The sequence below is a fragment of the Streptomyces sp. NPDC054834 genome (assembly GCF_053611185.1).
Window position 1 is genome coordinate 57,672 of record NZ_JBSGZV010000014.1, and the last position, 56,486, is coordinate 114,157.

Genomic DNA, 56,486 nt, shown 5'->3' on the forward strand with positions numbered 1-56,486 from the left:
GGGGTGTACCAGGCCACCCATGTCCTGGTGGCGGCGGCCACTGAGGACCCTGCACGCGTTCCCACCTGCGGCGCCGGCTCTCGGTCCGCCGGGTACGCCTTACCGCCTACAGCGCTTACCCGAAGGCGCGTGTCCCGGCTGTGTGAGCAGTATGCCGCCGCCCTCGCGCTGTGGGTCCGAGCGAGCACGGCGATGGTCAAGACTGCGTCATGTGGTAACAGCGGCTGAGAGCCCGGTGAGCCACCCGACGTACCAAGGGAGTACGCAGATGCCTCCCGACGAAGGGTAACTTCTTGATCCCGCAACGCATCGTCCTCGCCTCGGCCGCAGGGTTGGCGTCCGCGCTCCTGCTGGGGGCGTGCGGCGCCTCGGACGACAGCGCGTCCGGCACGAGCCCCGGCAGCGCTGCCCCGGTCGCCACGGCCGCGTCGGATCCCGCGGCCTCCGCACCGGCCAGCTCCTCACCGGCTGCCACCACACCGGCCGTCGGCGGCAACTCCGGGAGCGGACACATGGCCACCACCACCATGGTGATGGCCAAGGCGATGAAGGGCGCGGGCAGCGTGGTCACCGACGACAAGGGGATGACCCTCTACCGCTACAGCAAGGACCAGGCGACGCCCTCCAAGTGGACGTGTGCCGGTGCGTGCACACAGACGTGGATGCCCGTCATCGTGGGGGACTCCGTACAGACCTCGGGGGTTGAGAAGGGTCTTCTCGGCACGGTTCACCGGAACGGCATGAAGCAGCTCACCCTCGCCGGCTGGCCGCTGTACCGGTACGTGGGCGACACAGAGGCCGGCCAGGTGAACGGCCAGGGCCAAGGCAAGGAGTGGTACGCCGTCACCCCGTCCGGTCAGAAGTCCGCTGTAACGGGCTGACGCCCACCGCTTGATCACCGCGGGGGACCGGCCGTTCGTCGTGCAGCGGGCCGCCGTCCGGTTCGCCGAAGCGGCGGGTACCGGTCTGACGGCGGCATGCCTCATTGCATCGATCCCGACCACATTTCCAGCAGTGTCCGCAGTCGCACTCGGTGGTCTTCGATCCAGCCGTCGGGCAGTACGACGGGCACCCGCACCGTGACCATCGAGTAGGACTCATCGTCCACCACCACTTCCGGGCAGTCCCGATCGCCTGTGAGCTGGATGGAGATGGAGGGCCCACGGTCCCACTTCATCCACGCAGCGGCTTCGCCGGCGTCGAGCTCGTCCAGGGCCCCTGCCCAGGATCGCAGCTTGTGGCCGGAAAGGATCAGATTGGTCCGGCCGGCCACGAACGGTGTCTCCACGATGATCTCGGCCGCAATCCCTTGCGGCCACGACGGCTCCGGTCCGAGCACGTGGACGCGAACGCCGTTGCCCTCGTCGTCGGCGAGGACAACAAGATCCATCGGCTCGAAGTCAGCCACGAAACCCCTCTCGGTTCAAAACCCAGGAGATCCTCGCTCGCGGTCCGAGCACCCCGGGACTCCTTTGCATCGCTATCGTCCTCGCGAAACCGTGGCGATCCGCTTCTCGAACCAGTGGTGAGCGTACGGCTCGTGGTTGAAGGCGGAGACCTCCTGGAAACCCTGGGAGTGGTACAGGCTGATCGCGGCGGTGAGCGCCTTGTTGGTGTCCAGGCGTAGTACGTCACGACCGTTCTGTACGGCCCTGGCTTCCAGTTCGGTCAGGAACCGGCGACCGAGTCCGAGGCCCCGGGCGTGGGGTGCGACCCACATACGTTTGATCTCGGCCGGTGCCCCGGGCGGCAGCTTGAGACCGGCGCATCCGACGGGCTCGCCGCGCAGTCGGGCGATGAGGAACAGGCCGCGGGGCGGACGGAGTTCACCGGCGTCGGGCAGCAGACTCCGGGTGGGGTCGAAGCCGGTCTCGAAGAGCTCCCGCAGCTCGGTGTAGTAGGACCGAAGGCAGTGTCGGGCGTCCGGGTGATCGGGGTCGATGGCGTCAAGGGTGACCGTCGCGGCGGTCAGCAACCGGTCGACCTCGGCCATGGCTGCGACGAGCCCGGCGCGCTGGGCCTCGTTGAGAGGCTCCAGCAGGGAGCCGGCCAGCTCGTTGCTACGGCGATCGAGCATGGCGCGCTCGGCACGGCCGGCGTCGGTGAGCCGGACCGTGCGCACGCGTCGGTCCTCCGGTTGCGGCTCCACCGTCACCAGACCACCTGTCTCCAGGGAGCGCAGCAGCCGGCTGACGTAACCGGAGTCGAGCCCGAGACGCTCGCGCAGCCGGCGAACGTCCCGGCCCTGCTCGCCGACCTCCCACAGCAGCCGGGCCTCGCCGATCGGCCGGTCGCGGCCCAGGTAGCGGTCGTGCAGCACTCCCAAGCGTTCGGTCACGGTGCGATTGAACCGCCGGACCTTCTCGATCTGCGCCCTGTCCATTCTCTGACTCTAGTCAGAGAAGCTTGTCGGGCGCGAGCAGCGGGGCGGTCCACCTTCAGCGAGTCGCCCATCGCCGCAGCCCGCCCCTGCTGCGCGTCCGCACCTTGCGGATCCTCGGTGACCTGCATGCCGGCGCTGTCGTCGCCGGCCGGAGCCAGCCCCCTACGACCCGCCTGACGTGGATCGCTCGCTCCTGCCATTCCAGCTCGGCCGCGGCGAGCTCGCGCTGTTCCAGTAGCCCGGCCACCGATGGCGAGCGCGTCTCGGGAGCCGGTCAGCGTGTGGCGAGGAGTTCCAGCGTGTCGATCACGCGGTTGGAGAAGCCCCACTCGTTGTCGTACCAGGCGACCACCTTGACGTGGCGGCCGTCGACGCGGGTGAGGGCCGAGTCGAAGATCGACGAGGCGGGGTTGCCGATGATGTCGGACGACACGAGCGGGTCGTCGGAGTACTCGAGGATGCCGGCAAGCCGGCCCTGCGCGGCAGCGCGGTACGCGGCCAGCACGTCGTCGCGGGTCACATCGCGGGCGACGGTGGTGTTGAGTTCCACGATCGAGCCGACCGGCACCGGTACGCGGATCGAGTCGCCCGACAGCTTGCCGTCGAGGTTGGGCAGCACGAGGCCGATCGCCTTGGCGGCGCCCGTCGTGGTCGGCACGATGTTGACAGCGGCGGCACGGGCGCGGCGGGCATCGCGGTGCGGACCGTCCTGAAGATTCTGCTCCTGCGTGTAGGCGTGCACCGTGGTCATGAAGCCGTGCTCGATGCCGGCGAGTTCGTCGAGCACCGCGGCGAGCGGTGCCAGCGCGTTGGTCGTGCACGAGGCGTTCGAGACGATCGTGTGCACGACCGGGTCGTACGCCTCGGTGTTGACCCCGTACGCGAGCGTGACGTCGGCGCCGTCCGACGGCGCACTCACGAGGACCTTGTTCGCTCCCGCGTCCAGGTGGGCGCGGGCGGCCTTGGCCGACGTGAAGCGGCCTGTCGCCTCCAGCACGATGTCGACGCCGAGCTCGGCCCACGGCAGCCGCGCCGGCTCCCGCTCGGCGATCACCGTGATGCGTCGGCCGTCGACGACAAGGGCGTCCCCGTCGACGGTCACCGGACGGCCGAGCCGTCCGGCTGTCGTGTCGTAGGCGAGGAGCCGGGCGAGGGTGGCGGGCTCGGTGAGGTCGTTGACGGCGACGATCTCGAAGTCGCTGCCGCGTTCGAGCAGTGCGCGCAGCACGTTGCGCCCGATTCGACCGAATCCGTTGATGGCGATGCGAGTCATGTGTGGCGTCCTTTCGGTTCGTCACCAGCCTCGCGTGCGGAATCATGCCGTGGCCCTGGCGTGAGCGCCATGGTTCGAAAGGATCACGCCAGACGCCCGGCGGCGGGTTACTCGCCCCGGGTGAAGGTGCGCCGGTACTCGCTGGGGGTGGTGCCGAGGATGCGCTGGAAGTGCATCCGCAGATTCGCACCGGTGCCGAGACCGACGTCGTTCGCGATCTGCTCGACGCTGCGCTCCGATCGCTCGAGCAGCTCACGGGCCCGGTCGATACGGGCACGCATGACCCACTGCATCGGCGTGTACCCGGTCTCCTCGACGAAGCGTCGCGAGAACGTGCGCGGTGAGACCGCCGCGTGCTGGGCGAGGGCTTCGAGGCTGAGGGGGTCGCCGAGCCGGCGCAGGGCCCATTCGCGGGTGGCCGCGAACCGTTCGCCCAGCGGCTCGGGCACGCTGCGCGGCACGTACTGCGCCTGACCGCCGCTGCGGTACGGGGCCGCGACCAGACGCCGGGCCGCGTGGTTCGACGCGGCCACCCCGAGGTCGCCGCGCAGGATGTGCAGGCACAGGTCGATGCCCGAGGCGGCGCCGGCCGACGTCAGCACACTGCCCTCGTCGACGAACAGGACGTTCTCGTCGACGCGGACGAGCGGATGCTTCTGTGCGAGCGCCCGTGTGTAATGCCAGTGCGTCGTGGCACGCTTGCCGTCGAGCAGGCCCGTGCAGGCCAGCGCGAAGGCGCCCGTCGAGATGGCGGCAAGCCGTGTACCTCGGTCATGTGCGGCGATCAGCGCATCGACGACGGCCTGTGGCGGGTCGTCGCGGTCCGGGAAACGATAGCCGGGGACGAAGACGACGTCGGCCCACTCAAGTGCGTCGAGACCGTGGGCCACGTGGTACGCCAGGCCGTCGCCGCCGGTCACCAGCCCGGGCGCCGCGCCGCACACCCGCACCTCGTACGGCATGCTCGCCCGGGTCGTGAACACCTGCGCGGGAATGCCGACATCGAGCGGCTTCGCACCTTCGAGCACTAGGACGGCGACGCGACGCAGGCGGGAGGAAGACACGGGAAACAGGTTACGAGGACATGGGCCGGTCCGCTCGTCCTCACCGACGGCGCCGGGCATCGTGGCGTCCAGAGGTACGCGACCCCGCGCCGGTGGAGCTGGACCGCCGCGGCGGCGAACTGCCGTTCCACTGTCACACGGAGACGTGTGACCTGCCCGACGAGTCGGTAACGCCGGGCCTGCGTTGTCGGCTATGCCCGCACACAACCAGCCTTTCAGCGTGGATCACAACGTCGAGCTGCCCGTTTCCGCGCCCGGCGAGCTCTGGGCCGTGGGGGCTGTCATCCTCAACCACGACGGTGAAGCCTTCGCCCAGAAGCGAAGCCCGAACCGCCGCTTCTACCCTGACCCCTGGGACATCGTCGGCGGCCATGTCGAGCCCGGAGAGCCCCCTCCTTGTGCTCACTGGAAGCAGGGGCGGCCTGCGCAGGTCAGGCAGTCGGCAGGGCGATTGCTGTCCCGGCTGCTGTGCCGAGGCCGAGAGCCCGTCTACGCGTCAAGCTCGTTGGCGCGAGGAGCCTTTCCGTACTTGTAGCGGTTGAAGAGAAGCTGGGCGGAGCAGACGACAGAGCAGGCCAGCCCTGCGTACAGCAGGGGCGGGGCCCAGAACCACACCTCTTCGGTGCTGCGGCCGCTGGTCCAGTGGCAGGTGATGGACGGAGGGAAGCTGTCCACGTTCACCGATGTCAGGCTGTAGTCCCGGCCGGCATCCATGTACACGCCGTCGCCGGTCTTGTCCCCGCATACGTCAAGCGGGTTCGTGAAGGCGAGCCCGTAGACGGTTCCGGCCCCATAGGCGGCGATCGCTGCCGCGATCCCGATCACAGCCCAGCGGGCCGGCCGCAAGGGCTTCCTCCTGGTCACCCACAACGCGTACGGGACTGCCCCAACGGCAAAGAGGAGGAGGGTGATTGCGGGCGGGCCGAAGAATGTGAACAGAGACACCATGCACCCTGACGTTACTTCGGGCGGAGGAATCGCTGCCGGTTCGCCCGGCACTCAGCCCGTCGGATCCTTATCCGTGGAGGCGAGGATGCGGCCACCCACCAGGACCGCTCCGTCTTCCCTGTACCGGGTCAGACCGCCGTTGCCCTGGTAGTGCTCACTCGTACGCGACCGGGGACCCCCCGCGCAGTAGTCCCTGGCCCGACGCCGACATGGACAGCCCGGTCGTCATCGGAAACCTCGACCGCGATCAGCGATAGTCGTTGAGCCACTCGCCCGGGATCAGGTCACGAACGCGGTCGAGGTCCTCTGCCGTTCGACCACGGGCCAGAATGGCCATGCCGTCGTCGTCGCGCAGCAGGACGTCCTGGCCCAGGAACCATCGGGTCCCGCTCACCTCCTCACCGGCGGGATATGCCGGGAACGGCAGCCGGACGGAGCTCGCCTCCAGCAGCTCGATGCTGTCATCATCCGGGTCAAGAAAGTCGCACAGCTCTTCACCGGCATGCAGGGACTCGGACAAAACGATCTCGACGAAGCAGAGGGACAGACGCTCGAGCCAGTCCTCCCACCGTTCTGCGCTCTTGTCGGCAAGGTCAAGCCGGATGAACACCGCGGGGTCGTCATCCTGGAGGCTGTCGAGGAGGATGCCCCAGGATGCGACTCCCTGGTTCTCGTGACGGAAGACCAGAGCCTCCCTGGCCTCATCCACATACAGTTCGGCCGGGCTGAGCAGCACATCGTGATTGCTGGTGAGATCCTTCCGGCGCCCGAGCAGCAGATACGCCTCGCACATCGCGACCGGCAGCCGGAAACCCAGCCGCTCCTCGGCGGCGTCGAGATCCGCCTGCGTCCATCCGTCGCCCTTTTCGAGGGCGCCGGCCCAATGGGCGGCGAAGCCCTGGACGAGGCTCGACTCCTTTGCCGGGCGCACGCTTCGTGCCTTCGGTCGTGGCGCGTTCATCGCCCGGCGGGCACGGTCTCCGCGTCGCTGCGCCAAGCTCGTTCCCCTGCGGCGGCCAGCCAGAAGAAAACAGGCGGCAGGCTGAGCTCGATCACCGCCAGTGCGGTCTGGAACCACTGCGGCCAGCCGTGAACGGCGAGCGAAATCAGCCGACCCACCCCGCCCAACAGAAAGACGCCGGCCAGCCACCGCACCGCCCGGGCCGGGACAGGCCGCTGCCGAGCGGTCCAGAGCCAGGCCAGCCCGTAGCCGACGAAACTGGCCCCCATGAACCGGCCCCAGCTGTCGACCGTCGTGCCGGCGGAACCTGCGCCGGGGATCGCCGCGTTACCGAGTACTACATGAAACACACCGATCACCACGCAGGCCCAGCCCATCAGCTGTGCGAGTACCCGAAGAACCCTTGCCACGGTCCCTCCCAGCGCGCCTCAACGGATTCTTAGTTGACATGCGTCTACTAGACTCGTGCGCCAGTAGACACATGTCAAGTAATGTGCGTCCATGCCTCCCCGCCAGCGACTCAGCCCCACCGATCGCCGCGCCCAACTCCTCGCCGTCGGAGCGCAGCTCTTCGCCGCACGCCCGTACGACGACGTGCTGATGGAGGAGGTCGCCAAAGAGGCCGGCATCTCCAGAGCCCTGCTCTACCGTCACTTCCCCAGCAAGCACGCCCTCTTCGCGGCCGTCTACCAGCAGGCGGCGGATCAACTGCTCGCCGAAACCCGGCTCGACCCCGCCGACTCCCTGGTGGAGCAGCTAATCCAGGGCATGGACGTCCATCTCGACTACTTCATGGCCAATCGCAACGCCGTGCTCGCCGCGAACCGGGTGCTCGTGGGCGACCCGGTGATTCAGTCGATCATGACCAACGAGCTGGACGCACTCCGTACGCGGCTGCTGGCCGTACTCCCACTCGCGGACGAAAGCGCCCGCGAGGCAGTGTCCGCCGTCCTGAAGAGCTGGCTGGTCTTCGTCCAGGTCCTCTGCGTCGACTGGCTCACCCACGAGACCTGCACCCGCACCCAGCTCCGCGACACCTGCATCGGCGCGCTACTCGGTGGCCTTCGGCCACTGCTCGCCGACGACTCCACCCACGAGTGGCCGCCACAGCGGCCCGACGCGAACGCCTAGTTCACGTCCACCGACAGCATCGCGATACCGCCGAGCAGCGGTAGTTGAGAAGCATGCGCATGGTGGGTGACGCATGCCCCTCGCCGCCGCCCTCGCGATCCGCCACTGGCGCGGCCGCGACTGACACCCGTCGGCGCCCCTGGGGCCGGGCGCAGGTGTGGTGGGTGTGGTCGCCGAGTGAAATACATCGGGGCCGTATTTGTCGGCTCGGGTGACTTTGACGGGTAGGTTTCCTGCGGCCCGCGTCCATGGGAACGACTTCTGTGGACGCCCTTTGAACGCGGATACCCGTCACCCCTCCTCCCAGGAGTGAACACGAGACATGTCTGCACAAGAATCTGCGCAACACCCACCCCAGCGCGTCGGCGTCGTGGTCGAGTCCGTTTCCGGAGAGACCCGTGTCGCGGCGACGCCGACGACGGTGCGTCAACTGCTCGGCCTCGGTTACGAGGTGGTGGTGGAGTCCGGGGCCGGCGCGGCCTCCGGCTTCAGCGACCAGGCCTACCTCGATACCGGCGCCGAGATCGGCCAGGCCTGGAACGCGGATGTCGTCCTGAAAGTGAACTCTCCCTCCGACACGGAGATCACCCGGCTGCGGGAAGACGCGACCGTGGTCGCCCTGCTGGCCCCGGCACAAAGGCCCGAGCTCCTTCAGACACTGGCTGCTGCCGGGGTGACCGCGCTGGCGCTGGACGCGGTACCACGTATCTCACGGGCTCAGTCGATGGACGTGCTGTCGTCGATGGCGAACATCGCCGGCTACCGGGCGGTCGTCGAGGCCGCGCACGCCTTCGGCCGGTTCTTCACCGGCCAGGTCACCGCGGCGGGCAAGGTGCCACCGGCGAAGGTGCTGGTCGCCGGCGTGGGCGTGGCCGGACTGGCGGCGATCGGCGCCGCCTCCAGCCTCGGCGCGATCGTGCGGGCCACCGACCCGCGGCCGGAGGTCGCGGACCAGGTGAAGTCGCTGGGCGGCGAGTACCTCCCGGTGGACGTCGCCCAGGAGAGGAGCACCGATGGCTACGCCAAGGCGACCTCCGCCGACTACGACCGTGCCGCCGCCGAGCTCTACCACCGGCAGGCCGCGGACGTGGACATCGTGATCACCACCGCGCTGATCCCGGGCCGGCCGGCGCCGCGTCTGCTGTCCGCCGAGGACGTGGCCGTCATGCAGCCGGGCAGTGTCATCGTCGACATGGCCGCAGCCCAGGGCGGCAACGTCGAGGGAACCGTGCCGGGGCGCGCGGTGGTCACGGACAACGGTGTCACCATCATCGGCTACACCGACCTCGCCGCCCGGCTGCCCGCCCAGGCCTCGCAGCTCTTCGGCACCAACCTGGCGAACCTGCTGAAACTGCTCACACCCGGCAAGGACGGGCGGCTGACGATCGACTTCGACGACGCCGTGCAACGGGCCGTGACCGTGGTGCGGAACGGCGACGTCATCTGGCCGCCGCCGCCCGTGGCCGTCTCGGCCGCGCCCGCCGTACCGCCGGAGGCCGTGCCCGCCGCGCCCGAACCCGACCCGAAGCAACCGAAGCTGACGCCCGCACGGCGCTACGGCCTGATCGCGCTCGGCATGCTCGCCATGTTTCTGCTGGTGGCCTTCGCACCCGCCCAACTCGCGGGAAACTTCACCGTGTTCGCCCTGGCGGTCGTGATCGGCTACTACGTCATCGGCAAGGTGCACCACGCGCTGCACACGCCCCTGATGTCGGTGACCAACGCGATCTCCGGGATCGTCGTGATCGGTGCCCTGCTGCAGATCGGACACGAGAGCCGGATCGTCACCGCGCTGTCCTTCGTGGCGATCCTGCTGACGAGCGTGAACATCTTCGGAGGTTTCGCCGTCACCCGCCGCATGCTGTCCATGTTCTCGAAAGGCTGAGCCGAGATGACCCCACTGACGGCCTCCCACGCTGCCGACCTGGTCGCCGCCCTGTTGTTCATCCTCAGCCTGGCCGGCCTGTCCCAGCACCGCACCTCCCGCGCCGGCGTCGTCTACGGCATCGCCGGCATGGTCCTCGCACTGGTCGCCACGGTCGTGGTGGCGGCGCAGAGCATCACCGCCGGGGCGGTGGCCCTGATCTTGCTGGCCATGGCGCTCGGCGCCGTGATCGGCCTGTGGCGGGCCCGCCGTGTCGAGATGACACAGATGCCCGAACTGATCGCGGTGCTGCACAGCTTCGTCGGCCTCGCCGCGGTGCTGGTGGGCTGGAACAGCTACCTGGAGGTGGACGCGCACGGCACGGCGCAGACCCGGATCGGCGCCGACCTGCTCGGCATCCACCACGCCGAGGTTTTCATCGGCGTCTTCATCGGCGCGGTCACCTTCACCGGCTCGATCGTCGCGTTCCTGAAGCTCTCGGCGCGCATCAAGTCCCGTCCGCTCGTACTGCCGGGCAAGAACGCGCTGAACCTCGGCGCGCTCGGTGCCTTCGCGGTACTGACCGTCTGGTTCACGATCAGCCCGAACCGGGCACTGATGATCGCGGTGACGGTGCTGGCGCTGGCGCTCGGCTGGCACCTGGTCGCCGCGATCGGCGGCGGCGACATGCCCGTGGTCGTCTCCATGCTGAACAGCTACTCGGGCTGGGCGGCGGCCGCGGCCGGCTTCCTGCTCGACAACAACCTGCTCATCGTCACGGGCGCGTTGGTGGGCTCCTCCGGCGCCTACCTGTCCTACATCATGTGCAAGGCGATGAACCGATCCTTCCTCTCCGTCATCGCGGGCGGTTTCGGCATCGAGGCGCCGTCCGGTCGCGAGGAGGAACAGGGCGAGCATCGAGAAGTGCGGGCCGCGGAGGCGGCCGAGATGCTTGCCCGGGCCCGCTCGGTGATCATCACTCCCGGTTACGGCATGGCCGTCGCCCAGGCCCAGCACCCCGTGGCGGAGCTGACGCGTCGGTTGCGCGAGCGGGGTGTCGAGGTCCGCTTCGGCGTCCACCCCGTCGCCGGGCGCCTGCCCGGGCACATGAACGTCCTGCTGGCCGAGGCGAAGGTCCCCTATGACATCGTCCTCGAGATGGACGAGATCAACGATGACTTCGCCGACACCTCCGTCGTGCTGGTCATCGGCGCGAACGACACCGTCAACCCGGCCGCGACCGAGGACCCGGCCAGTCCCATCGCCGGCATGCCGGTGCTGCGGGTCTGGGAGGCGGACCAAGTCGTCGTCTTCAAGCGCTCCATGGCCTCCGGTTACGCGGGCGTGCAGAACCCGCTCTTCTTCCGGGAGAACAGCAGCATGCTGTTCGGCGATGCCAAGCAGAGCGTCGAGGAGATCCTGCGCGCGCTCGGCATCCACGACGGCCATGAGGCGACCCGCGCCACGCGCCAGGCGACGGCGGCCGGCCGGTGACGTGGGGCTCGGCCGGTTGCGACGTCCCCTGAAGCGGGGGGGGGGTAACCGGCTGAGCCGCCCATGGCCTGCCCGAGGAGAAGGCGATACTCAAGTCCGGCCGGGTCTCCGGCGTTCGGAGACGGTCCGGTTGGGTGGAGAGGCCGGGGAAGAGCCGCACGAGCATCCGCCATCCGGGTGTCACGGCCCACCAGGATGCACGGCTGGCCGGCCTCGATGCCGTAGATGATGACGCGTGCCGCCTGTGGGGCAACGCTGAGCATCCGGGCTCCGCCGACAGCAGGCCGGCGTCATGAGCGAAGAGCCTCTGGCAGTGCTGCGACGAAGGATGCCTGGGCCGTTCCGCCGTCCTGCACTGGGCCCGCGGCTGGTTTCCCCGCCAAGGTCTTCCGCTCAGCGACGAGGTGACGTGTCGGTCATCTGTCGGGGCTGTCGGCCGGATGTCGGCGAAGTGTCGGCGGGGCTTGGGATCTTTCTCGCGGTCCTGCCGAAGGAGCATCGGCAGGCGTGCGACACACAAGGAGTCACCATGATCAGTGACGTCACCCTCGTCGGCGCCGGGCTTGGAGGAGTGCCCCTCGCCCGCGTTCTCCACGGCGACGACGCACCCCACGGCCTGTTCACCGCATTCACCGGCTTCGGGAAGGGGAACACCCATGCATGATGTGGTGATCGTGGGCGCCGGCCCGGTCGGCCTGTTCCTGGCCTGCGAGCTTGGCCTCGCGGGCTGCTCGGTCCTGGTCCTTGAGCGGGAGGCGGAGCCCCGCTCCCCCCGGAAGGCGGTCCCGCTCGGGACGCGAGGCCTGTCCGCCGCATCGGTTGAGGCGTTCTACCGCCGCGGGTTGCTACGTCCGCTGCTGACGGCGTCCGGCGTCGACGACGGTGCGGGCGCGCACTCCGACGCGGACGAGCTGTCACCCCCTCGTCGCGCGGGTCACTTCGCCGGCATGATGCTCGACCCGGCCAAGGTCGACGTCACTGCCCTGCCGTTCCGGCTGCCCAGCCCGGCAACGGAGGGCGTGATGACAAGCCTCGAAGCGGTCGAGACGGTGCTGTCGAAGCAGGCGTCCAAGCTCGGCGTGGAGGTCAGGCGCGGCGTCACAGTCTCCGCCATCGCCCAGGACGATGAGACCGTGGTCGCGCAAGCCGGTGAGGACGAGTACGCGGCGCGCTGGCTCGTCGGCTGCGACGGCGGACGCAGTACGGTGCGCGGGGTCGCGGGCTTCGACTTCGTCGGCACCGAGCCCCAGCTCACCGGTTACGCCGTTTTCGCCTCCATCGCCGATCCTGAGAAGCTGCGCCCTGGGTTCAACCTGACACCGACAGGCATGTACCTCCAGACAGCCGTGAACGGGCACCTCGGCATCATGGAACTCGACGGCGGCGCGTTCGACCGCTCGCAGCGGCTGACCCGCGAACACCTCCAGGCAGTCCTGCGCCGGGTGTCCGGCACCGACGTGACGCTGAGCGAGGTCCATCTCGCCTCGAGCTTCACCGATCGGGCCATGCAGACGACGACTTACCGGCAGGGGCGCGTCCTGCTCGCGGGCGACGCCGCCCACATTCACTCCCCTCTCGGAGGACAGGGACTCAACCTCGGCCTCGGCGACGCCATGAACCTGGGATGGAAGCTGGCAGCGACCGTGCGGGGGAACGCGCCGGCCGGGCTTCTCGACACCTACACCCACGAGCGCCATCCGATCGGCGCACGGGTACTGGACTGGTCGCGAGCCCAGGTGGCGGCCATGCGGCCGGACCCGCACTCCCAGGCGATCCAAAAAGTGATACGCGACCTGATCGACACGGGTGACGGAACGACCTACGTGTTCGACAGGATGTCGGGCTTGGCGAACCACTACGATTTCGGCAGCAAGCACCCCCTGGTCGGCCGCAACGCCCCGGACTTCCGTCTGGAGGACGGCACTCGCCTCGGCGACCTGCTGGAAGACGGACGAGGCGTCGCACTCGATTTCAGCAGCGACCGATGCCTGCACGGTTCGGCGCTGGGCTGGGAGAGCCGGATACGTCATGTGGCCGGGCCGGCGAGGAACGACCTCACATTGGGTGCCGTGCTTGTCCGACCTGACGGCGTAGTCGCCTGGGCAGATGATCGCGACCCTGATCGTGAAGCGTTTGAACGGGCCGCTGGTCATTGGTTCGGCACTCCTGGAACCTCTGTGTCGGCCTGAGACTCGGCTCGTTGATGGCCGGAGGGCGCTCTCTGGGCATGCTGCCACGCGGCGGGAGCGCCCTGCGGCCCGGCCATCCGGGTCGGCCGGCTCTGCAAGGGTGCCGTGCCGGAGCAAGCTGTCCATGAGCACCAGCGACAGCCCGCCCGGCACCGCCCTGGCCATGGAGCCGCGGAGCCGGTGCCGCGTACCTTCGACTACATGGCTGACGAGTGCTTCGGACATCCACGGCTCGCCGCGATCTATGACCCGCTTGACCCTGATCGCAGCGATCTTGACGCGTACGTCCATATGGCCGAACAGGTCGCAGCACGTCGCGTGCTGGACATCGGCTGCGGGACAGGAGTGTTCGCCCTTCTCCTGGCTGATCGCGGGATCGAGGTTGTCGGGGTCGACCCCGCCGAGGCGTCCATTGAGGTAGCCAAGGGCAAGCCGGGCAGTGAACGGGTGCGGTGGATCTGCGGTGACGTGTCGGTACTTCCACCGTTGCAGGTCGATCTGGCGACCATGACGGCGAACGTGGCTCAGGCCATCGTGGATCCGAAGATGTGGCAGGAAACTCTGAGGAGAGCGTACGAATCACTGGCGCCGGGCGGGCGCCTCATGTTCGAGACCCGGGATCCGGCCAGGCGCGCCTGGGAGGAGTGGAACAGGGAGGATTCATACCGCGTGACGGAAATCCCCGGCGTTGGCGCGGTCGAGAGCTGGGCCGAGGTGACCGACGTAAGCCGGCCGCTGGTGACGTTTCGGTGGACCTACGTGTTCGCTGCGGACGGGCAAGTGCTGACGTCGGATTCGACGTTGCGCTTCCGCGAGCGGAAGGACGTTGAGACCGACCTGTTCGCGCAGGGGTATGTGGTCGACGATGTGCGTGAAGCTCCTGACCGTCCGGGCCGGGAGTTCGTCTTCCTCGCGCGGCGTCCGGAGACAGGCTGAGCGTGGTGCTGAAGATGAGCCTTCGCCAGGGAGCATCCGATTTCAGCTGCCCCATTGTGCGGCCTACGGTCCTCGCCCAGCGGCCCGGCCGGGCGAGGCGAGGGCCCCAGAACCCCATCGCACCTTCTCGTCTCGCCCGGTACGGTCTCGAGTGTGTTCCCCCTGCGGGGAGCCCAAGAGCAGGTTTTCGTCAAGGCGCGGTTCTGGTGCGAGGTCCTGGACGTCGTAGTGCTCGATCGCGAAGAGGACGGCAGCCTCGAGATCGGGCCGCGCGACGGATCCGACGGTCCGCAGCCGACGATCTTCCTCAGCCGCAGGGACGAGCCGGAGCAGGGGAAGCTCCGGCTGCACATCGACGTCAGCGCCACCGACCGCGATCAGGACGCCAAGCTCGAACGCCTCCTGAAGCTCGGGGCGCGCCCGGCCGACGTCGGCCAGACCGGCGAGGAGCCCTGGCACGTTCTTGCCGACCCCGAGGGCAACGAGTTCTGCCTGCTCAAGGCCCGCCTCACCCCGCTCTGACGGCTCGCCGGCGAGCCGGGCCCAGCGGTTGGCGGTGACGGGGCCGATGCCGACGACGGTCAGCAGTTGCGGATGGACCAGACCGGGTCCCAGTTGTAGAAGTGGTTGGCTCGGTCCGGCGTGAAGGAGTGCAGCACCCTTCCTTGCTGGTCGTAGAAGTAGGACGTGACGTTGCCGGTCTGGTTGTCGAAGTAGCCGCCGTCACCCTGCCAGTTGAACAGCTGGTAGGCGCTGCACGCGGCAAGGTGGTACTGCCGCCACTTGCCCGACGCCGGGTTCCATACGGCCGGGCAGAGGACACCGTTGCTGCACGGCGCGGGGAACGAGCCGGGCACGTACTCCGAGTATCCGGCCGCAGGCGCGATGGAGGGCGCGACAGCTTTCACGCCCACGGGGAGCCGGGGAGCGGGCGGGAGCGGGCGCGGCGTTGACGGCTGGGCTCGGGCACCGTCGCCGGACGGCGAGCCGGCGGTCGCGGAAGCGGCCGCTGCGGCCGGGGTGAATCCGGCCAGCAGGGCCGTCAGGCCGGTTATGGCGACGAGGAGGCGTTTGACACGCATGGTGACGGATCTCCTTGGGTCGATGGGCGCAGGTTCGGATGTGGAACAGGGCCTGCTTCGGCATGGCGGCGCGGTCGGACGCGCCCCTGTCCCGGCCGTCGGTGTGGGGTGCGGGCGGGTCAGCAGTAGCCGATCTTCTTGTAGCCGACGTAGAACTCGCCCCTGTTGTTCACACTCGCGTTGGTCCCCAGGCCGGTGACGTTGTGGGCCCCGACGATGCGCCCGATCCGCCCCTGGGAGACGCTGTTGATGTCCACCGTCGGCGCGGCGGCCGCATGGAAGACGAAGGTGGCCGAGGCGTCGCCGGGGGCACGTGTGCCGCTGGCGTAGCAGGCGCTTCCGTTCGTGCGGCGGAGCACGAGATCGCCGTTGTCCTGCATCGTCACCGAGTAGCCGCTGTTGCAGATGGCCTGGTTGACCCCCAGCGTTCCGGAGAACGATGTGCCGACGCAGGTGACCGCCGCCGCGCTCGTAACGCTGGCGGGCACGTGCGCGGACGCGGTCCCGGACCAACACAGCGTCGCGGCGAGAGTCGCCAACACCAGGGTGCGGATGCGTGGCTTGCGCTTCATGGCACTGTCCTTTCCTGAGGAACGGCGTCGATGGGCCGCTGGTCCGGCCCGCCCCGTCCCGACTCGCTTGAGCGGCGCCCCGGTTCGTCGGGGCGGGGATGGAGGAGGTCGCCCGAACGACGTCTGCGCGATCTCGCGCTTCGGCTCGTCGGGGCCCCCGTGGCCTGCTCCGTCCCCGGCACCGGTATAGCCCGTTGACGTTGTCCGACGTCGAGACAAGGACGCCGAACAATCAACCGCCGTACAAAGGGCCCTGTCGCACGGTTCGGGCGGGGGCGCGTCCGGCGAGGGCGCCTCCGGCAGTGGGCGCGGCGAGCCACGGGTAGGGCCGCTGTGTACCGGACACGGTCGTCGTACGGGACGGCGGTCTTCCCCGCGGTCCTGCGTGGCGGGTCTGCTCTACGGCCCGGCCGCCGGAGCTTTCGCCGCTGGGCAGGGGGCCCGGTAGGAGAGGCCCGGCAGGTACTGGTGCCAGTCGGCGGTGCCAAGGACCGAGCCGCCCACGTCGCGACAGACTCGTGTGGCCGCCCGCTTCGGATCGGGATCCCAGAGCAGCGCGGTCCAGTCCTCACTGCCAGTTGCGACAAGGCGGCCGTCGGGGCGGAAAGCCACCGCGTCCACTTGTTTGGTGTGTCCGGTCAGCACCGCCAGTTCGGCCGGCCGGTGCGGATCACGGACGTCCCACATCCGCACGGTCCGCTCGCTCGCGGTGAGCAGGGTGCCGCCGTCCGGGGCGAAGGAGACGGCCTTGACCGGTCCGGCGTAGTCGCCGAGGGCGGCGATCGGCCGGGGCGCGGTGCGCCGGGTGATGTCCCACAAACGCACCACCCGGTCGTCCCCGCCGGTGGCCAGGGTGCGGCCATCGGGAGCGAAGGCGACCGTCTTGACCGCGTCGTGGTGACGGTCGAGTACGGCCAGTGGACGCGGCCGGCCGGGGCGGCTCACGTCCCAGAGGCGGGCCAGATGGTCCCGGCCGGCGCTGGCCAGCATGCGGCCGTCGGGGCTGAACGCCACCGACTCCACCTCGTCGCGGTGGGCCGGCACCACGGACAGCGCCCGGGGCCGCCGCGGGTCACCGGTGTCCCAGAGCCGTACGGTCCCGTCGCCGTCGCCGGCGGCGAGAAGGCGGCCGCCCGGTGCGAAGGCGACGGCGTTCACCGCGTCCGTGCCGCCGGTCACGCGGGCCAGCGGGCGCGGTGTGCGGGGATGGCCGACGTCCCACAGGCGGACGGTCCGGTCCAGGCTCGCGGAGGCGAGCACCGGCCGGCGCGGGTCGAAGGCGACCGCGTTGACGGCGGCGGCGTGTCCGGGCAGAACGGCCAGCGGACGTGAGCGGAAGGGGTGGGCGACATCCCAGAGTCGTACGGAGCGGTCGTAGCTGCCGGTGGCCAGGGTGCGGCCGTCCGCGCTGAAGGCGACCGTGTACACGGAACTCGTATGGCCGGAGAGGGCGGGGAGCGGAAGGTTCCACAGGCGTGCCGTCTGGTCGCTCGCGCCGGTGGCCAGGGTGCGGCCGTCAGGGCTGAAGGCCGCCGAAGTGACGTACCCCGTATGACCGCTGAGGACCCCCAGCAGCCGGACGGTCGTCCGGTCGCCGGGCCGGACGCCGGTGTCCCACAGCCGGACGTCGGCGTCGACGCCCCCGCTGGCCAGGGTGTGGCCGTCCGGAGCGAAGGCGAGCGCGAAGACGGTGTCGGTGTGGCCGGTGAGGACGGTCAGCGGACGGGGCCGCTCCTCGGACCGGAGCGTCGCAGGATTCCACAGGCGTACGACGCGGTCGTCGCCGCCGGTCGCGAAAGTACGGCCGTCGGGGGCGAAGGCCACGGCGTTGGCGGGCGGCAGTTGCACCGTCTCCGCCGCCTTCACGGCCTGAGCGCCCCCGCGGGTCGAGGTGCGGGCCAGGTGCCACAGCCGGGTCCCGGCCGGTCCCGCGGCGGCCAGGGCATGCCCGTCCGGGGCGAACGCCAGGGAGCGGACCTCGCCGCCCAAGGTACCCAGGACAGCCGCCGCCGGAGGGCGACCCCGGCTCGCGGCGGGCCACCGGGCGACGGTGCCCGAGGGCCCTGCGGACACGACGGTCCGGCCGTCCGGGCTGAAAGCCACCGCCGCGTGCCCCGGCCCGGCGGCGGGCCGCGGCGGATCCAGTACCGCCCGGGCGCGCGGCCGGTGCGGCGCGCGAAGGTCCCACAGCGTCGTCGTGCCGAGCGCATCGGTCGTGGCCAGCGTCCGGCTGTCGCCGCTGAACGCCATCGCCCGGACGCCCACCGCCGGGGCGCCCTCGGTCGGGGCGCCCGCGGTCGGGGCGGGCAGGACGATGGGCGGGTGGGTGCGGTGCGGTGCGGCGACGTCCCAGAGCCGTACCGTCCGGTCCGCTCCGGCGGCCGCGAAGAGACGCCCGTCGGGGCTGAAGGCCACGGCGTCCACCTTGTCCTTGCTTCTGAGCTGGGTGGCGTACGGTGTGGCGTACGAGCTGAGCAGGGCGCCCCGCGCGGCGGCGGTCGGGTGCAACCGGTAGGCGGCGAGCGCCAGTTGGAGAGCGAGGGCCGGATCGGTGCGGCGCAGCGCTTCGGCCTGCTGCGCGACCTGGCGGGAGACCGCGATGTCGCGCTGCTGCTGGGCCTGATCCCGGGAGACGAGAGCGAATCCCGTGGCCGTGGCGGTGCCCAGCAGCAGGACGGCGAGCAGCACGAGGAGCGTTCGCATCCGCCGGGCACCGCGCAGCGCCGCCGCCCGCGAGGCGGCCCGGGCAGCCAGACTTGCCGTGAGGAACCGGCGCTCCCGCTCGCTCAGCGCGTCCTCGCCCCAGTCCGCCGCCCATTCCGCGGCCTGGTCCAGACGGACGCCACGGTACAGGGCGCCGGGGTCGTGCTGGACGGCTTCCCAGGCGGTGGCGGCCTCGGTGAGCCGCCGGTGGATCCGCAGCCCCTCACGGTCCTCGGCCAGCCAGCCGCGCAGCCTTGGCCAGCGGCGGATCAGGGCCTCGTGGGCGATCTCGACGCCGTCCTGGTCCAGCACAAGGAGCCGGGCGCGCGCGAAGCGCTCCAGCACGGTCGCGGTGTCCGTGCCGGGGAAGTCCAGTTCCGCGCGGTCCACCCGGCGCTTGGTGTCCTCGGTGCCCTCGCCGGGTGCCGTGAGTCGCAGCAGCACATTGCGGGCGACCCGCTGCCCGTCCGGGTCCAGCGCCGCGTACACCGTCTCGGCCGTGCGGGCGAGGGCGCCGTCGATACCGCCGGTCGCCCGGAAACCGGCCAGGGTCAGGGCGTTGCCGCGCCGTCGCCGCCAGGTCTCCAACAGGGCGTGCGAGAGCAGCGGAAGCACCGCGGCCTGGTCCTTCGCCTGGGCGACCAGTTCCGCCAGCAGCGCTCCCTCGACAGTCAGCCCGGCGCGGACGGCGGGCCTGGTGATGGCCCGGCCCAGCTCGTCGGTGGTCATGGGACCGATCCGGACCTGGGCCTCGCCCACCGCCTCGACCAGCCGGGGATGATCGGTGCAGTGGGCGTAGAAGTCGGCCCGCACACCCACCACGATCCGGCAGCGGCTGTTCGCGGCATGGGCCGCGGTGATCAGCGCCTCGATGAAGGCGCCGCGCTCGACAGGATCCTCGCACAAGGCGAAGACCTCCTCGAACTGGTCCACGACGAGCAGGAGTTCCGCCTCCGTCGGCCGCCCGGCCAGGGCATGGAGCACCGCCCGGTGCAGGGTCCGCGGATCGCGCACCAGGGCGTCGTGCAGCTCGCCGGGGGACTCACCGGTATGGGCGGCCAGCACCGCCGCGCACTCCTCCACAGGATGCGCACCCGGAGTGACCGCCACCACCGGCCAGTCGGGGTGTTCCGCCGGCCACTGCGAAAGCAGCCCGGCGTACAGCAGCGAGGACTTGCCCGCGCCTGACGCCCCGACCAGGGTGGTGAACCGGCACGCCGTCACCTGCCGCGTCAGCTCCGCCAGCAGCCGCTCACGGCCGAAGAACCACTCGGCCTCCTCGGTACGGAAGGCCAGCAGCCCCGCGTACGGCGCGTTCTTCTCCTCCGGCGCGCCGTCCGGGCCGGGCGGCTCCATGCCGTCCCCGGCCGCGACCTCCTCCGCCGCGACTCGCCAGTGCTCCTCCCACACGGCGGGGTCGGCATCGCAGGCCCGGGCGAAGGCGACCACCACCGCGAGGCTGGGCAACTGCCGTCCCGCGGCCGCCGCCGACAGGGTGGAGGCCGAGTAATGGGCGGTCTTGGCCAGTTCCCGGTAGGTCGGGTTCCCTGCCTCCCGCCGTAATCGGCGCAGCCCCGCCGCCAGTCGCAGCAGTGGTCCGTCCCCCTCCTCCAGCGGACGTTCCCTCCTCGGCACGCCGACACCCCCTTCCGATCCCGTCCGTCCCGCTGACCAGCACCAGCATCCCAGGGCCGTGTGGACGCTCACGCGATTCCCCAGGCAGAAGTTCACGTAAATTCCCCAGGCCCTGTGGTGAGCCGGCGGGAAGGGCGTGCTTCCTTGCGCCATCGACGATCCGGCCCGCACCGTTGCGAACCAGGAATGGCCTTCGAGCCGTCGGTCCGCACGGCGGCCAAGAGGGCCTCTCATGTCGTCGCTGCCCGCTGCGCAGTCCTGGCCGTGCGTCCTCAGAACTTCCAGGCTGATCCTGCGTCCGGCCGAATCCGCTGACGTGTCTGAGTTCACCCGGTTGTGGACCGACACCGATGTCCGGCGTTTCCTCGGCGGCCCGGTCGCAGAGGAGCAACTTCGGGGCCGGCCTTGCGGACCTTGCTCGCAGTCTCCTCCAGGAACCACGTGCAGAAGGCGCGGAACTGTGGCCCGTCGTAGAAGTCCGTCCCGTCGACGCGCTCCTTCACCGGGTGACGGCTCGCCCATAGGACGCCTGGACACGCGGTGATGAACGTGTCCGTCCATGCCACCCGGTGCGGTCATGTGTCGCGCAATCGGAGCAGAATGGTGCCGGCGAGGAGTGTGCCGGCTGACCACGCGGCGAGCACGCCCAAGCCGGCCCAGGGGCCGATGGGCAACTGGCGTATGTCCGTGGTCGCTTGGATGGCCAGTCCGGCGCTCATCGGCGCGACCTGTTCGAGCAGGCGGTGCAGGTGCGGGTCGGTCACCATCTGGGTGAGGACCGGTGGGAGGTAGAGCAGTCCGAGGACGGTTCCGATCGCGGCGGCGGAGTCACGCACGACCGCCGCGACGCCGAGGCTGAGGATCGCGATGAGCACCAGGTAGGCCACCGAGCCGGCGCCGGCCCGCAGGATGGGGCCATCGGTGAGTGAGAGGCGCGGGTATCCGTGGCGGGGCGTGACGATCCCGGCGACCACAAGGGAGGCGAGCAGGGTAGGACTCCCGATGGCGGCCACCGCGACGGTGAGCACGACTGCCTTGGCCGCCAGCACCGTCGGGCGCCTCGGGACAGTGGTCAAGGTGGTGCGGATCAGCGCGGTGCTGTACTCGCCGCTGACAGTGAGCACGGCCAGTACCGCGACCGGGGCCTGTCCCAGGTACACGCCGCTGAGGACGAGCCGGGTGGGGTCGATGCCGCAGCCGGCTTGCGGGCAGGTGGCGATGGCGGACACCGCGGCGCCCAGCGCCACGGTGACGGTCGCGGTGGCCAGGAGCAGCCACGCCGGGCCGGGCGTGGTGCGCAGTTTCGTCCACTCCGCACGTACGGCGTTCAGCGCGGTGCTCATGCGTCCCTCCGGTGCAGCAGGACGGCGGCCAGGGCGAGGGTGAGCGCGGTGTAGCCGCACAGCACGGCCAGGCCGGCCCAGGGTGGCAGCGGGTAGTAGCCGTAGGCGGGGGTGTAGACGCTCTCGACCTGCGGGTAGCGGGTGACGGTCTGTTGCACGGCCAGGGCGGCGGCGGGGGTGACCCGGGTGAGCCACTGCGCCATGGGTGGTGGCAGGAACGGGATCAGTGCCAGCAGGTACGGGAGCACGGTGGCCCCGACGACGGTGGTGACCGCGGTCGCGCTGCGTCGCAGGACGGTGCCGACGCCCAGGGCGAAGACGGCGGTGACAGCGAGCACGGCGGCGGTGCCGGCCTCGGCGCGGAGGAGGACGCCCGGCGCGGTCGGGAACACGTAGAGGCCGAGGCTGCGCACCAGCCGCAACCACAGCGGCAGCGCGAGGACCGTGGCGGCCAGGCTCGTGGCGAACGTGACGCCGCCGAACACCAGGGCCTTGACCGCGAGGACCCGGCCCCGACGCGTGCCGGCGCTCAGGGTGCTGCGGATCAGCCCGTATCGGTACTCGGTCGTGATCATGAGGGTGGCCACGACGACGACCACGATCAGCGCCGGGAACGTCCCGACGAGCAGGTCGCCGGCGGCGACTCCGACGGGGAGGTCGCCGCGGGTGGCCGGGGCGAGGTCGCCGGCGCCGGTCACGGTGAATCCGTCGCCGGTCGAGGTGAACCCGCCGGAGCCGCCCCGCGGATAGCCGGAGAAGGTGGCGGTGCGGGCTCCTTCCTGATCGCCGGTCCAGGTGCCGGCGGGCCAGCCACCCGCCAGTTCCGGGAGGCCGAACCCGGCGGTTGCCATGTCGGGGGCCGTGCCGGGACCGTGCGCCCGCTGTGGGCAGGCCACGAACAGGCCGGCCTGGACCGTGTTGGTGAGACCGGGCAACCGAACGGTGCCGAGCCGGCTCCAGGTCGTACCGTCTGTCGACGCTTCGCCGGTGATCGTGTCACCGGAGCGGGTCAGCCGGAGCCGGCGCACCGCGGCGGGGGACACGGCCCCGGGCAGCCCGGCGCGGTCGTGGAGGTAGTCGTGCTGCATCCGCACCCCGTGCCCACCGGTGACCATGATCGCGGCGTAGCGGGAGCCGGACTCCGGTCCCGCGGTGATGATCAGTCCGGCTTTCGCCCACGGCGCGGCCGCGCCGCTGTCTCCGGCGCCCGGGGACGTCAGTGAGGTGACCGTGACGGTGATCCGGCCGTCTCCGGACAGGGGGCGGTGCACGAAGTAGAACGCGTCGACGACCGGTCCGCCGTCCGGCCCGATCGGGACCGGCGACTTCTGTTCGGGCGCCCCGCCGCTCAACCCGGTGAGGGGGAACAGCGCGATCATCAGGGCCGCGACCGCGCTGCCGAGCACCCAGCCGGGTACCGACCGGAACTTGGTCCATTCCGCGCGCACCAGGCGCAGCATCGGCGGCCGGCTCACGACGCCGCTCCGGTCGCGGCGGCGCGGTATTCGACCGCCTCGCGGGTCAAGTCGAGGTACACCTCTTCCAGGGTGGCCCGGTGTGGTGCGAGTTCGGAGAACGGCGTCCCGGCGGCGGTGAGCACCGCGGCGACCTGCTCGGCGGCAAGCCCCCGCACGGCAAGTACGTCCGTGTCCGCGTGGGTCACCTGTGCGCCCGCGGTGGACAGTGCCGCGGCGGCCGGCCGCGGCGTGCTGGTACGCACCCGCACCCGGTCTCCGGAGGCGGCCGCGATCAGGTCGGTGACGCTGCTGTCGGCGATGACCCTGCCGCGGCCGACCACCACCAGGTGGTCGGCCATGCCTTGCAGCTCGCTCATCAGATGGCTGGACACCAGCACGGCCCGTCGCTGCCCGGCCAGATCACGCAGGAAGCCGCGCAGCCACACGATGCCTTCGGGGTCCATGCCGTTGAACGGCTCGTCCAGCATGATCGCCGGCGGATCGGCCAGCAACGCGGCGGCGATGCCGAGCCGTTGCCGCATGCCCAACGAGTACCCGCCGGCGGGGCGACGGCTCGCCGAGACCAGTCCCATCTGCTCGACGACCTCGTCGACGCGGCGGCGGCCCAGGCCCTGCGACTGCGCCAGCCACAGGAGGTGGTTGCGTCCGGTCCGGGCAGGGTGCAGCGCGGACGCGTCCAGCAGCGTGCCCAGGTGCCGCAGCGGGCTGCGCAGGGACCGGTAGGGCCGGCCCCCGACCAGGGCCCGCCCCGCGTCGGCGGTGTGCAGACCCAGAATGATCCGCATGGTGGTGGACTTGCCGGCGCCGTTGGGCCCGACGAAGCCGGTCACCCGCCCCGGGCCGGCCGTGAATGTCATCCCGTCCAGCGCTGTTGTCGACCTGTACCGCTTCCGCAGTCCGGCGACCTCGATCGTGGCATCAGTCATGGCACCGTTTTGTATGCCGAAGGCGGTGACAGCCCGGTACGTTCGGCTGTCACCGGGTTGTCACCCGCGGGCTGGCATCGTGGACGCCGGGCCGCGGCGGCGCCCGTACCGGACAAGGAAGTCATGATCATGAGGGTGCTGGTGGTTGAAGATCACCGGACGCTGAACGCGCTGATCACGGCCGGTCTGCGCCGCGAGGCGATGGCCGTGGACTCAGCCCTCGACGGGCACGCCGCGCTGGAACAGATGGCCGCCACCCGCTATGACGTCGTGGTCCTGGACCGCGACCTGCCCGGGGTGCACGGCGACGAGGTGTGCCGCCGGATCGTGGCCGGGGGGACGGGCACGCGCGTGCTGATGCTCACCGCGGCCGGCACCGTCCGCGACCGGGTCGAGGGCCTCGGCCTGGGCGCCGACGACTACCTGCCCAAGCCGTTCGACTTCGCCGAACTGGTGGCACGCATCCGGGCGCTGGGACGGCGCAGCACGCCGGCGCTGCCCCCGGTACTGGACAACGGCGACCTGACCCTGGACCCCAACCGCCGGGTCGCGTTGCGCGCCGGGCGACGGCTGGACCTCAGCCCGAAAGAGTTCGCGGTCCTGGAACACCTGCTCGCCGCCGCCGGCCGCGTCGTCTCCACCGAAGAACTCCTCGAACGAGTCTGGGACGACGCGACCGACCCGTTCACCACCACGGTGAAAACCACAATCGGGCGGCTACGCGCCAAGCTCGGCCGGCCGCCGGTCATCCACACCGTCCGCGAAGCCGGGTACCGGATCGGTGAACAGTGACCCGCCCACCGCCACGCCGCCGGCTGCGCACCCGGCTCGCGCTGCTGCACGCCGGGCTCGCCTTCGCCTGCAGCGTGGTGCTGCTGGCCATGGTGGACCTTCCGCTGTTCAGCGGCAGCCACACCACCCGCAAGCCGGCTTCCGGACAACCCACCGCACCGGTCACCACCAGCAACCTCCCCGAGGTGCTGCGGTACTCCGCCGTCGCACTCGTCGTCCTCGCCGCCGTCTCGGTCGCACTCGGCTGGCTGATCGCCGGACGGGCGCTGCGCCCCCTCCGCCTGATCAGCTTCTCCGCCCGCACCATGTCCGCCAACACCCTGAACAACCGCCTGCGTGTTCCGGCCGCCTACCGGGAGTTCACCGAACTCGCCGACACCCTCGACGGCTTGCTGCAACGGCTGCACGAATCGTTCACCGCGCAGCGGCAGTTCATCGCCAACGCCTCCCACGAGCTGCGCACCCCGCTGACCGTGCAGCGGACCCTGCTCCAGCTCGCCCTCGCCGACCCCGGCGCCACAGCCGACACGCTCCGATCGGCCTGCCACGAACTGATGGACCTCGGCCGGCAACAGGAACACCTGATCGACGCGCTGCTGACCCTGGCCGTCGGCTACCAGGGAATCGACCACTGGGAACGGTTCGACCTCGCCGAACTCGCCGGGAAAGTCGTGGTGGACCACCACGCGGAAGCCGAGCGCCGTGGCATCCGCATCGACACCACGCTCGCTCCGGCCACGGTGACCGGCGATCCGCGTCTGGCCGCCAGCCTGGTCAAGAACCTGGTCGGCAACGCCCTACGGCACAACGTCCCCGGCGGAACCGTCGAGATCGAGACGAGCGCCCCCGGCCGCCTCACGGTCGGCAACACCGGCGCCCCGATCCCCCCGACCGAGATCAACCGCCTGTTCCAACCGTTCCAGCGCCTCGGCACCGACCGCACCGACCACACCGACGGACACGGCCTCGGACTCGCCATCGTCGCCGCCATCGCCCACGCACACCGCGCCGCACTCACCGCACACCCACGGCCGGGCGGAGGTCTCCACATCACCGTCGACTTCCCACCCACGCAACCACCGCAGTAACCAAGCGAGGACGCCGGTCCGGCCGGAGCCACACCGCGCCCCCGTGCACTCTGGGCGGGTGCGCGAGTGCGTCGTGCATGTCACGTGCGGGAGAAGCCGACGGTCCAGCCGCGCGCGATGCGCAGCGGTCGCGGTCGGATGCGCCGGCACCCGATTCCAGCTCGTTGCTTCATGTGGTGACCTTGGCGATGAACGCGGCGAGGTTCCCAACGGTCCGCTGGATCTTCTCCTCCGGGGTGAGCGTCTCGTGGAGCCGTGCGCCCATGCCCGCGTCCTTCTTGCCCCGCACGTACAGCGGGCAGGCCAGGTCGCCGCATATGTAGGCGCCCACGGTGTTGCCCTGCTGTCCGGCCTTGCCGGCTTTCGGGGCGACCATGAGGGAGACGCCTCCGGTGTGGGTGGTCATGCACATCGAGCACATGCTGCGCCGCATCTGCCAGGAGGGGGCACTGGCACAGCGCAGAGCGAGTGCCGTCGGTTGGCCGCCGAGCTCGGTGGCGAGGTAGGCCCGGTCGGGGGCCTGAGGGTCCCGCCAGCCGAGGAAGTCCAGGTCGTCCCACGGCCGCTCGGCCGCATCGCGGGGGACGGACAGGCGCTTCGCCTCGCCCTTGGTGCAGTTCACGAACGCGCTACGGATCTCTTGCTCGGTCAGTGCTTTGATGAGTGGCAGGCTAAATTGCCTAAAAACATTAGGTAACTTCATAATGACTGTCGCTTAGTGGGAGGAAGGTTATGGTTCGAGTAGGGCTGACTCCGGAGCGCCTGACCCGGGCGGGCGCGGAACTCGCCGACGAGGTCGGCTTCGACCAGGTGACCGTTTCGGCGCTCGCCCGGCGGTTCGACGTCAAGGTCGCGAGTCTGTACTCGCACGTGAAGAGCTCGCAGGACCTCAAGACCAGGATCGCCCTGTTCGCGTTGGAGGAGCTCGCCGACCGGGTCGCCGCCGCCCTTGCCGGGCGTGCGGGCAAGGACGCCCTTGTCGCCTTCGCGGACGCCTACCGCGACTACGCCCGGGAGCACCCCGGTCGCTACGACGCCGCCCGGCTCAGGCTCGACCCCGAGACGGCGGCCGCCAGCGCCGGCGTCCGGCACGCACAGATGACGCGTGCCATCCTGCGCGGCTACGACCTGACGGAGCCGGACCAGACGCACGCGGTCCGGATGCTGGGCAGCGTCTTCCACGGCTACGTCAGCCTGGAGATGGCCGGAGGCTTCAGCCACACCGCCGTCGACTCCCAGGAGTCCTGGCTCTGGATCCTGGATTCCCTCGACGCTCTGCTGCGCAACTGGAGGACACCCTGACCAGCAGGGGACTGCACCACCGGAGGCGGTCCGCCGCGCCGCGCACCGGCGTATCCGAACAACCCGTAAACCTTGATCAACAGGCTGGGACAATGAACACCGAGCACCACTGGACCACCACACCCGTCACCAAGGACATCCTGCGCGGTTTCCTCGACCTGGAAGCGACCGCCCACGGCCTGCTCCCGCACCGGCTGCCCGCTCCGGCGCGCCGGCAGATCCCCGACGAGCAACTGGCCGTGGCGGAGGCCCAGCCGTCCGGCGTGCGGCTGGCCTTCCGTACCCGGGCCACCACCATCGAACTGGACACGCTGCCCACCAAACGCGTCTACCGAGGTTTCCCGGCCCCTGCGGACGGCATCTACGACCTGCTGGTCGACGGCCGTCTCGCGGCCCAGGCCACGGTGGCCGGCGGTAACGTCCGCACGATCACCGACATGGTCACCCAGGCCTTCGAACTGCGCGAGGGGCCTGTCGGCACCGCCCGCTTCACCGGTCTGCCGGCGCGTGACAAGGACGTGGAGATCTGGCTTCCGCACACGGAGATCACCGAGCTGATCGCCCTGCGCACCGACGCCCCCGTCGAGCCGGCACCGGACCGCGGGCGCAGGGTGTGGCTGCACCACGGCAGTTCCATCAGCCACGGTTCCAACGCCGCCCACCCGACCGCCGTCTGGCCGGCTTTGGCAGCCGCTCAGGGCGGCGTGGAGCTGGTCAACCTGGGGTTCGGCGGCAGCGCGCTGCTCGACCCGTTCACCGCCCGTGCCATGCGGGGCACCCCCGCGGATCTGATCAGCCTCAAGATCGGCATCAACGTCGTCAACACCGACGCCATGCGCCTGCGCGCCTTCACCCCCGCGGTCCACGGCTTCCTCGACACCATCCGCGAGGGGCATCCGACCACACCGCTGCTGGTCGTGTCCCCCATCCTTTGCCCGGTCCAGGAGGACACCCCCGGTCCCCTCGCGCCCGACTTCGACGGGGGAAGTCTGCGGTTCAAGGCGACGGGCGATCCGGCCGAACGCGCCGCTGGGCGCCTGACGCTCAATGTCATCCGCGACGAACTCGCCCGGATCGTCGAACAGCGGGCCGCTGACGACCCGAACCTGCACTACCTCGACGGCCGTGACCTGTACGGCGAGAGGGACTACGCCGACAACCCGCTGCCTGACGAGGTCCACCCCGACCCCGAAGGACACCGCCGCATCGGCGAGAACTTCGCGCGGTACGCGTTCGGCTCCGGCGGTCCCTTCGCCGGCAAAGCCGCTTGACCACCGCGGTGACGCAGAGCGCGACCGCCACCGGACCGTGCTGCCGGCGAAGTACACACCCGCGATGCACCTTCACACCGGCTCGCGCGTCCCGCACACGCCGCCCCGTACACGCCGTCTCGATGACGCGCCACCCCTGGCTCATCTTGCCCCGCCCCCTGCTGATGATCGCCGGCTCGGAGGCAGAGACCGCCTACTTCAGCCGGGAAGCGATCGAGAAGGCGGCCGAGCCCAAGGAACTGTTCGTCATCGACGGCGCCACCCACATCGGCCTGTACGACAAGGACGAATACGTCACCCCTGCCGTCGCCAGGTTCACCGAATTCTTCGGCAAGCACCTGGCCGGGTAACCGCCCAGCGTCCGAACCGCGCTTGCTGGAGGTCAGCCGGCCGGTGGCCGGCCCGGTGAGCACGATTGGTGAACCAGCGGGCGCGGGCGCCTCTGAAGACGCTGTGTGGGAGGCGGTAGGCCTCGTAGGCGACCTGGCGGCCGCGAAGACGCCGTTGTCGGTGCTGGATGACACCATCCGGTCATGAGTGGTGGTTCTTTCAACTGGCAGGCGTTCCTGCGACGTTGGCAGGATGAGTGGGTTCCGCGCGCGGACGAGGACGAGGACGGCGGGCAGACCGTCGTCCCCCCGGGCAGGCCCGGGGCGGACGAGGCGGCGATCGCCGCGGCCGAGGAGCGGCTTGGGCTGCGGCTGCCGCCCTCGTACCGGGAGTTCCTGGCCGTGAGCGACGGGTGGCACGTGGACGAGACGGCCGGGGTCTATCAGCTCGGCGGCGCCGCGGACATCGGCTGGTTCCAGGATCCGTACGACATGACGCCGTTGTACGAGCAGCATCTGGGCTCCAACCCGAGCAGGGAGGACGTCCTGCTGGCCGGGATGTGGCAGCGGGCGCTACGGCTGGAGACGGACTCCGACATGTCGCACGCCCTGCTCGACCCGGGCGACAGCGACCAGGACGGTGAGTGGGCGCTCTACGTCTACAAGGGCTGGAGCGGTGAACTGCCGGACCGTTACCCGTCGTTCCGCGCGTACATGGAGGCCATGTACCGCGACTTCCACGGCGACCGGGTGGCAAGACCCGACTTCGTGAACGCGACCACGCGCGCCCAGGACGCCCATGTGGAGGAGGCTCGCCTGCTGGCCCTGCGCGGACGGTACGAGGAGGCCCTGCCCCTGCTGGAGGAGGCGCAGTCCTTCGGACGGCCGCAGAGCGCCGTCCTGCTGAACCAACTCCGGCACCTGCTGGCTCCGCGAAACGTGCGCGGGTACGGCAACCTGGTGGCCGACCCGCGCTACCTGCCCGAGATCCTGCCCGTGGAGGCCATGGAGCCGGCACGCGGCGAATGGCGGCTGGGCGGGGACGACCACTGGCTCGGGATGATGTCCGCCCGCGGGGCCGCCCGGGAGACCGCCGAGGCCGTACTGAGCACGATGCGGGACGGCACCCATCGCTACGCGCCTCCCGGTCCATGGGGCCGGGCCGTCGCCGAGGCCCGGGAGTCGGCCCGCTGGGGGGCGACCGACGCCGCGTGGCGGGTGTTGCGGGACGCGCTCCCGCTGTGGGAAACGCCCGGGCCCTCGCTGATCGCCCCGATCGGCCTGCTCGCCGATCCGGTCCTGGGTCCGCTGATCACCCCGGAGCGTGGGCGGGAAATCCTCGCGACACCGCGGGCGGGGGAGAGGGGACCCGCTCCCGAGCCGTTGCCCGATCTCGACCCGCCGGGCCTCGCCTGGCTGACGGAGCCTGCGGCGAACGGGCAGCCGCTCGACGGATACCGCTGTGTCTGGGTCGAGGGGGTCGACCCCGCCCGCCTGCCCGCCCTGATCGGCGAGGAAGGCGCCGAACTGAGCGCACCCGCCGATCCGCGCACGGTGTCCTGGCGGGCGCCCAAGCCCCACGAGCGGCAGGGCGTGGAACTCTGGGAGGACCGGGCCGTGGTCGCCGTCGGCCGCACCGCCGAAGCATGGGCCTTCGCCTTCGACGGCCACTCCCACCGCCACCTGAACAATCGGTTCCTTTCCCCCGCCGCGGCCGCCTCCTCATCCGGTCGCGCGGTGGTGGTGTGGCGCGACCCGAGGCGCTCGATGCCGGGTGACCGCCCGGCCGCGTTCCACCTGTCGGTGGCCGAACAGGGTGAGGAGCTGTACGCGTTCACCGTGCGCGGTACGGAGATCCAGCGCTCCGGCACGATACCCGAGGCCCTGGACCCCGCACGGCTGTTCCATCCGGAGGGCACCGAGCTGGACGGCGAACTGAGTGTGTTGCAAGCCCTGCACACCGAACTCGGCCTCTCGCTGCCCCGCTTCGCGTTGACCCAGGGCAGGCTTTGCACTTTCACCACCCGCTCCTGGACCCGGGCGCCACGCGCGGGCGAAGGGTTCGCCTACGCCTACGTCGGCTTCGCACGGCCTCAGCTGTGAACTCGGGCGGGCCCGCACCCTGGCGGAAGGCGGGCCCGCCGATCGCGGAGCCCTCTCCACGACCGTGAGGTGGGCCTCCGAGCCGGCCTACAGCGCGGGTTGCGACCGACTGACCGGCGCCGCCGCCGGGAACTTCGTCAACGTGTCGCCCTCGCGCATCAGCTGGAGAACGGCTGGCTCGGGCAGATCGAGGCCTCGATGTGGGCGAGTTGGGCGGCGAGGATCTCGTCGAACGCGGCGCGGCGGTCCGCCCCGAGGGGGCGGACGTCACGGGCGAAGTGAGCCAGGGCGGGGAAGCGTTCGGGGTCGGCACCCAGTACCGCAACGCGGAACAGCTCCATGCCCTGTTCGTGCTCCTTGGGGGTGATGGTGCTGACCCCGGCCTCGGAGGCGATCAACGCGGCGATGAGGACCGCGATCCGGTGGTAGCGCGCCGGGATCTCCTCGTCGGGCAGTCCCGACGCTCGCAGGGCTTGCAGCACCTCTTCCATGACCAGCCGGGAACCGGTGCCGCCTGACGCATAGCGTCCCCAGGCCGCGGCGAGCTGCGGCTGCTGACCGAAGGCCTCTCTCACGCGCAGGGCCAGGGCGGTGATGCGCTGCTTCCACTCGCCCTCGGGACGGTAGCCGTCCATGGCGGCCACGAGGATCCGGTCGGCGACCGCCCGCAGCAGTTCTGTCTTGCTGCGGAAATGCCGGTAGAGGCTGGAGGAGTCGGTCCCGAGGGCCGCGGCAAGCTTGCGCACGCTGAACGACTCGGCGTCGCTCGTGCGCAGCAGCTCCGCCGCCGCATCCAGGATCTCCTCGGTCGACCATCGCCTTCGGTCCGCCATCCCACTCCTCTCGCCGGTTCTCAGCCTAACTTATGCACTTGGTGTTGCACGCACCGCGTGCATAATGAGGGCATGGGTGTGCCGAGAGTCCCGGCAGCAGGCGGACCGGCGTGCCACTCGTGCCCTGTTGTCCGGGTCAGGCGACCGACGTGGAGCTCACCCCGGGGACTACGAAAGGACGCATGCTGTGAGGAACCCACTGGATCCCGCGAAGCTGAACGCCGCCATCGAAGACGTCCACCGCGCCGGGATGCCGGGCCTGTTCGCCGAGGTGCGTGACGGCGACCAGGTCTGGCGCGGCGCCGCCGGAGTCGCCGATGTCGCCACCGGCCGCCCGGTCACCGCCGACATGCGCCACCGAGTCGGCAGCATCACCAAGACCTTCACCGCCGCTGCGGTTCTCCAGCAGGTCGAGAGCGGTCGGATCGGTCTCGACACGCCGATCGGCCGGTACCTTCCGAGGCTGGTTCCCGGAGAACGGGGTGACGCGATCACGGTCCGGATGTTGATCAACCACACCAGCGGCCTCGCCGAGTACCTCCCCTGTGCCTACCGCTCGCTCAAGGCGTTCCCCGCCCTCGCGGACACCGGGCCCCAGAGCCTGGACGACAACCGGCTCACGCGGTTTCACCCCACCGAACTGATCGAGATGGGGGTCACCGCGCCTGCCGTCGGCGCCCCGGGCGGCACTCCGGGGGTGTACTCCAACACCAACTACCTGCTCCTCGGCGAACTCCTGGAACAGGTGACCGGCACTACGGCCGAGCGATACATCACCCGGAACGTCATCGAGCGCGCCGGGCTCCGGAACACCGAACTCCCCACCGGGCCGTACGTCAGCGGGCCGCACTCGCAGATCTACGAGGCATGGTTCGGCATGATCGACCCGCCGCGCGATTACAGCGTCTACGACATGTCATGGGTGGGGCCGGCGGCCTCGCTGATATCGACCGTCGCGGACCTCAACCTCTTCTTCGACATGCTGCTGACGGGCGAGATCGTCAGCCCGTCGTCGCTGGCGCAGATGCAACGCACCGTCCCGGTCGTCTCCCAAGAGGGAAAGACGATCGACTACGGCCTCGGCCTGCATCCCATGGAGGCTCCCGGCCAGGGCACCTTCTGGGGCCACGGCGGCACGGTCTGGGGCGCTGGAGCGCTGGCCATGACCCGCGCCGACGGCAAGCGGCAGATGGCCGTCGCCGTGAACCTCCAGAGGTGGAACAGGCTCGACTCCTCCGGCAAGCCGCAGCCCCATCCCATCGACGAGGCGCTTGCGGCTCTCTACCGCGTGGCGATGTACGGCTGACAGGTCGCCCGCGCGGCCGACGACCGTTCCTCGAGGGCTCAGGTCTCGTCCGGCTGGCACCGCGGGCACCACACCGTGCTGCGTCCTGCCAGACGGGAGCGGCGCAGGTGGGTTCCGCAGCGGGGGCAGATCGGGTCGTGGTCGTCACGGTGGCCGGTGAGCCACGAGTCGCGCGGTGGGACGCAGCCGGCGGTGACCGCGGAGCGCAGCGTGCGTCGCATGTGGGTGTACAGGCGTCGGCGTTCGGCCTCCGTCAGAACGTCGGCCCGGGTGCTGGGACGCAGTCCGGCGCGCCACAGGATCTCGTCGGCGAGCAGGTTGCCGAGACCGGCCAGGACGGACTGGTCGGTCAGCACGGTTTTGATGTGACCACGATGAGAGGAGAGTGCGCCCTCGAAGTCCTCGCGGTCCACTGTCAGAGCGTCGGGACCCTGACGGTCCAGCAGCCGGGCAACGGCGGGGTCGTCGTCGGCCAGCCAGAGGCCCTGGAGTTTGCGCTGGTCGCGGAAGCGGAGCTGGTGGTCGCCGCTCAGGGTGAACAGGACGCGGTCGTGGGCCTCGACCGCGTCGTCGGGGCGGGCGCACAGCAGTCGGCCGGTCATGCCGAAGTGCAGCAGGAGGGTGGGTCCGTCGGTGTGGGCGAGCAGCCACTTGCCGTGCCGCTCCGGCCCGGTGAATCGCCGGCCCTCCAGTGCCTCGCGCAGCCGCCGTACGCTCACCCCGTGCAGGACACCCTTGTCTCGCACCTCGACGCTCCGGATGCGCCTGCCCTTCGCGCAGGAGACGAGCACCTTGCGGAAACCCTCGACGTCCGGCAGTTCAGGCACGGCGGAGGTCCCCACGTCGGCTGACGGCGCTCGGTGAGTGATGGGGGAAAGCCCTCGGGGCCGCAGCGGGTCCTGCGGGAGACGTTCGCTGCTGCCTCGGGCCCACGGCGGCCTCCTCGATGCGCGGCGCCGATGTCGAAGGCGGGCACGAGGCGTCTCGCGGCGGGCTCGCGGCGGACTGCGGGCACACACCTTGCTGCTGCCGAAAGCCGTCCGGGCGAGTGCGCGCGTTGCCGTTCGGGCCTCTCGCAGACCACAGTGAGAGGAGCCGGGCGCGCTGCGTGCGCCACAGGAGGCCGGTCAGATACGCCCCGGCCGCGGCCGCCCGAGTGTTCCTGCGTACAGGTCCCATGTTCGTGTCCCAACAAGTCTGATGTCTCCTGCCTACAGACTTCCCCCGCGCCGTTCACCCGGGCGGGTACCTCCGCCGGATGGCCCCCGACGATCGAGAGCGCGGCCCTTCTGACTTCGCCCGTGTTTCTTGCGACGCGGGGTCCGGGCCGACCCTCCTGTGCATCCGACCCAGCAGTTCGATCTCTGACGAGAGTCTTGACACGCGGATCCAGGCAACACACCATTAACAACACCCCAAGATTTAAAGCGCTCTAAATGCGGAGTGATGCTGTAACGACAACAAGCCGGCCGGCGGTCCAGCGAGACCGACCCCGCAGCGAACATCTCGCCGCTCTTCGATGAGACGGTGCAGCGCGGACCGCGCCGCACCGCAACAGCGGCCCCTCGACCGCGACCCGGAGGGGCCCGAGCGGGGGCAGAGCATCCACCGAGATTGCCGTAGCGAGATGCGGAAGCGCCTGGTCCGGAGCCGCTGGCCGCCTTCAGACGACCACAATCCCTCGGTAGTGAGGAGTCGGCACGAGAAGCCGCCGCGGCACCGTGATCCGGCGGATCCTGAAGGGCAGAGCGGCACCGGGGTCCTCCTCCCGAGACCGTCGCGCGGCGTCGTGTCCAACCGGCCCTCACGGACAGATATGGAGTCCCTATGCCCCACGGCCCGTCAACCAGTTCGAAGAACGGCGTCACACTGCCGCCGCTACGACCCGGGCCGCACCAAAGACGCATGGACACGGTGGCCGTGGTCGCCACCTTCGGCGGCCTTCTCTTCGGTTACGACACGGGTGTCCTCAACGGCGCCCTGGAGCCGATGCAGAAGGATCTCGGACTCACCAGCGTCACCGAGGGCCTGGTCGTCAGCGTCCTGCTCATCGGCGCCGCCATCGGTTCCCTCGTGATCGGGCGCATGAGCGACACCCTGGGCCGGAAGAAGACCCTGACCGTCCTCGCCGTCATCTTCCTGGCCGGCACGCTCGGCACCGTCTTCGCCCCGAACCTCGCTGCCATCCTGCCGGCACGGTTCGTCCTTGGTCTCGCCGTCGGCGGTGCATCCGTCGCAGTCCCGGTGTACCTCTCCGAGCTGGCGCCCACCGAGCGACGGGGAACGCTGGGCGGTCGCAACGAACTCGCCATCGTCGTCGGCCAGATGCTGGCCTTCGTCTTCAACGCCGTGATCGCCAACATCTGGGGGGATCACGACGGCGTGTGGCGGTACATGCTGGCCGTCTGCGCCCTGCCGGCTGTCGCTCTCTTCATGGGCATGCTGCGGATGCCGGAGACTCCGCGCTGGCTGGTCTCGAAAGGCCGCTACGACGAGGCGCTGGCCGTGCTGATGCAGGTACGCACGGAGGACCGCGCCCGCGCGGAGATGGCGGAGGTCGAGCATCTTGCCGAGGAAGAGGAGGAGTCGCAGACCGGAGGCATCCGTGACCTCGCCATCCCGTGGGTGCGCCGTCTCATGCTCGCCGCAGTTGTCATCGCCGTCGCGCAGCAGTTCACTGGGATCAACTCGGTGATGTACTACGGCACGCAGCTGCTCCAGATCGCCGGTTTCAGTCAGAACGCGGCGCCGATCGCCAACATCTCCTTGGGTGTCATGGCGGTGATCGGTGGATCGATCTGCCTGTTCGTGCTGATCGACCGCATCCCGCGCCGCAAGATCATCGTGATGGGTTTGATCGGGACCACGATCTGCCACGGCCTGATCGTGCTCTCCTCGGCTCTCCTGCCGGACGGCAAGTTCCGGGCCTTCACGATCCTCGGCTTCGTCGCGCTGCTCGTCCTGGTCATCCAGACCACCCTGAACGTCCCCGTCTGGGTCTGCCTCTCCGAGCTGTTCCCGCTGCGGATGCGTGGCTTCGGAATGGGAGTCAGCGTGCTCGTTCTGTGGGTGGCGAACGCCCTGGTGGCGCAGTCCTTTCCGACGCTGGTCTCCATCGGCGGCATCACCGGCACCTACGGCACGTTCTTCGTGCTCGGCGCCATCTTCTCCTTCCTCGCATGGAAGACGCTGCCGAACACCAGCGGACGCTCGCTGGAGGAACTTGAGGAGGCGTTCATGCAAGGCGACTTCCGCTGAGCAGTTCCGGCGGAACGGCTGGCGTCACCACCGACCGGTCGGCACGGGTTCGTCTCAGGCACACCGTCTGCTGCGATCCCGTGCCGCCACTCGCAGGTGAACCAGCGAGCCCACGGATCCAAGTCCCCGGACCAGACGCAGGAGACTCATGACCATCATCGTGGCAGTCCCCGACAGCATCGAAGGCACTCGTGCACTGTCGGCCGCCGTCGCCGAAGCCCGGCAGCTCGGTACGGATCTGGTCGTCTGCAATCTCGGCCTTCGGCCGCTCGACCCGGCCTCCGTCGACGCCGGTGTCGAACTCACCGTTGTCGAACGCAAGGGCAAAGACGATCGCGACCCCGTCGACGCCGTTCTCAACGAGATCACCAACCGCGGCGCCACCAGACTCGTCATCGGAATCAAGCGTCGCACCCCCGTCGGCAAGGCGATTCTCGGCAGCGTCAGCCAGCGGCTTCTGCTCCAGAGCCCCGTCCCCGTTCTCGCCGTCAAAGTCGACGACTGAACCTCGCTCGCGCCTACCTCGTCGCGATCATGCCCCGGCGCCGAAGGCAGCGCCCGCAGCCGGGTCGCATAGGCGGCGGGCACCGGCAGCTCGTCACGAAACGCGGCACTGCCGGTGCCGAACAGGTCTCCGGCGGGGCCGACCAGGACTCCGGCAAAGGTGAACGCCTGGCGCCATGCTCACGAGTACGAAGCGGCGCCGGCGCAGGTCCTTGCCCACACTTGCGCCCCCGGTCGGTAACGCGCGCCGGCACCCGTATGGGCGAGGGGGCCGCCGTCCAAGTCGGCAGGGGTCGATGGCTACGGGTCCGTCCTGGACGTCCCGCACCGTTACCTACACTTGCCGGGTGAACAACTACACGTGCACTCACTGCGGCACCGTCGGTCTGGTGGAAGGTTTCATCGAGGACGCCGGCGAGCACTCGCGCGGGTACGCGCGCTGGATCGAGGGCGCGTTGGAGCGAGGGCTTTTCGGGGGTGCCAAGCGGATGGGTCGCCCCCGTCGGCAGATAGAGGCGTTCCGCTGCCCCAAGTGCGGGCACCTTGAGCTGTTCGCCACCGGCGAGGTGTAGTCGGCCCTCGTAGTCCCGGGCGCCCCGAAAGAGCGGTCGCGCCTCGCGCGCAGGGGCTCTCCGGGCTTCGGCTCCGCGCCCCCGTACGACGCCCAGGCACTGCGGGGCATCCACGTCCGGCTGGAACGCCGTGGTCTGTTGCCCGCCGAGCATCTCGCCTACGGCGGCTATACCTCCCTGGCCCATCTGGAGCGCGCTCCGGAGCGGAGGGAACCGTCAAGGAGTTCGCTCATGGGCCGTCGTCAGCGGCTGACAAGAGCCCGGACAGTGTCAAGCCGGCCGGCTGTTCCCAATCCGTTTGCATGGTCGCCTCCTCGCGTGTCCGCAGGTCCCCATGGAGACGGGCGAACACCGCGCACACCAGCGGCATGACCACAGGAGGCAGCAGAAGAAGGGCCACGGCGGTCGGTAGGATCTTCACCAGCACGCCGGTGATCCACACGTTGCCATCGCTGAGCCACAGCATGCCGAGCCCGGCGAAGTGTGCCAGGGGAGCCGCCGCGTACCGGGCCAGTCCAAGGACGAGCAGGGCGCCGACAGTGACCAGCGTGCCGACGCCGAGCGTGCGCCACCGTGCGCGGTGGGTCAGCACCCAGGAGCGGTACAGCGCCACGAACGAGGAACGGGGGGTGGCGGGAAAGCGCTGGCGGGTGGCCAGCGGTCCGCCGTCTCCCCTGGCGTGGGAGTCACCGACGGCGTACGCGGTGTGCAGGACGGGGACGACGAGGCGAGCCAGGACGAACAGCAGCAGCGACACCACGGCACCGACCCGTACCAACGGGGGCATGCCGCCGTCGGCGTAGGCCACATAGGAGTCCTCATTGGCGATGTTGGAGTCTGGTTACCGTCGTGGACCCCTGCAAGCCATGTCGGGTTGAAGTCGGCCACGACAACCGCTCACGTTGTCGAGAGGATGGGGCCTCGGGTGGTGACGTTCGGCAGTTGGCTCATCTCCGCGAAGGCTCGCTGATCGTGGGCCGGTACCACGATCAGGTCGGGGATGCGCTGCATGATCGAGGCCATGCGGAGGATGTTCTGGCGGTTGCCCTCTGCGTCGAAGTCGCCCAGGCGCCTGATGGGGAAGGGCCTCTCCAGACGTCGCGTGAGTCCCTCGCGCTGCCACACGAGGTCTCCGACGAGGGCGTAGCGCACCTGATGGGGCAGGGTGACGAAGATGACGATGCTGCCCGGTGTGTGTCCGGGGGCGGGGACGCAGACGATCGAGCCGTCACCGTAGACGTCGTGGTGCCGGGGGAAGCCGAGATAGGGGCCGCCTTCGAAGGTGAACTCCTGCCACTTGAAAGGCGTTTCGCGGAAGTATCCGCGGAAGTTGCCGAAGATCTCAGGGTTGTAGAACGCGGCCCGGTCACGCCGCGACACGAGGACCGGCAGGTCGGGGAAGTCGGGGATACCGCTCATATGGTCCCAGTGCGCGTGGGTCAGCAGGATCCCGGACAGCCGACTGAAGTCGTAGTCGGCTGCCTCCAGTTGTTCGACGGCGGGTTTCCAGACCTCGTACTTGGTGATCTTCTGGAACAGGCGTGGCATGGTGGCGAACTGCTTGGCGATGTCGCGCCCGAAGCCGGAGTCGACCAGGAGATCGCCCTGCGGATGTTTGATCAGCGCGGCGCCGATGTAGAAGTCACGCTTGTCGAAGAAGGAACCGCCGGCGTAAGCGTAGGCGGCCACCCTGTTGTTGACGCCGGTCGGCACGGCGACCAAGTCCATCTCCGCCGGCGGGTCGGCGTGCGGGATGGGGACCGACGGGGGCAGCGGGGCGGGCTGGGGGAGCCCGGATGAGGTGAGCTTGCGGGCGAGGCGTTGCGCGGGCACTGCCGCGGCCACAGCCAGAAGTGGCCACTTCTTCATGATCCCTGCTCCTGGGTCTTCAAGAACGGATTACTGCTTCAGACCGACGGCGTTCGACGGCACGTCAAAGGCGGCCAGAGTCATCGAGACGCTGGTGAACCAGCCCATCAGCACGGTCACGTCGACGATGCCCTCTTCCCGGATCGTCTCCTTGGCCCGGCGGTACAGGCTGACGGGGACCACCCGCGGCTGCACCAGGGCTGACGCGAGCTCGTACACGATCTGCTGCCGGGGGTCTTCGAAAGAGGTCGGAAGGCCGGCGATCAGGGCTTCGACCTTCTTCGGGTCCAGCCCTCCCAGTGCCACACCGATCTTCTCGTGCTCGTAGTTGGCGTAGGCGGCGAGCCAACGTCCGGTGACAATGTTCGTGACGATCTCGATTTCCGCCTTCGACAGCGACGAGTCCGTCTGGAAGTAGGCTCCGGTCGGCGCAATCGCCTTCAACAGCTTGGGATTGGCCAGCCAGATCTTGTGCGGCCCGGGCACCAGGCCGCGCAACTGACGCGTGTACTCGTAGGCGCTGCGCATGTCCGGCGACATCTCTTCGACCGGCGTCTCGACGTACCGGCCGAACGTCCCGAAGTCCGCGGGATCCTCGAACACGACGGTTTCCTCCTCCTTGTCGGCTCTTGCGGGCCCCGTTGTTCCCGTACCGCGAGCAGCTCAGAGCGCGTTCCCGGTCTCCGCGTCGGTGCTGCCCGCAGGCACGTCGTAGGCATTGAGTACTGTGGCGAGCGCCAGGTAATGGACGGTCACGAACACGATGGTGTCGAGGGTCTGCTGTCCCAGCGTCTCGACGACGGCGTCGTACAGCGGCCCCGGTAGGGGGCCTCCCTCGGTCAGTGCCGTCGCGACGTCCGCGGCAAGCCTCTCCTCCTCGGTGAGGTCGGACGGGCGACCGCCCGCGCTCAGCGTGGCCACCTGGTCCGGCCGCAGCCCGGCCCGCGCAGCCAGCCTGGCGTGGGCGTACATCTCGTATGCCGCCTTGAAGCGCGCCCCGATCGTCAGCACGACGACGTGCCGCGCGCGTTCGGACAGACCGGGCAACTGCTGGGCGTGGTCGATGAAACGGGCGAGGGGTTCGGCCAGCTCCGGGAAGTGGAGCATCACCCCCCAGGGTCCGACGAAGGCCCCGTCGGCGTTGCGTACCTCGAATCCGGTGTACTCGTCGGCCTTCACCATCGCCTCGAAGGCGTCGTAGAGGGGCCGCTGCCTGGGAGTCAATTCGTCCGGGCGGAGCAACGGTAGGCGCATGTCGACCTCCTTTGGTGCGTGAGGGTTCATGCCCGCGAACGATGGTTCGCTTTTCTTTGGCCAGAGTACCCATCGCCCAGAGGCCCATACAAGACGAACGTCCGTTTTTTTAATGACTACCATCAGTGACGTTGTGGGCGTGAAGTGTAGTCACAGCTGCGTGAACGCTTCCCTGTGTGCGATGCCCGGCGCTACGCCGGCCACAATGCCCTGACCGCTCCGGGTACCCCCTCGACGGCCTGCGGCCCGAACAGCGCGAGCTGAAGAAGGAAGCCGGGCAGGACCGCGACGAACACCCTGGCCAGCGCCTCTGCCGACGCCTCGACCGGCAGTGCGCCGCGTTTCTGCTGCTCGGCGACGACGCGGGCGAGGTCGTCGCACAGCTCGGCGTTGGCGGTGGCGAGGCGGTCGGCGAGGCCAGGGTTGCGCAGAGCCTCCGACCACACCATGAGCGCCACGGTCGCGAGTTGGTGCTCGTCCTGTTCACCCTGAGCGGCCGTCAGGAGACCGGCCAAGGTCTCGCCGAGTCCGCTCGGGTCACCACTGTCGGTCGCGTCGCGCAGTACGGCGACGATGTTCTCCAGGTTGCGCGTGGCGATCGCCACGATCATGTCGTTCTTGCTGGGGAAGTAACGGTAGACCGCACCGGCGGACAGTCCTGCCTCCGTGAGGATGTCCTGCATCGACGTGCGGTGGAAGCCCTCACGGACGAAACAGCGCTGCGCGGCGTCCAGGATCTGTGTGCGCCGGTTCTCCTTGTACTGCTCGCTGACTCTGGGCACTGCCGCTCCTTGGTCCGTTCCCGTCCCGTCGCGGCCGGTCGATGCCGCAGCTCATCGACGTGACGGCCGACGACGGACCGGTCCAAGTTTATCAGCAAAACGAACATTCCCCTTCTATAGGTGCTGGTCCGAGGCGTGGACGTCACGTTCGAGTCGGGGGTCGAACGTGGTGACCGTGGCGACCCGTTCCCCACCCTGGGCTGGTCGACATCGATGAGTCACACACCTCGTCCACGACGTCGCCGCCGAGGGCGTGCTTGAACGCGACGTGCTCGTACCCCAGGCTCGCGTTGTTCAGGACGATGGGCACGGCAGGGAGGTGCAGCCGCCTCGCGGTCTCCGGTCTCCGACGTTGTAGCCGAAGCCGCTGTCCCCGACGAGCGCGAAGCCCGCTGTCTTTCGTCCGCCGCGAGTTGTGCCACGAGTACCGGCGGGGAAGGTCCGGCCGAGCGTGCCGGCGGAGCGCAGGAAAGTTCGGCCGGGCGTACGTACGGGAAACAGTGCCCCGCCCCAGGCCCCCATGAATCCGGTGTCGGCGACCGAGGCGTCGCGGTCGCCGACGAGTTCGCGCAGGACAGCGGCGATGGCTTCGGGCCGCGCGTGCTCCGCAGCGGGGCGGAAGGCGACGGGATCGAGCAGGACGGTGCAGTCCGCGCGCTGGGGTGGTGCCCCCCGGTGTCATGGTGGGGTGCCGGGAGAAGAGGTCTCCCGGACCCGACGGGGTTTCCTGGGCGTCAGTGCATGAGCAGGAGCCGCGTGTTGGGTGCGAGTTTGCGGTTCACGCTGGTGCTCTGCACGAAGATCGTGAAGTCGTCGTTGTGGTCCGGCTTGACGCGGGCTTCCGCGTCCGGCAGGCCGAGTAGTGCTCGGGCTTCGGGCCCCGTGTACACCCGGTCCGTCTTCTTCTCCAGCACCGCGATCTGCTTCCGCGCCTGTATCTTCTCCGACTTGCTCAGCTGGTAGAACGCGCCACCGGTACGGTAGGTGTGCCCGCATTCGATGACCCAGTCCCGGATCGCCGCGTCACGGGTCACCGGGATCAGCTCGTACTGTGCCGGATCCACCGGGGTGAGGCCGGCCGCCTTGATGGTGTCCTTGTTCACCGCCTCAGCGCCCGTGGAGAACACCGCCCGCGATCCCCGGATGCCCTGGGAGCGACCCACCATGAACTTCTCGGTGGCCTGCCGGATGACCTGCCCGGCCTCCTCCAGACCCTGTGTGCTCGTGGCGTCCCAGATGGCGATGTTGTCCTTCGGGAAACCGCAATGCATGGCCTCGCGCTTGCCCATCTGGTCCGGCACGAGGACGGCCAGCGTCCAGTTGTCCTGCTGTGTCGCGGTCATCTCGGCCACGGCCGCGACGAGTTCACGCGGATCGCCGGCAGGAGCGTCCGGGCAGCGATGGCTTGCGTTCTCCTGCCCGTCGGTGAGCACGAACGTCAGGAAGCTGTGGTCGCCGTACAGTTGAGCTGTCTGCGCCAGCTCGCGCTGAGACTTCAGCGCGGCCGCCAGCAGAGCTGTCATTCCACCGACCCGGTACAGCTGCTTCAGTGACGGCATCCGCAGCACGTCCTTGTCGTAGATGACGCACTCCACCTGGTCTGCGAAGACGTACACCGTGACGCGGGTTTCCTGGTCCAGTTCCCTCGACCGGCGGGCGAGGTAGGCAATCTGCTGGTCGGCGACCTCGACGACCTTGCGGCTCAGGTGCGACATGGACGAACTGGCATCCAGCACAAGAGCAACGTGATTGATGTAGTTCTGGCTTCCGGACATGACGACGGCTCCCCCTCTTTCCGACTCGATGCTCCTACCGTCTCACGCACCACTGACAATCGATCTTGGCTCCCGCTGTCCATGGTGTGACCCACCAGAGCAGCAGCCCGGCGACGGCGGTGACGACTGTCCTGGCGGGACGAGGAGACCGGTCGTGGTTCCTCCCGGCAGGACGAGGGCTCGGCAGCAACGTCCTCCCGCCGGTCGCATTGCCGGGTACTTGGACCCGATCATGGAGGTCCGCTTCCCGCTGGTCTCCGCCCCGCCCGCACCCTGGTCGAGAAACCCGCCGCGCTCAGCTGGGAGCAGGCCGCGGGGGCGCCGCTCGCGGGGCTCACCACCTACCAGAGCATCGATCGGGTCGGCCTCGGCAAGGTTGCGTCCACGCCGTCGGGCGCCCCTCGACTTCGTCGGCGACGGCGCGGTCGTGGCTGTGGCGGCATCCCAGCGGGATCCTGGCCGGCGAGGGCGGGACATGGTGGATGCCTCCCTGGGCGCCTGCTCCTCGCCTGTAAGAGCGATCGTGGCGAGCATGCGTTGGCGTGCTTGAGCCCGTAGCGTGCAGCCGGTCAGGTCGGCAGCGTCGATGTCGTTCCAGAAACGGTGAACGACGATCTGTGCAGCCTCTTGAGCAGGGCGGTGAGGTTGGCACGTATCTGTGTGAGGTCGCTCCGCGCGTGGAGGAGATCGTCAGGGGAGTCGTACACCACGACGGGATAGCGGTTCGACTCCTGCCGACGGGTGCCCGATGTGCCGGGCCGTCGGCGCACGGCACGGCCGCCAGTAATCAGGTTCGATTTGTCGCTGTTCAGTGAGAGAAAGACCCTTGGAGAAGTCCTTGCCGGGCTGCGGCCCGGCCGATGGAGGGAGATGCCCATGGCCCCGGACGAGATCGCGAAGAGCGCGTTCGCCCACTGGCTGCTGGACCAGGCCCGCCTGGTCGGCTACGACACCGACGCCGGTGAGACGCACGCGTCAATCCTGGTGATCACCGCGGTGGCCTTGTCCAATGGCCTCGGCACGAAGGCGACTGAGGGTCTCGCTGACATGCTTGGCGTGACGCGGGAGGAGGTCACCGCCGCGTACGTCGACGAGATGCGGCAGACCGTCCTGGTCGGACTTCTGGACCACCCCGACCTGGCCGGACTGGACGCGCGGCTCGATGAGATCGCACGCACGGGCTGAGGCTGCCGGGCCCACCGATGCCCGGGACGACACCCCTGCTGACCCCACATGGCCCCCACCCACCCGGGCTGTGCTGGGACGAATCCCGGCGCGGTCATCACCGTCTTGGCAGTGCTGGGCGGGCTGGTCCTGGGAGTCAGGGCAGAGCAATGAGCCGAGAGGGACGAGAGTCAAGCGGCGGAGGCGAGGCAGAAGGGTCGTGATGAACGGAAATCCGCACGCGGTGGGACGCGGTCTCAGGAGGGTCGACTGGGGGAGTCCTTGCGGTAGTCAGTTGTGGTGAGGAGGCTTTGCCGAGTGCGGAACCGCGTCCTGGACCGCCTCGCTCAGCGTCGGATGGGCGTGGACGTTCCCGGCGAGTCCGGTCACCGTGAGATCCCACTTCTGAGTCGGCGTCAGCTCAGGCAGCAGCTCGGTCACGTCCGGGCCAATCAGGTGAGCGCCGAGCAGTTCGCCGTACCGGGCGTCGCTCACCAGCTTCACGAACCCGACCGTGTCCCCGAAGCCGTGTGCCTTGGCGTTGGCCGTGAAGGGGAACTTCGCCACGCGGACGGATAGAGCGGCATCCGAGAAGCTACTCGGACAGGGCCTGGCAGGCGGCGCAGGGCCATGAGCCGGTTCGTCGCAGCTACCAAGGAGAATCGGCAAGCCCGTCCCATGGCTGGTGTGATCACGGCGTCGGAGTCGTCCTGGGCAAGACGGAGACGGTCTGCGAAGTGGCCGCGGTCCAGGCTCGCCTGTCGCCTGTCGCCTGTCGCCTGTCGGTCAGGGCGGAGGGCTGATGCAGGAGCTGAGGATGGGAATACGCCATGTCGTGCCGGGGCCCCAAGGCGGATACTCGACCCGGATCAGTGCCTCTACTCGATGCTGGTGCGACCTGGCAGGAGGGCCCCCACGGCGCGCTCCACCTCCGCGATGCGGTCGGCGAGCCCGTCCGTGTCGGTTTCGGGCCGGTTGCGCAGCAGCAGCTCGATCTGGGCCAGCCGCTCGGTCATCTCCGTGAGCCGGTCCGCGTCTCCCGCCACGTCACGCATCGCCAACTGGCGGTTTTTGCGGTGCAGATCGAGAAAGACGTTGACTTTGGTGCGCAGTACCCACGGATCGATGGGCTTGGTGATGAAGTCGGCGGCGCCGATCGCGTATCCCCGGTAGGCGTAGTCTGTACCGGCGTCGTTTCCGGTCACCAGAATGATGGGCACATCCTTGGTCTGGTCGAGGCGCTTGATGTTGGCGGCGGTCTCGAAGCCGTCCATGCCGGGCATCCGAACGTCCAGGAGGACGACCGCGAACTCCCGGCGCAGCATCGCCTTCAGCGCGTGTTCCCCTGAGCGCGCGCGGACCAGGTGTTGGTGCAGCGGGCCGAGTATGGCCTCGAACGCGATGAGGTTCTCCTCCATGTCGTCGACGACGAGGATGCTGCACTGGTCGGCCGCGTTTGTGCTCATGACGAGTTCCCCGGCGGCTCGTCGGCACCGTTGTCGTGCGCGCCCGAAGGTTCATTGGAGGCGCCGGGGCCCTGCGCCGGGGCCGGGGAGTCATTCTGCGGGTCGAGCAGATCGCAGATGACCGACAGCAGGCGGTCGACGTTCACAGGCTTGGGCACGTACCCGTTGGCGCCGCTGTCGATCGCCTTGTCGCGGTCTCCCGGCATTGCCTTGGCGGTGAGCGCGATGATCGGCAGGTGAGCGAGACGAGAGGCGCCCCGTATGGCGCGGATGGTCTCGTATCCATCCATCTCGGGCATCATGATGTCCATGAGGATCAGGGACACGTCTGGGCACCGCTCCAGGACCTCCAGACCCTCCCGGCCGTTCTCCGCATACTTCACCGTGATGCCGACACGCCCCAGTACATGAGTGAGGGCGAAGACATTGCGGATGTCGTCGTCGACGATGAGGATGCGACGGCCTGCCAGGACACGACCGGGGCGCCCGCTGAGCCATTCCTTGAGCCGCGTCGTCTCCGGCCAGGTGTCCTCGCGCCCGTCGGCGGTTCCCGCGGTTGCCCTGTCGATCAGGTTGTCCGTGAGGCGGCCCGGAACCAGGACGTCGGCGCTGAGGTTCCCGGCACTGGCGAGCACATGTCCAGGTGTTGCTACCGGGCCCAGCTCCGCCGGGCCACTCGCAGCGGTGGCGCCGGGGTGGTGCGAGGGAATGTAGAGGGTGAACCGGGAGCCGACACCCGGCTCGCTCTCGGCGACGATCTTCCCGCCCAGCATCCCGGCGAGCTCCCGGCTGATGGACAGGCCGAGGCCGGTGCCGCCGTACTTGCGGTTGGTGGTGCCCTCGGACTGCTGGAACGCTTCGAAGATCATCGGAAGCTTTTCGCGGGCGATACCGATCCCGGTGTCCTTCACGGAGAAAGCGATGACGGCTTCCGCGTTCTTGAGTGTCTCCTCAGTGAACTGTTCCCCCGGCGTCCGGTTGACGCGCAACTCCACGTTGCCGGAGTGGGTGAACTTCACCGCGTTGGACAACAGGTTGCGCAGCACCTGCTGGAGTCGCTGCTCGTCGGAGTACAGCTCGCCTGGTACGTCCTTGTCGACCGCGATCTGGAAGCCCAGACCGCGGTCGATGGTGAGCGGCCGGAACGTCGCGTGGACATAGTCGAGCAGCTTGATCAGCGGGAGCGTCTTCGGACGCACGTCCATCCGCCCGGCCTCGATCTTCGAGAGGTCGAGGATGTCGCTGATCAGCTGGAGCAGATCCGAACCCGAGCGGTAGATGGTGGTCGCGAACTGCACCTCCTGTTCGCCCAGGTGTCCGTCGGGGTTGTCGGCGAGCAGCCGGGCAAGGATCAGCAGCGAGTTGAGCGGCGTGCGCAGCTCGTGCGACATGTTCGCGAGGAACTCCGACTTGTACTGCGAGGCGGTCGCGAGCAGGGCGGCCTTTTCCTCCAGCTCGGCGTTGGAGCGCTGGAGCTCGTCCGACCGCTCGCGCAACTCGGAGGTGAGCCGCTGGGACTGCGACAGCAGGGACTCCGTACGTGAGTTGGCGATGATCGTGTTGATCGAGACGCCGATCGTGTTGGCGAACTGGTCGATGAAGGCCAGGTGCACATCGCTGAACCTGCTGAGCGAGGCCAGCTCGATCACTCCGAGGACCTGGTCCTCGAAGAGGATGGGCAGGATGACGATGCTGGCCGGGTAGGCCGTGCCGAGCCCGGAGTTGATGGTGATGTAGTCGGGCGGGACGTCCATGATGAGGATGCGCTGCTTCTCCTGTGCGGCCTGTGCGATCAGTCCGCGGCCCGGAGTGCCGGTGCCGGGGAGTGGGCTGCCCCCGCCGGCCTGGTCGGTGCCGTACCCGGCTATGAACTGGAGGCCCTCGCCGGGAGGCGCCCCTCCCTCGGCCAGGAAGAACGCACCGAACTGCGCGTTCACCAGCGGGGTCAGTTCGCGCAGGATCAGGTCGGCGACCTCCACCAGGTCACGGTGGCCCTGCATGAGCGCGGCCATGCGGGTGAGGTTGGACTCCAGCCAGTCCTTGGCACGGGTGGTCTCGCGGAGGTTGGAGACCATGAGGTTGATGTTGTTCTTCAGTTCGGCGACCTCGCCCTGTGCCTCGACCGTGATGGCGCGGGACATGTCGCCCTGGGTGACCGCGCTGGCCACCTCCGCGATCGCACGGACCTGCGTGGTGAGGTTCAGGGCCAGCTCGTTGACGTTGGTGGTCAGCCGCTTCCACGTTCCGTAGACGCCCTCGACCCGGGCCTGACCGCCCAGCTGCCCCTCGCTGCCGACCTCCCGGGCCACGCGGGTGACCTCGGACGAGAACGAGGAGAGCGTGTCGACCATCGTGTTGATGGTGGTCTTCAGCTCCAGGATCTCGCCGCGCGCGTCCACGTCGATCTTCTTCGACAGGTCGCCCTGGGCGACGGCCGTGGCGATCTGGGCGATGTTGCGCACCTGCGAGGTGAGGTTGTCCGCCATGAAGTTGACGTTGTCCGTGAGGTCCTTCCACACCCCCGACACTCCGCGGACCCGCGCCCGGCCGCCCAGCCGCCCCTCCGTACCGACCTCGCGGGACACCCGGGTGACCTCGTCGGCGAACGCGCGCAGCTGCTCGACCATCGTGTTCACGGTCTCCTTCAGCTGGAGGATCTCGCCGCGCGCATCGACCGTGATCTTCTTCGACAGGTCGCCGTTGGCGACCGACGTGGTCACCTGGGCGATGTTGCGGACCTGGGAGGTCAGGTTCGACGCCATGAAGTTGACGTTGTCCGTCAGCTCCTTCCACACGCCCGAGACCCCGCGGACCTGCGCCTGTCCGCCCAGGTTGCCTTCGGTCCCGACCTCGCGCGCGACCCGTGTGACCTCGTCCGCAAACGCCGACAACTGGTCGACCATCGTGTTGATCGTGGACTTCAGCTCCAGGATCTCGCCCTTCGCCTCCACCGTGATCGTCTTGCCCAGGTCGCCCTGGGCGACTGCGGTGGCGACCTGGGCGATGTTGCGGACCTGCGAGGTGAGGTTGTCCGCCATGAAGTTGACGTTGTCCGTGAGGTCCTTCCACACCCCGGACACCCCGCGGACCTGTGCCCGGCCGCCCAGCTGCCCTTCCGTACCGACCTCGCGGGACACCCGGGTGACCTCGTCCGCGAACGCCGACAGCTGGTCGACCATCGTGTTCACGGTGTTCTTGAGCTGCAAGATCTCGCCCCGGGCGTCCACCGTGATCTTCTGGCTCAGATCGCCGTTGGCGACCGCCGTGGTCACCTGGGCGATGTTGCGGACCTGTGAGGTCAGGTTCGACGCCATGAAGTTGACGTTGTCGGTGAGGTCCTTCCACACCCCGGAGACGCCCGGTACCTGTGCCCGGCCGCCCAGCTGCCCTTCCGTACCGACCTCGCGGGACACCCGGGTGACCTCGTCGGCGAACGCGCGCAGTTGGTCGACCATCGTGTTCACGGTGAGCTTCAGCTCCAGCAGCTCGCCGGTCGCCTCGACCGTCACCGTGCGGGTCAGATCGCCGCGTGCGACCGCCGTGGTCACCACCGCGATGTCGCGCACCTGCGCGGTCAGCCGGGAGGCCATTGTGTTGACGGCCTCGGTCACGTAGCGCCAGTCGCCGGCCAGACCCTGTACCGTGGCACGCCCGCCGAGACGACCATCGGTGCCGACCTCCCGGGCTACGCGGGTCAGCTCGCCGGTGAACAGCGACAGCTGCTCCACCATGCGATTCACCCCACGCCCGAGGCGCCGTAGATCGCCGCGGAGCTGGCGCTTGCCGTCGTGCAACTCGGCGCGCTGCGTCAGATCACCGTCAGCGACGGCATCCAGTACGCGCGTGGCATTCACGACCGGCACGGCCAGTGCTTCCAGCAGCGTGTTGGCCGCCTCCACGCTCGTCGTCCACTCCCCCTGGCCGGGACTCGCCGAGAGTCGCTCGTCCAGTCGCCCCTGCCGGACCACCTCCCGGCGCACTCGCTCCAGCTCGGCGGCCAGGTGCGCGTTCCGCGTGATGATCCGGTTGAACACCCCCGCCATCTCGGCGAGGAGCCCTTCGGGCAGATTTCCTATGCGTACGGTGAAGTCACCGTCACAAAGGGAATTCATGGCCGCGAGCAGCGGACGCAATTCGGCCACCCTCACCCACTCGCCGTCCGGGCCGGAGGCAAGCCGGCCTGTTGCCTCAGATCTGGCGTCAGAGGGCCCCTGTCCGGGGAGGTCAGGGTGGAGAGAGGTGAGTTCAGGCTGGGTGGCAGACTCCATGGCGCCCCATTCCCCGGCAGGCGAAAAGTATGATTTCTCCGCTTAGAGTACATTTCGTCCTGTGTGTGTCGAGAGCGAGATTGGCCGGGAGTCACCAGTGGGGCCGTCCCTTGACCCGCGTCCAGCCGTGGCGCGGACGCGTATCCCCGCCAACGAGCTCGCAGCGTCGGCCGCGCGCAAGTTTCTGCGTGCCGTGCTCACTGAGCGGACCGCCCTGCTCTTCCTCGGGGCACCGGCAATCAGCGACCGGCTCGTCGATGACGCCGTGCTCCTCGTCAGTGAGCTGGTCACCAGCGCTGTCACTCACGCCGGATCCGAGGTCGAGGTGGCCTGCCGCCTCGACGCCGGCGGTTCCCCGGCCGATTCCACGCAGGGCGAGGCCGGGTTGGCAGGTGTCGTGGTGGAGGTGTCGGAGTGCGGTCCCTCCGACTCCCGTTGTAGCGGGAAAGGCGAACAGGGCCACGTGCGCGGCTATGGCCGGCAGTTGATGCGCACACTCGCCGAGTCCTGGGGCACGAACTACCGGCGCACCGGGAAGACAGCCTGGTTCCGTCTGGAATGCGCGGTGGCGACCCCGCTCGCCACCACGGAGCAAGGCGTCGCCGACTCCCTCACCGAGACCGTCCGCCGCCCGCCGGCCCCCGAGCCCGTCCTGCCACACGACCGCCGGGGCCGCAGCGCCGGGTGGGCCGAGCGTGAAGGGCAGTCGTTCCTCGCCGAGGCCGGAGAGCTTCTCGCCGGACAGTTGGACGACGACATGGTCGCGGCGCTCGCCGGACAGCTCCTGGTCCCCAGGCTCGCCGACTGGTGCGGCGTATGGCTGACCACGGACAACGCCGAGATGCGGCTCTCCCATGTCTGGCACAAGGACGAGCGGCAAATCCGCACACTCCGCCTGGCATTGGAGAAGGACCGTCCGTCCGCCAGGCTGAGCACGACCGGTGTCCCATGGCCCTGGCCCGAGTGCGGAGGCGCCGAGAACACGGGCGGCTCGGCGCTGGCGTTCACGCTCGTCTCGGGCGGCCGGTGCCAGGGCACGCTCCTGATCGGCCAGGCGGGATTGCCTCAGCTCACCGATGCCGTCGTACGGCTCGCGGAGGACGTGGCCCGACGCGTGGCCCAGGCAGTGGTCATTGCCCGGCACTACACGCGGCAGGCAAGCATCAGCCGGATGCTCCAGCGCAGGCAACTCCCCCCGTCACTCGCCACGATTCCAGGCATCGACACGGCGATCGTCTACGAGCCCTGCGGTGAGGACCAGACCGTCGGCGGGGACTTCTACGACCTGTTCCCGATGGGAGACCGCCGGTGGTGCTTCCTACTCGGCGACGTGTGCGGCCACGACCTGGAGGCGATGTCCGTCACTGGCCTGGCCCGGCACCTCGTACGGCTGTTGGCACGTGAAGGCCACGGCATCGAGTACCTGCTCAACCGGCTGAACCTCGCCATGGCGGAGGAGGCCGCCGAAGCCGTGGCGTTCCGCGGCGAGCGGGAAGGCTCCCGCTTCCTGAGCCTGCTGTACGGGGAGTTGGAGCCCGACTTGGTCACCGGCGGCGCACGTTGCATGATAGCCAGCGCCGGGCACCCGCCGCCGTTGCGACTGTCGACGGACGGGGCGGTGACTCCGGCCGCGGACTCGCAGATGCTGCTCGGCATCGATGAGCATGCGCAGTTCCACGCCAACTCCTTCACCCTCGCGCCCGGTGAGACGCTGCTGTGCGTGACCGACGGTGTGACCGAACGCCGCAGAGGCACAAGGCAGTTGGACGACGACGACGGCCTGGCGAACGTGCTTCGGGGATGCCTGGGACTCGGCGCGAAGGCCGTGGCCGAACGAGTTCGGCGAGCCGCTCACGACTTCAGCACCGAGCCGATCGACGACGACCTCGCCGTACTGGTGCTGGAGGCAGCGCCGGTACTGGGAACGACGCGGGCGACGAGGAGGCGGGAGCCTCTTGGATGAAGGAGACGTTCGCCCGGCAGCCGGAGGGCACGGGTCCACGCCTGCGAGCCGCCGTCAAGCCTCCGCCTCCGAACCGGTGATCCCGTGCCTGCGTCCGTCCCGCCCGTCCGGCGCGATTCTATGAGGTATGTGTCGGGGGGCTCGGCACCTCCACGAGAGCGATCGGATCGCGGAGGCGCAGGAGCCGTGCACTCCAGCACCACTTCAAGTGACTGCCCCTCAGCTTCTGCACGGTCGTGCCGGGGCTTTGGCCTCGGCGACGCCCTACTCGGAACTGTGGCCTCCGCCATGGCGAACGTGGTCTTGTCCTGGTGAGATCACCGCGTGCTTGGTTTTCTCCTCCGTCGCCTGCCGTTCTGGGTCCGCGAGCCCCTGTTCATCGGGATCGGTTCTGTTCTCGGCGTGCGCATCATGTATCTCGCCATCCAGGACCACGACCGGGTCGCGGTCGGTCTCGGCATTGTCTTCCTCGTGTTTACCGCGATACGCGTCTACGCGGTGGTCCGGGCCCTGCGCGTACGCCGGAATGCGGGTCCGGCGGCCTCCGCGGACGGGGCGGTCGATGCTGGTGCCCAGACCCAGACCCAGACCCAGACCCAGACCCAGACCCAGACCCAGACCCAGACCCAGACCCAGGCCCAGGTTCAAGCCCCGGCCCAGGCCGCAGCTGGGCCGGGTCCCGGCCCGGCCAGTGCGGAGAAGGAGCCCAACGCGTGGGGCCAGGCCGTCGCGGCCGTAGCCGTGTTCGGGGCCCTCGCGGCCGCGCTGTGGGTGGCTCCACGCGTGCTGCCGTCCGACGACGGCGCGGCGCAACGCGCCTCGTGTTCGAGCGGGGACCACGAGGAGCTGCCGAAGGCCTACAAGGAGACGCCCCGGGCTGTGACCGGTGACGAGCTGTGCAAGGCGCTCAACCGGCCCGACCTGGCCCAGCTCCTTGGGACGCCCGGAGAGACCGCGATGACGGCTTCCGGCACCAGCGACACCGCTGCCCTGACTGGTGGGAAGGTTGCCCAGCCGGAGCTGAGATCGCGTTCGACACGTACACCGTGAATGTGTCGGCCACTTACAACGAGCTGTCGACTGCCCAGTACGTGAAGCTGATGAAGTTCGGGGACGAGAAGAACGTCAGGACGCTTACGGTTCTGGGCCGGCCCGCGGTCTTCTCCTCGGACCACACCATGAAGTTCAAGATCGATCTGGGAAGCGGCGGATCCGGCGGACCGGTTGAGGAAGGCCCCGTGGCCAGGACGCTGTCCGTGGCGCTGGACCGGAAGGACCGGGGCGGCTATGTCGACATCACCGTGTGGAGCGCGTCCGGAGCCCTCCCGGACGACAGCGCTCTCCTCGACATCGCTGACAAGGTCCTGCCGACGATCCCCGAACGAACCGTTCGCTGAGACGCCGGAGATGTCTGCCGAAGCGGCCGGCGGCGACCGAGCAAGTGACCCCGATGAAGGGGCGACGGTACGGCGTCGTCGCTGAGCCGGCCTCGGATCTGGGGCACGCCGACCGTGAGTCGAAGCGGAGCCGTTGTGTGCGGGAATCCCGGCACACGGCGCGGTTCGTCGCAGCGGCTGCGCACCATGTCGGAGCAGGAGAGCACGGCCGCCATCCAGTACACGCGGAGCCGGCGCACTCGGCAGGCGCTGGAGAGCGGCCGCAAGGCGGTGCACGCGGTCAGGAAGCTGCTGGAGACCGAGCCGGACGGCATGATGTCGACACGGGCCGGTCTGTCGCCGGGGCAGGCCGGTGGGGAGGGGACTGGCTCCGTGCTCGCAGGCGGAGGCCGGACGTCCCACCACCGTCACCCTCTTACCTGGGCCGCCGTCCGGCCGTCGACGGGGATGCCCAGCCGGACGGCCACGGTGGTGAGAGCCGTTCCCAGCGGGAGCGCGGCCCGGGTGAGGGCGTGCCGGTCGCCTCGGGTCGGGTCCCGGTTGACGATCAGCACCGGCTTCCCGGCCTCGGCCGCCTGGCGGACGAACCGGAGCCCGGACATCACCGTCAGGGAGGATCCCAGGACCAGTAGCGAGGTCGCCTCACGGACCAGCCGGCGGCAGTGCTCGACCCGCTGTGGCGGCACGGCTTCACCGAAGAACACCACGTCCGGTTTGAGGATGCCGCCACAGGCCGTGCAGGGCACCACCCGAAAGTCCCCGACTTGTTCGTCGGTGAGATCGGCGTCACCGTCGGGGTTGATGCCGGCGGCCACCGGCTCGAAGCCCGCATTGGCCTCCTCCAGCCGTCGAGCGAGTTCCCGGCGCGGGCTGAAGGCGCCGCAGGAAAGGCACACGACCCGGGCCAGGCTTCCGTGGAGTTCCACGGCGCCCTCGCTGCCGGCGGCCTGGTGCAGGCCGTCGACGTTCTGAGTGATCACACCCGATAGCAGGCCGTGCCGCCCGAACGCGGCTACGGCCCGGTGCCCGGCATTGGGACGGGCGCGGCCGAAGGTGCGCCAGCCGAGGTGGCTGCGCGCCCAGTACCGGCGCCGGGCCTGGGCGCCGGCGGTGAAGTCCTGGTAGGTCATCGGGGTGTGCCGGCTCAGGCTCCCGCCCTCGCCCCGGTAGTCGGGAATGCCCGACTCCGTGGAGATGCCGGCCCCGCTGAGCACCAGCACACCGCCGGTGCTCAGCGCATCGGCGACCGGCCGCAGATCCGTGGTGGCCGGAGGCAGGTCCTCGGTGGGGGTCCAGCTCAAAGTGGGGCGCATGCGCATGCCGCCAGGGTACGGAACGGGATGCCTTCCGCACGCCCGCTCCACTGTCTGCTCGACCGTCTCCACCTGGCGCCGCACCGTGCGCGTGCCCTGCGCGTGTTCCTTGCACTGCGGTGCAGGTGTCGGCGGTGCCCGGGACGACGTGTGCCGTCTGTGCCGTCTGTACCGGTCAGCTCAGAAGGGTCTCGGAGGTGAGCGGACAGCGGCCTGAGGCGCGGTCGCCGTCACAGCCAGCCGTTGCGGCGGAACGCCCGGTACAGCAGGCCTGACCCGAGGGCCATCACGGCAAGCGCGCACGGGTAGCCGTAGCGCCAGTCCAGTTCGGGCATGTGGGCGAAGTTCATGCCGTAGATCCCGGCGACCATGGTGGGGATTGCGAAGACGGCAGCCCAGGCGCTGATGCGGCGCATGTCGTCGTTCTGCCAGATACCCACTTTGGCGAGATGAGCATCGAGGACGGAGGCGAGCAGGTCGTCCAGGGCGCGGACTTCGGTGTCGGTGCGGGTGAGGTGGTCGGTGACGTCACGGAAGTACGGCACGACCTGCCGCGGCCAGTCGTCCCGCGCCGTGGTGAAGGGCTGCATGACCGGGACCAACGGCTGGATGGCGTCGCGGAACTCCACCACCTCACGTTTGAGCGAGTAGACCTGCTCGGTCAGGTCGTCGCGGGCGGGTGAGAACACGCACCGCTCCAGGTCCGTCAGGTCCGTCCGTACTTGGGCGGCGGCCTCGGCGTAGGCGTCGACGATCACATCGGTCACCGCGTGCAGGACGCTGACCGGCCCCAGGCGTGCCATGTCCGGCTGCCGCGCGAGTCGGCGCGCCGCTTCCACCGTGGGATCGTTCGCTCCGTGCCGCACGGTGAGTGCGAAGGAGGGGCCGAGGAAGATCATCACTTCGCCGGTTTCCACATCCGCTGTCTTCTCGACGAACCACAAGGTCTTCACCGCGACCGCAAGCACGTCGCCGTAGCGCTCCTGTTTGGGCCGCTGGTGGGCCTGTACCGCGTCCTCGACGGCAAGAGGATGCAGCTTCAGGTACTCGGCCAGCCGCTGCACCTCCTCCTCGCGGGGTTCGTCCATGCGGATCCAGGCGAACTCGTCCGGCTTCAGCACTGCAAGGCGGTCCAGGGCCGCCTGACATCCCGCGTCCGCCTGCCGGCAGTCGATCTGTTCCCAGTCACCCGTCCGCTCCCGGTAGATCACGCACTCCATGCCCTTTCGGATGCTTCCGCCACTGCATTCCATGCCTCCGGGAGTGCAAAGCCCGTCGCTGTGAGCTGTTCGCATCCTGGTGGACTGTGGAACGTGGTGGGGGCAGCAATGGCGGCCCGTCAGGAATGGCTCGGTGCCGACTCCGTCTCGGCGACGGGTGCCGCGGCGCGGCGGGGGAGCGGCAGCGGGGTCGCCAGCAGGAGCACGCAGGCCGGTCCGATGACCGTGCGCGGGCCGGGCAGGACGCCCAGTACGCCCCACAAGGCCATCAGGAGCGCGGTCGAGGCCGTGGTCGTCACCGACCAGGCGGACAGCGTGCGGGCGGCCCGGTCGGCCGCGGTGCGCTCGAGGCGTGGGCGGCGCAGACGGGGTTGAAGACCCCGCGGCAGAAGATCGGCCCGAGCTCGACGCCCATCACCAGCAGCAGCCCTCCGGTCCCCGGCCCCAGGCAGGCCGGGCCGACGGGCCACAGCGCGCGCAACGCACCGGCCACGGCCAGGATCTGGTACTGCCCCCGCCGGGTGACGAGCGGACGGGCCGGCCGCGAACCGAGCGGCCGGCCGATCGAGGACGCTGGCATTGTCATGCACCTGCTGGCACCGTGGATGCAGCGGCGCATGGGTGGTGTGCTGTCAGAAGAAGTCGGTCGCGTCAAGAGGAGCAGCTAATGCGAGT

General features: G+C 69.5%; 53 protein-coding genes and 1 pseudogene (1 of these 54 only partly in view). 24 read left to right on the forward strand and 30 right to left on the reverse strand.

What is annotated here, in order from left to right:
• Nucleotides 1-293 precede the first annotated feature (293 nt).
• Nucleotides 294-881, forward strand: a complete 588-nt coding sequence (locus ACWGJM_RS20220) for a hypothetical protein (protein ID WP_453413052.1) — start codon at nt 294-296, stop codon at nt 879-881.
• Between the two features lie 101 nt (nt 882-982).
• Here the strand turns inward: ACWGJM_RS20220 and ACWGJM_RS20225 are convergent, their stop codons facing one another.
• The 4 genes from ACWGJM_RS20225 to ACWGJM_RS20240 all read right to left on the reverse strand — a co-directional run bounded on the left by ACWGJM_RS20225 (nt 983) and on the right by ACWGJM_RS20240 (nt 4,720).
• Nucleotides 983-1,408: a DUF5959 family protein gene (locus ACWGJM_RS20225; protein WP_453413053.1), complete on the reverse strand. Its 426-nt coding sequence runs from the start codon at nt 1,406-1,408 to the stop codon at nt 983-985.
• A 72-nt stretch (nt 1,409-1,480) separates the two neighbouring features.
• Entirely contained in the window at nt 1,481-2,383 is a 903-nt protein-coding gene (locus tag ACWGJM_RS20230; RefSeq protein ID WP_453413054.1) for a bifunctional helix-turn-helix transcriptional regulator/GNAT family N-acetyltransferase, read from the reverse strand.
• 274 nt (nt 2,384-2,657) lie between these two features.
• Entirely contained in the window at nt 2,658-3,656 is a 999-nt protein-coding gene (gap, locus tag ACWGJM_RS20235; RefSeq protein WP_453413055.1) for a type I glyceraldehyde-3-phosphate dehydrogenase, read from the reverse strand.
• Nucleotides 3,657-3,763: 107 nt separating this feature from the next.
• A complete protein-coding gene (locus ACWGJM_RS20240; RefSeq protein ID WP_453413056.1) occupies nt 3,764-4,720 on the reverse strand; it encodes a GlxA family transcriptional regulator in 957 nt (318 codons plus the stop codon).
• A gap of 193 nt (nt 4,721-4,913) precedes the next feature.
• Between ACWGJM_RS20240 and ACWGJM_RS20245 the strand changes: the two genes are divergently transcribed.
• On the forward strand, nt 4,914-5,255 hold the full coding sequence (locus ACWGJM_RS20245) for an NUDIX hydrolase (RefSeq protein ID WP_453413057.1): 342 nt from the start codon (nt 4,914-4,916) through the stop codon (nt 5,253-5,255).
• Here ACWGJM_RS20245 and ACWGJM_RS20250 read toward each other — a convergent pair.
• The 3 genes from ACWGJM_RS20250 to ACWGJM_RS20260 all read right to left on the reverse strand — a co-directional run bounded on the left by ACWGJM_RS20250 (nt 5,210) and on the right by ACWGJM_RS20260 (nt 7,039).
• Nucleotides 5,210-5,668: a hypothetical protein gene (locus ACWGJM_RS20250; RefSeq protein WP_453413058.1), complete on the reverse strand. Its 459-nt coding sequence runs from the start codon at nt 5,666-5,668 to the stop codon at nt 5,210-5,212. The genes ACWGJM_RS20245 and ACWGJM_RS20250 overlap by 46 nt on opposite strands.
• Before the next feature lie 247 nt (nt 5,669-5,915).
• Nucleotides 5,916-6,599: an SMI1/KNR4 family protein gene (locus ACWGJM_RS20255; RefSeq protein WP_453413059.1), complete on the reverse strand. Its 684-nt coding sequence runs from the start codon at nt 6,597-6,599 to the stop codon at nt 5,916-5,918.
• Between the two features lie 26 nt (nt 6,600-6,625).
• On the reverse strand, nt 6,626-7,039 hold the full coding sequence (locus tag ACWGJM_RS20260) for a DUF4345 domain-containing protein (protein WP_453413060.1): 414 nt from the start codon (nt 7,037-7,039) through the stop codon (nt 6,626-6,628).
• A 91-nt stretch (nt 7,040-7,130) separates the two neighbouring features.
• On the opposite strand from ACWGJM_RS20260, the gene ACWGJM_RS20265 reads away from it, so the two are divergent.
• The 7 genes from ACWGJM_RS20265 to ACWGJM_RS20295 all read left to right on the forward strand — a co-directional run bounded on the left by ACWGJM_RS20265 (nt 7,131) and on the right by ACWGJM_RS20295 (nt 14,765).
• A complete protein-coding gene (locus ACWGJM_RS20265) occupies nt 7,131-7,760 on the forward strand; it encodes a TetR/AcrR family transcriptional regulator (protein ID WP_453413061.1) in 630 nt (209 codons plus the stop codon).
• A gap of 322 nt (nt 7,761-8,082) precedes the next feature.
• On the forward strand, nt 8,083-9,645 hold the full coding sequence (locus tag ACWGJM_RS20270; protein WP_453413062.1) for a Re/Si-specific NAD(P)(+) transhydrogenase subunit alpha: 1,563 nt from the start codon (nt 8,083-8,085) through the stop codon (nt 9,643-9,645).
• Nucleotides 9,646-9,651: 6 nt separating this feature from the next.
• Nucleotides 9,652-11,118 (forward strand): Re/Si-specific NAD(P)(+) transhydrogenase subunit beta, encoded by a 1,467-nt coding sequence (gene pntB / locus ACWGJM_RS20275; RefSeq protein ID WP_453413063.1) that lies wholly within the window; start codon nt 9,652-9,654, stop codon nt 11,116-11,118.
• A 529-nt stretch (nt 11,119-11,647) separates the two neighbouring features.
• On the forward strand, nt 11,648-11,782 hold the full coding sequence (locus ACWGJM_RS20280) for a hypothetical protein (RefSeq protein WP_453413064.1): 135 nt from the start codon (nt 11,648-11,650) through the stop codon (nt 11,780-11,782).
• On the forward strand, nt 11,775-13,307 hold the full coding sequence (locus tag ACWGJM_RS20285; protein ID WP_453413065.1) for an FAD-dependent monooxygenase: 1,533 nt from the start codon (nt 11,775-11,777) through the stop codon (nt 13,305-13,307). Before ACWGJM_RS20280 ends, ACWGJM_RS20285 begins: the two co-directional genes overlap by 8 nt.
• A gap of 201 nt (nt 13,308-13,508) precedes the next feature.
• Nucleotides 13,509-14,243 (forward strand): class I SAM-dependent methyltransferase, encoded by a 735-nt coding sequence (locus ACWGJM_RS20290; protein ID WP_453413066.1) that lies wholly within the window; start codon nt 13,509-13,511, stop codon nt 14,241-14,243.
• Nucleotides 14,244-14,396: 153 nt separating this feature from the next.
• Nucleotides 14,397-14,765 carry a VOC family protein gene (locus ACWGJM_RS20295; protein WP_453413067.1) on the forward strand — a complete coding sequence of 123 codons (369 nt, stop codon included), beginning with the start codon at nt 14,397-14,399 and terminating at the stop codon, nt 14,763-14,765.
• Between the two features lie 59 nt (nt 14,766-14,824).
• Here the strand turns inward: ACWGJM_RS20295 and ACWGJM_RS20300 are convergent, their stop codons facing one another.
• The 6 genes from ACWGJM_RS20300 to ACWGJM_RS20325 form a co-directional block, all read right to left on the reverse strand.
• Complete coding sequence (locus ACWGJM_RS20300) at nt 14,825-15,325, reverse strand: hypothetical protein (protein ID WP_453413068.1); 501 nt, start codon at nt 15,323-15,325, stop codon at nt 14,825-14,827.
• 119 nt (nt 15,326-15,444) lie between these two features.
• Complete coding sequence (locus ACWGJM_RS20305; protein WP_453413069.1) at nt 15,445-15,897, reverse strand: hypothetical protein; 453 nt, start codon at nt 15,895-15,897, stop codon at nt 15,445-15,447.
• 399 nt (nt 15,898-16,296) lie between these two features.
• A complete protein-coding gene (locus ACWGJM_RS20310) occupies nt 16,297-20,235 on the reverse strand; it encodes an nSTAND1 domain-containing NTPase (protein ID WP_453413070.1) in 3,939 nt (1,312 codons plus the stop codon).
• A gap of 575 nt (nt 20,236-20,810) precedes the next feature.
• Nucleotides 20,811-21,578: an ABC transporter permease gene (locus ACWGJM_RS20315; RefSeq protein WP_453413071.1), complete on the reverse strand. Its 768-nt coding sequence runs from the start codon at nt 21,576-21,578 to the stop codon at nt 20,811-20,813.
• Nucleotides 21,575-23,053 (reverse strand): ABC transporter permease subunit, encoded by a 1,479-nt coding sequence (locus ACWGJM_RS20320; RefSeq protein ID WP_453413072.1) that lies wholly within the window; start codon nt 23,051-23,053, stop codon nt 21,575-21,577. The genes ACWGJM_RS20315 and ACWGJM_RS20320 overlap by 4 nt, the downstream gene beginning before the upstream one ends.
• Complete coding sequence (locus ACWGJM_RS20325) at nt 23,050-23,982, reverse strand: ABC transporter ATP-binding protein (RefSeq protein WP_453413073.1); 933 nt, start codon at nt 23,980-23,982, stop codon at nt 23,050-23,052. The genes ACWGJM_RS20320 and ACWGJM_RS20325 overlap by 4 nt, the downstream gene beginning before the upstream one ends.
• Before the next feature lie 129 nt (nt 23,983-24,111).
• On the opposite strand from ACWGJM_RS20325, the gene ACWGJM_RS20330 reads away from it, so the two are divergent.
• Together ACWGJM_RS20330 and ACWGJM_RS20335 are read left to right on the forward strand one after the other, a co-directional pair.
• Nucleotides 24,112-24,774 carry a response regulator transcription factor gene (locus tag ACWGJM_RS20330; RefSeq protein ID WP_453413074.1) on the forward strand — a complete coding sequence of 221 codons (663 nt, stop codon included), beginning with the start codon at nt 24,112-24,114 and terminating at the stop codon, nt 24,772-24,774.
• A complete protein-coding gene (locus ACWGJM_RS20335) occupies nt 24,771-25,862 on the forward strand; it encodes a sensor histidine kinase (protein ID WP_453413075.1) in 1,092 nt (363 codons plus the stop codon). The genes ACWGJM_RS20330 and ACWGJM_RS20335 overlap by 4 nt, the downstream gene beginning before the upstream one ends.
• A 169-nt stretch (nt 25,863-26,031) precedes the next feature.
• Here ACWGJM_RS20335 and ACWGJM_RS20340 read toward each other — a convergent pair whose 3' ends face one another.
• Nucleotides 26,032-26,523, reverse strand: a complete 492-nt coding sequence (locus ACWGJM_RS20340) for an FBP domain-containing protein (RefSeq protein ID WP_453413183.1) — start codon at nt 26,521-26,523, stop codon at nt 26,032-26,034.
• 71 nt (nt 26,524-26,594) lie between these two features.
• On the opposite strand from ACWGJM_RS20340, the gene ACWGJM_RS20345 reads away from it, so the two are divergent.
• From ACWGJM_RS20345 to ACWGJM_RS20360, 4 genes are all read left to right on the forward strand, one after another.
• Nucleotides 26,595-27,164 carry a TetR/AcrR family transcriptional regulator gene (locus ACWGJM_RS20345; protein WP_453413076.1) on the forward strand — a complete coding sequence of 190 codons (570 nt, stop codon included), beginning with the start codon at nt 26,595-26,597 and terminating at the stop codon, nt 27,162-27,164.
• Nucleotides 27,165-27,256: 92 nt separating this feature from the next.
• The gene (locus ACWGJM_RS20350; protein ID WP_453413077.1) at nt 27,257-28,435 is read left to right on the forward strand and encodes a GDSL-type esterase/lipase family protein; all 1,179 of its coding nucleotides are present in this window, start codon (nt 27,257-27,259) and stop codon (nt 28,433-28,435) included.
• A gap of 122 nt (nt 28,436-28,557) precedes the next feature.
• The gene (locus tag ACWGJM_RS20355; RefSeq protein ID WP_453413078.1) at nt 28,558-28,785 is read left to right on the forward strand and encodes an alpha/beta hydrolase; all 228 of its coding nucleotides are present in this window, start codon (nt 28,558-28,560) and stop codon (nt 28,783-28,785) included.
• 183 nt (nt 28,786-28,968) lie between these two features.
• On the forward strand, nt 28,969-30,867 hold the full coding sequence (locus ACWGJM_RS20360) for an SMI1/KNR4 family protein (protein ID WP_453413079.1): 1,899 nt from the start codon (nt 28,969-28,971) through the stop codon (nt 30,865-30,867).
• Nucleotides 30,868-31,025: 158 nt separating this feature from the next.
• Here the strand turns inward: ACWGJM_RS20360 and ACWGJM_RS20365 are convergent, their stop codons facing one another.
• On the reverse strand, nt 31,026-31,700 hold the full coding sequence (locus ACWGJM_RS20365) for a TetR/AcrR family transcriptional regulator (protein ID WP_453413080.1): 675 nt from the start codon (nt 31,698-31,700) through the stop codon (nt 31,026-31,028).
• Nucleotides 31,701-31,887: 187 nt separating this feature from the next.
• On the opposite strand from ACWGJM_RS20365, the gene ACWGJM_RS20370 reads away from it, so the two are divergent.
• Nucleotides 31,888-33,006 (forward strand): serine hydrolase domain-containing protein, encoded by a 1,119-nt coding sequence (locus ACWGJM_RS20370; protein ID WP_453413081.1) that lies wholly within the window; start codon nt 31,888-31,890, stop codon nt 33,004-33,006.
• 38 nt (nt 33,007-33,044) lie between these two features.
• Here ACWGJM_RS20370 and ACWGJM_RS20375 read toward each other — a convergent pair whose 3' ends face one another.
• Nucleotides 33,045-33,833, reverse strand: a complete 789-nt coding sequence (locus ACWGJM_RS20375; RefSeq protein WP_453413082.1) for an Fpg/Nei family DNA glycosylase — start codon at nt 33,831-33,833, stop codon at nt 33,045-33,047.
• Between the two features lie 1,000 nt (nt 33,834-34,833).
• Here ACWGJM_RS20375 and ACWGJM_RS20380 point away from each other — a divergent pair.
• From ACWGJM_RS20380 to ACWGJM_RS20390, 3 genes are all read left to right on the forward strand, one after another.
• Nucleotides 34,834-36,264 carry a sugar porter family MFS transporter gene (locus ACWGJM_RS20380; protein WP_453413083.1) on the forward strand — a complete coding sequence of 477 codons (1,431 nt, stop codon included), beginning with the start codon at nt 34,834-34,836 and terminating at the stop codon, nt 36,262-36,264.
• Nucleotides 36,265-36,412: 148 nt separating this feature from the next.
• Nucleotides 36,413-36,769, forward strand: coding sequence for a universal stress protein (locus tag ACWGJM_RS20385; RefSeq protein ID WP_453413084.1), 357 nt, complete (start codon nt 36,413-36,415; stop codon nt 36,767-36,769).
• 346 nt (nt 36,770-37,115) lie between these two features.
• Nucleotides 37,116-37,340, forward strand: a complete 225-nt coding sequence (locus ACWGJM_RS20390; RefSeq protein WP_453413085.1) for a hypothetical protein — start codon at nt 37,116-37,118, stop codon at nt 37,338-37,340.
• Between the two features lie 229 nt (nt 37,341-37,569).
• On the opposite strand, the gene ACWGJM_RS20395 is transcribed toward ACWGJM_RS20390, so the two are convergent.
• The 7 genes from ACWGJM_RS20395 to ACWGJM_RS20425 all read right to left on the reverse strand — a co-directional run bounded on the left by ACWGJM_RS20395 (nt 37,570) and on the right by ACWGJM_RS20425 (nt 43,898).
• Nucleotides 37,570-38,148, reverse strand: a complete 579-nt coding sequence (locus ACWGJM_RS20395; RefSeq protein ID WP_453413086.1) for a hypothetical protein — start codon at nt 38,146-38,148, stop codon at nt 37,570-37,572.
• Nucleotides 38,149-38,237: 89 nt separating this feature from the next.
• Nucleotides 38,238-39,209, reverse strand: coding sequence for an MBL fold metallo-hydrolase (locus ACWGJM_RS20400; protein WP_453413087.1), 972 nt, complete (start codon nt 39,207-39,209; stop codon nt 38,238-38,240).
• 30 nt (nt 39,210-39,239) lie between these two features.
• Nucleotides 39,240-39,812: a carboxymuconolactone decarboxylase family protein gene (locus tag ACWGJM_RS20405; protein ID WP_453413088.1), complete on the reverse strand. Its 573-nt coding sequence runs from the start codon at nt 39,810-39,812 to the stop codon at nt 39,240-39,242.
• Nucleotides 39,813-39,872: 60 nt separating this feature from the next.
• Nucleotides 39,873-40,463, reverse strand: coding sequence for a carboxymuconolactone decarboxylase family protein (locus ACWGJM_RS20410; RefSeq protein WP_453413089.1), 591 nt, complete (start codon nt 40,461-40,463; stop codon nt 39,873-39,875).
• Nucleotides 40,464-40,654: 191 nt separating this feature from the next.
• A complete protein-coding gene (locus ACWGJM_RS20415) occupies nt 40,655-41,245 on the reverse strand; it encodes a TetR/AcrR family transcriptional regulator (protein ID WP_453413090.1) in 591 nt (196 codons plus the stop codon).
• 734 nt (nt 41,246-41,979) lie between these two features.
• Complete coding sequence (locus ACWGJM_RS20420; RefSeq protein WP_453413091.1) at nt 41,980-43,020, reverse strand: vWA domain-containing protein; 1,041 nt, start codon at nt 43,018-43,020, stop codon at nt 41,980-41,982.
• 569 nt (nt 43,021-43,589) lie between these two features.
• Entirely contained in the window at nt 43,590-43,898 is a 309-nt protein-coding gene (locus tag ACWGJM_RS20425) for a hypothetical protein (RefSeq protein WP_453413092.1), read from the reverse strand.
• Between ACWGJM_RS20425 and ACWGJM_RS20430 the strand changes: the two genes are divergently transcribed.
• Nucleotides 43,897-44,205: a hypothetical protein gene (locus tag ACWGJM_RS20430; RefSeq protein ID WP_453413093.1), complete on the forward strand. Its 309-nt coding sequence runs from the start codon at nt 43,897-43,899 to the stop codon at nt 44,203-44,205. The two genes, ACWGJM_RS20425 and ACWGJM_RS20430, sit on opposite strands and share 2 nt — an antisense overlap.
• A gap of 270 nt (nt 44,206-44,475) precedes the next feature.
• Here ACWGJM_RS20430 and ACWGJM_RS20435 read toward each other — a convergent pair.
• The 3 genes and pseudogenes from ACWGJM_RS20435 to ACWGJM_RS20445 all read right to left on the reverse strand — a co-directional run.
• A pseudogene (locus ACWGJM_RS20435) lies at nt 44,476-44,757 on the reverse strand (hypothetical protein); the annotation flags it as partial.
• A gap of 305 nt (nt 44,758-45,062) precedes the next feature.
• Nucleotides 45,063-45,650 (reverse strand): response regulator, encoded by a 588-nt coding sequence (locus ACWGJM_RS20440; RefSeq protein WP_453413094.1) that lies wholly within the window; start codon nt 45,648-45,650, stop codon nt 45,063-45,065.
• Nucleotides 45,647-49,762, reverse strand: a complete 4,116-nt coding sequence (locus tag ACWGJM_RS20445) for a HAMP domain-containing protein (RefSeq protein WP_453413095.1) — start codon at nt 49,760-49,762, stop codon at nt 45,647-45,649. The genes ACWGJM_RS20440 and ACWGJM_RS20445 overlap by 4 nt, the downstream gene beginning before the upstream one ends.
• Before the next feature lie 283 nt (nt 49,763-50,045).
• Here ACWGJM_RS20445 and ACWGJM_RS20450 point away from each other — a divergent pair, with 283 nt between their 5' ends.
• The 3 genes from ACWGJM_RS20450 to ACWGJM_RS20460 all read left to right on the forward strand — a co-directional run bounded on the left by ACWGJM_RS20450 (nt 50,046) and on the right by ACWGJM_RS20460 (nt 53,278).
• Nucleotides 50,046-51,881, forward strand: coding sequence for a SpoIIE family protein phosphatase (locus ACWGJM_RS20450; protein WP_453413096.1), 1,836 nt, complete (start codon nt 50,046-50,048; stop codon nt 51,879-51,881).
• 411 nt (nt 51,882-52,292) lie between these two features.
• Entirely contained in the window at nt 52,293-52,931 is a 639-nt protein-coding gene (locus ACWGJM_RS20455; RefSeq protein ID WP_453413184.1) for a DUF6215 domain-containing protein, read from the forward strand.
• A gap of 2 nt (nt 52,932-52,933) precedes the next feature.
• Entirely contained in the window at nt 52,934-53,278 is a 345-nt protein-coding gene (locus ACWGJM_RS20460) for a hypothetical protein (RefSeq protein ID WP_453413097.1), read from the forward strand.
• Between the two features lie 407 nt (nt 53,279-53,685).
• Here ACWGJM_RS20460 and ACWGJM_RS20465 read toward each other — a convergent pair whose 3' ends face one another.
• The 4 genes from ACWGJM_RS20465 to ACWGJM_RS20480 all read right to left on the reverse strand — a co-directional run bounded on the left by ACWGJM_RS20465 (nt 53,686) and on the right by ACWGJM_RS20480 (nt 56,397).
• Nucleotides 53,686-54,597 carry an NAD-dependent protein deacetylase gene (locus ACWGJM_RS20465; protein ID WP_453413098.1) on the reverse strand — a complete coding sequence of 304 codons (912 nt, stop codon included), beginning with the start codon at nt 54,595-54,597 and terminating at the stop codon, nt 53,686-53,688.
• Between the two features lie 224 nt (nt 54,598-54,821).
• A complete protein-coding gene (locus ACWGJM_RS20470) occupies nt 54,822-55,811 on the reverse strand; it encodes a magnesium and cobalt transport protein CorA (protein WP_453413099.1) in 990 nt (329 codons plus the stop codon).
• A gap of 119 nt (nt 55,812-55,930) precedes the next feature.
• Nucleotides 55,931-56,110 carry a hypothetical protein gene (locus ACWGJM_RS20475; protein ID WP_453413100.1) on the reverse strand — a complete coding sequence of 60 codons (180 nt, stop codon included), beginning with the start codon at nt 56,108-56,110 and terminating at the stop codon, nt 55,931-55,933.
• Entirely contained in the window at nt 56,107-56,397 is a 291-nt protein-coding gene (locus tag ACWGJM_RS20480) for a hypothetical protein (RefSeq protein WP_453413101.1), read from the reverse strand. Before ACWGJM_RS20480 ends, ACWGJM_RS20475 begins: the two co-directional genes overlap by 4 nt.
• A gap of 81 nt (nt 56,398-56,478) precedes the next feature.
• Between ACWGJM_RS20480 and ACWGJM_RS20485 the strand changes: the two genes are divergently transcribed.
• Nucleotides 56,479-56,486, forward strand: partial view of an NAD(P)/FAD-dependent oxidoreductase gene (locus ACWGJM_RS20485; protein ID WP_453413102.1) — the start only. 1,090 nt of this gene lie beyond the right edge of the window; only the first 8 of its 1,098 coding nucleotides appear in the window; it begins with the start codon at nt 56,479-56,481; its stop codon lies beyond the right edge, outside the window.

Excerpts from the sequence above, each read along its gene's own strand:
- ACWGJM_RS20230 (WP_453413054.1), bottom strand. The coding sequence starts at position 2,383 with ATGGACAGGGCGCAGATCGAGAAGGTCCGGCGGTTCAATCGCACCGTG.
- gap (WP_453413055.1), bottom strand. The coding sequence starts at position 3,656 with ATGACTCGCATCGCCATCAACGGATTCGGTCGAATCGGGCGCAACGTG.
- ACWGJM_RS20245 (WP_453413057.1), top strand. The coding sequence starts at position 4,914 with ATGCCCGCACACAACCAGCCTTTCAGCGTGGATCACAACGTCGAGCTG.
- ACWGJM_RS20250 (WP_453413058.1), bottom strand. The coding sequence starts at position 5,668 with ATGGTGTCTCTGTTCACATTCTTCGGCCCGCCCGCAATCACCCTCCTC.
- ACWGJM_RS20265 (WP_453413061.1), top strand. The coding sequence starts at position 7,131 with ATGCCTCCCCGCCAGCGACTCAGCCCCACCGATCGCCGCGCCCAACTC.
- ACWGJM_RS20270 (WP_453413062.1), top strand. The coding sequence starts at position 8,083 with ATGTCTGCACAAGAATCTGCGCAACACCCACCCCAGCGCGTCGGCGTC.
- pntB (WP_453413063.1), top strand. The coding sequence starts at position 9,652 with ATGACCCCACTGACGGCCTCCCACGCTGCCGACCTGGTCGCCGCCCTG.
- ACWGJM_RS20280 (WP_453413064.1), top strand. The coding sequence starts at position 11,648 with ATGATCAGTGACGTCACCCTCGTCGGCGCCGGGCTTGGAGGAGTGCCC.
- ACWGJM_RS20285 (WP_453413065.1), top strand. The coding sequence starts at position 11,775 with ATGCATGATGTGGTGATCGTGGGCGCCGGCCCGGTCGGCCTGTTCCTG.
- ACWGJM_RS20290 (WP_453413066.1), top strand. The coding sequence starts at position 13,509 with ATGGCTGACGAGTGCTTCGGACATCCACGGCTCGCCGCGATCTATGAC.
- ACWGJM_RS20300 (WP_453413068.1), bottom strand. The coding sequence starts at position 15,325 with ATGCGTGTCAAACGCCTCCTCGTCGCCATAACCGGCCTGACGGCCCTG.
- ACWGJM_RS20305 (WP_453413069.1), bottom strand. The coding sequence starts at position 15,897 with ATGAAGCGCAAGCCACGCATCCGCACCCTGGTGTTGGCGACTCTCGCC.
- ACWGJM_RS20315 (WP_453413071.1), bottom strand. The coding sequence starts at position 21,578 with ATGAGCACCGCGCTGAACGCCGTACGTGCGGAGTGGACGAAACTGCGC.
- ACWGJM_RS20325 (WP_453413073.1), bottom strand. The coding sequence starts at position 23,982 with ATGACTGATGCCACGATCGAGGTCGCCGGACTGCGGAAGCGGTACAGG.
- ACWGJM_RS20330 (WP_453413074.1), top strand. The coding sequence starts at position 24,112 with ATGAGGGTGCTGGTGGTTGAAGATCACCGGACGCTGAACGCGCTGATC.
- ACWGJM_RS20345 (WP_453413076.1), top strand. The coding sequence starts at position 26,595 with ATGGTTCGAGTAGGGCTGACTCCGGAGCGCCTGACCCGGGCGGGCGCG.
- ACWGJM_RS20350 (WP_453413077.1), top strand. The coding sequence starts at position 27,257 with ATGAACACCGAGCACCACTGGACCACCACACCCGTCACCAAGGACATC.
- ACWGJM_RS20355 (WP_453413078.1), top strand. The coding sequence starts at position 28,558 with ATGACGCGCCACCCCTGGCTCATCTTGCCCCGCCCCCTGCTGATGATC.
- ACWGJM_RS20360 (WP_453413079.1), top strand. The coding sequence starts at position 28,969 with ATGAGTGGTGGTTCTTTCAACTGGCAGGCGTTCCTGCGACGTTGGCAG.
- ACWGJM_RS20365 (WP_453413080.1), bottom strand. The coding sequence starts at position 31,700 with ATGGCGGACCGAAGGCGATGGTCGACCGAGGAGATCCTGGATGCGGCG.
- ACWGJM_RS20380 (WP_453413083.1), top strand. The coding sequence starts at position 34,834 with ATGCCCCACGGCCCGTCAACCAGTTCGAAGAACGGCGTCACACTGCCG.
- ACWGJM_RS20385 (WP_453413084.1), top strand. The coding sequence starts at position 36,413 with ATGACCATCATCGTGGCAGTCCCCGACAGCATCGAAGGCACTCGTGCA.
- ACWGJM_RS20400 (WP_453413087.1), bottom strand. The coding sequence starts at position 39,209 with ATGAAGAAGTGGCCACTTCTGGCTGTGGCCGCGGCAGTGCCCGCGCAA.
- ACWGJM_RS20410 (WP_453413089.1), bottom strand. The coding sequence starts at position 40,463 with ATGCGCCTACCGTTGCTCCGCCCGGACGAATTGACTCCCAGGCAGCGG.
- ACWGJM_RS20420 (WP_453413091.1), bottom strand. The coding sequence starts at position 43,020 with ATGTCCGGAAGCCAGAACTACATCAATCACGTTGCTCTTGTGCTGGAT.
- ACWGJM_RS20430 (WP_453413093.1), top strand. The coding sequence starts at position 43,897 with ATGGCCCCGGACGAGATCGCGAAGAGCGCGTTCGCCCACTGGCTGCTG.
- ACWGJM_RS20425 (WP_453413092.1), bottom strand. The coding sequence starts at position 43,898 with ATGGGCATCTCCCTCCATCGGCCGGGCCGCAGCCCGGCAAGGACTTCT.
- ACWGJM_RS20440 (WP_453413094.1), bottom strand. The coding sequence starts at position 45,650 with ATGAGCACAAACGCGGCCGACCAGTGCAGCATCCTCGTCGTCGACGAC.
- ACWGJM_RS20445 (WP_453413095.1), bottom strand. The coding sequence starts at position 49,762 with ATGAATTCCCTTTGTGACGGTGACTTCACCGTACGCATAGGAAATCTG.
- ACWGJM_RS20455 (WP_453413184.1), top strand. The coding sequence starts at position 52,293 with ATGTATCTCGCCATCCAGGACCACGACCGGGTCGCGGTCGGTCTCGGC.
- ACWGJM_RS20465 (WP_453413098.1), bottom strand. The coding sequence starts at position 54,597 with ATGCGCATGCGCCCCACTTTGAGCTGGACCCCCACCGAGGACCTGCCT.
- ACWGJM_RS20470 (WP_453413099.1), bottom strand. The coding sequence starts at position 55,811 with ATGGAGTGCGTGATCTACCGGGAGCGGACGGGTGACTGGGAACAGATC.
- ACWGJM_RS20480 (WP_453413101.1), bottom strand. The coding sequence starts at position 56,397 with ATGACAATGCCAGCGTCCTCGATCGGCCGGCCGCTCGGTTCGCGGCCG.